59 protein-coding genes and 1 other RNA gene (2 of these 60 running past the window's edge) are annotated in these 57,671 nt (G+C 37.8%); 21 read left to right on the top strand and 39 right to left on the bottom strand.

Annotated elements, in window-relative coordinates:
* Together ACKXGU_RS14295 and ACKXGU_RS14300 are read left to right on the top strand one after the other, a co-directional pair.
* Positions 1-3: the final stretch of a Crp/Fnr family transcriptional regulator gene (locus tag ACKXGU_RS14295; RefSeq protein WP_463465943.1), read on the top strand. It extends 519 nt beyond the left edge of the window; the window shows 3 of its 522 coding nt (coding positions 520-522); its start codon lies beyond the left edge, outside the window; it ends in the stop codon at positions 1-3.
* Between the two features lie 168 nt (positions 4-171).
* Positions 172-681 (top strand): YceI family protein, encoded by a 510-nt coding sequence (locus ACKXGU_RS14300; RefSeq protein ID WP_463467441.1) that lies wholly within the window; start codon positions 172-174, stop codon positions 679-681.
* 60 nt (positions 682-741) lie between these two features.
* Here ACKXGU_RS14300 and ACKXGU_RS14305 read toward each other — a convergent pair whose 3' ends face one another.
* The 10 genes from ACKXGU_RS14305 to ACKXGU_RS14350 form a co-directional block, all read right to left on the bottom strand.
* On the bottom strand, positions 742-1,851 hold the full coding sequence (locus ACKXGU_RS14305) for a ligand-binding sensor domain-containing protein (protein ID WP_463465944.1): 1,110 nt from the start codon (positions 1,849-1,851) through the stop codon (positions 742-744).
* 77 nt (positions 1,852-1,928) lie between these two features.
* On the bottom strand, positions 1,929-2,294 hold the full coding sequence (locus tag ACKXGU_RS14310) for a DUF2200 domain-containing protein (RefSeq protein ID WP_463465945.1): 366 nt from the start codon (positions 2,292-2,294) through the stop codon (positions 1,929-1,931).
* Positions 2,295-2,303: 9 nt separating this feature from the next.
* Positions 2,304-2,690 (bottom strand): DUF1801 domain-containing protein, encoded by a 387-nt coding sequence (locus ACKXGU_RS14315; RefSeq protein WP_463465946.1) that lies wholly within the window; start codon positions 2,688-2,690, stop codon positions 2,304-2,306.
* A gap of 5 nt (positions 2,691-2,695) precedes the next feature.
* The gene (locus ACKXGU_RS14320) at positions 2,696-3,865 is read right to left on the bottom strand and encodes a DmpA family aminopeptidase (protein ID WP_463465947.1); all 1,170 of its coding nucleotides are present in this window, start codon (positions 3,863-3,865) and stop codon (positions 2,696-2,698) included.
* Positions 3,866-3,947: 82 nt separating this feature from the next.
* Positions 3,948-4,316: a DUF1428 domain-containing protein gene (locus ACKXGU_RS14325; RefSeq protein ID WP_463465948.1), complete on the bottom strand. Its 369-nt coding sequence runs from the start codon at positions 4,314-4,316 to the stop codon at positions 3,948-3,950.
* An 11-nt stretch (positions 4,317-4,327) separates the two neighbouring features.
* Positions 4,328-5,035, bottom strand: coding sequence for a tetratricopeptide repeat protein (locus ACKXGU_RS14330; RefSeq protein ID WP_463465949.1), 708 nt, complete (start codon positions 5,033-5,035; stop codon positions 4,328-4,330).
* Positions 5,036-5,128: 93 nt separating this feature from the next.
* The gene (locus ACKXGU_RS14335; RefSeq protein ID WP_463465950.1) at positions 5,129-5,740 is read right to left on the bottom strand and encodes a class I SAM-dependent methyltransferase; all 612 of its coding nucleotides are present in this window, start codon (positions 5,738-5,740) and stop codon (positions 5,129-5,131) included.
* Positions 5,741-5,867: 127 nt separating this feature from the next.
* The gene (locus ACKXGU_RS14340) at positions 5,868-6,608 is read right to left on the bottom strand and encodes a hypothetical protein (protein ID WP_463465951.1); all 741 of its coding nucleotides are present in this window, start codon (positions 6,606-6,608) and stop codon (positions 5,868-5,870) included.
* Between the two features lie 129 nt (positions 6,609-6,737).
* A complete protein-coding gene (locus ACKXGU_RS14345) occupies positions 6,738-7,265 on the bottom strand; it encodes a hypothetical protein (protein WP_463465952.1) in 528 nt (175 codons plus the stop codon).
* Positions 7,266-7,420: 155 nt separating this feature from the next.
* Entirely contained in the window at positions 7,421-7,897 is a 477-nt protein-coding gene (locus ACKXGU_RS14350) for a hypothetical protein (protein WP_463465953.1), read from the bottom strand.
* Between the two features lie 553 nt (positions 7,898-8,450).
* Between ACKXGU_RS14350 and ACKXGU_RS14355 the strand changes: the two genes are divergently transcribed.
* From ACKXGU_RS14355 to ACKXGU_RS14365, 3 genes are all read left to right on the top strand, one after another.
* Positions 8,451-9,212, top strand: coding sequence for an NYN domain-containing protein (locus ACKXGU_RS14355; protein WP_463465954.1), 762 nt, complete (start codon positions 8,451-8,453; stop codon positions 9,210-9,212).
* A gap of 1 nt (position 9,213) precedes the next feature.
* Positions 9,214-9,654 (top strand): DinB family protein, encoded by a 441-nt coding sequence (locus ACKXGU_RS14360; RefSeq protein WP_463467442.1) that lies wholly within the window; start codon positions 9,214-9,216, stop codon positions 9,652-9,654.
* 127 nt (positions 9,655-9,781) lie between these two features.
* Positions 9,782-10,414, top strand: a complete 633-nt coding sequence (locus tag ACKXGU_RS14365) for a MarC family protein (RefSeq protein WP_463465955.1) — start codon at positions 9,782-9,784, stop codon at positions 10,412-10,414.
* On the opposite strand, the gene ACKXGU_RS14370 is transcribed toward ACKXGU_RS14365, so the two are convergent.
* The 9 genes from ACKXGU_RS14370 to ACKXGU_RS14410 form a co-directional block, all read right to left on the bottom strand.
* Positions 10,389-11,612, bottom strand: coding sequence for a multidrug effflux MFS transporter (locus ACKXGU_RS14370; protein ID WP_463465956.1), 1,224 nt, complete (start codon positions 11,610-11,612; stop codon positions 10,389-10,391). The genes ACKXGU_RS14365 and ACKXGU_RS14370 overlap by 26 nt on opposite strands.
* A 56-nt stretch (positions 11,613-11,668) precedes the next feature.
* Positions 11,669-13,399 carry an APC family permease gene (locus ACKXGU_RS14375; protein WP_463465957.1) on the bottom strand — a complete coding sequence of 577 codons (1,731 nt, stop codon included), beginning with the start codon at positions 13,397-13,399 and terminating at the stop codon, positions 11,669-11,671.
* 74 nt (positions 13,400-13,473) lie between these two features.
* On the bottom strand, positions 13,474-14,040 hold the full coding sequence (locus tag ACKXGU_RS14380) for a DUF1579 domain-containing protein (RefSeq protein ID WP_463465958.1): 567 nt from the start codon (positions 14,038-14,040) through the stop codon (positions 13,474-13,476).
* Between the two features lie 39 nt (positions 14,041-14,079).
* The gene (locus ACKXGU_RS14385; RefSeq protein ID WP_463465959.1) at positions 14,080-15,621 is read right to left on the bottom strand and encodes an acyl-CoA carboxylase subunit beta; all 1,542 of its coding nucleotides are present in this window, start codon (positions 15,619-15,621) and stop codon (positions 14,080-14,082) included.
* Between the two features lie 5 nt (positions 15,622-15,626).
* Positions 15,627-17,066, bottom strand: a complete 1,440-nt coding sequence (accC, locus tag ACKXGU_RS14390; RefSeq protein WP_463465960.1) for an acetyl-CoA carboxylase biotin carboxylase subunit — start codon at positions 17,064-17,066, stop codon at positions 15,627-15,629.
* A gap of 1 nt (position 17,067) precedes the next feature.
* On the bottom strand, positions 17,068-17,550 hold the full coding sequence (locus ACKXGU_RS14395; protein WP_463465961.1) for an acyl-CoA carboxylase biotin carboxyl carrier protein subunit: 483 nt from the start codon (positions 17,548-17,550) through the stop codon (positions 17,068-17,070).
* 80 nt (positions 17,551-17,630) lie between these two features.
* Entirely contained in the window at positions 17,631-18,302 is a 672-nt protein-coding gene (locus tag ACKXGU_RS14400) for a PrsW family intramembrane metalloprotease (RefSeq protein WP_463465962.1), read from the bottom strand.
* Between the two features lie 19 nt (positions 18,303-18,321).
* Positions 18,322-18,879, bottom strand: a complete 558-nt coding sequence (locus ACKXGU_RS14405; protein ID WP_463465963.1) for an NUDIX hydrolase — start codon at positions 18,877-18,879, stop codon at positions 18,322-18,324.
* A 32-nt stretch (positions 18,880-18,911) separates the two neighbouring features.
* Positions 18,912-20,000, bottom strand: a complete 1,089-nt coding sequence (locus ACKXGU_RS14410) for a M42 family metallopeptidase (RefSeq protein ID WP_463465964.1) — start codon at positions 19,998-20,000, stop codon at positions 18,912-18,914.
* A 114-nt stretch (positions 20,001-20,114) separates the two neighbouring features.
* Here ACKXGU_RS14410 and ACKXGU_RS14415 point away from each other — a divergent pair, with 114 nt between their 5' ends.
* Together ACKXGU_RS14415 and trhA are read left to right on the top strand one after the other, a co-directional pair.
* A complete protein-coding gene (locus tag ACKXGU_RS14415; protein ID WP_463467443.1) occupies positions 20,115-20,792 on the top strand; it encodes a DUF4294 domain-containing protein in 678 nt (225 codons plus the stop codon).
* Complete coding sequence (gene trhA / locus ACKXGU_RS14420) at positions 20,792-21,418, top strand: PAQR family membrane homeostasis protein TrhA (RefSeq protein ID WP_463465965.1); 627 nt, start codon at positions 20,792-20,794, stop codon at positions 21,416-21,418. Before ACKXGU_RS14415 ends, trhA begins: the two co-directional genes overlap by 1 nt.
* On the opposite strand, the gene ACKXGU_RS14425 is transcribed toward trhA, so the two are convergent.
* Positions 21,411-21,980 (bottom strand): GNAT family N-acetyltransferase, encoded by a 570-nt coding sequence (locus ACKXGU_RS14425; protein WP_463465966.1) that lies wholly within the window; start codon positions 21,978-21,980, stop codon positions 21,411-21,413. The two genes, trhA and ACKXGU_RS14425, sit on opposite strands and share 8 nt — an antisense overlap.
* Positions 21,981-22,061: 81 nt before the next feature.
* Between ACKXGU_RS14425 and ACKXGU_RS14430 the strand changes: the two genes are divergently transcribed.
* The gene (locus ACKXGU_RS14430) at positions 22,062-23,774 is read left to right on the top strand and encodes an FG-GAP-like repeat-containing protein (protein WP_463465967.1); all 1,713 of its coding nucleotides are present in this window, start codon (positions 22,062-22,064) and stop codon (positions 23,772-23,774) included.
* A 529-nt stretch (positions 23,775-24,303) separates the two neighbouring features.
* On the opposite strand, the gene ACKXGU_RS14435 is transcribed toward ACKXGU_RS14430, so the two are convergent.
* Genes ACKXGU_RS14435 through ACKXGU_RS14445 form a run of 3 tightly spaced genes read right to left on the bottom strand, consistent with a single transcriptional unit; the run spans position 24,304 to position 26,141 of the window.
* Positions 24,304-24,732, bottom strand: coding sequence for a DUF4268 domain-containing protein (locus tag ACKXGU_RS14435; RefSeq protein WP_463465968.1), 429 nt, complete (start codon positions 24,730-24,732; stop codon positions 24,304-24,306).
* A 3-nt stretch (positions 24,733-24,735) separates the two neighbouring features.
* Complete coding sequence (locus ACKXGU_RS14440; protein WP_463465969.1) at positions 24,736-25,407, bottom strand: ZIP family metal transporter; 672 nt, start codon at positions 25,405-25,407, stop codon at positions 24,736-24,738.
* A gap of 2 nt (positions 25,408-25,409) precedes the next feature.
* On the bottom strand, positions 25,410-26,141 hold the full coding sequence (locus ACKXGU_RS14445) for a class I SAM-dependent methyltransferase (protein WP_463467444.1): 732 nt from the start codon (positions 26,139-26,141) through the stop codon (positions 25,410-25,412).
* Between the two features lie 93 nt (positions 26,142-26,234).
* On the opposite strand from ACKXGU_RS14445, the gene ACKXGU_RS14450 reads away from it, so the two are divergent.
* Positions 26,235-27,392 (top strand): THUMP domain-containing class I SAM-dependent RNA methyltransferase, encoded by a 1,158-nt coding sequence (locus tag ACKXGU_RS14450; RefSeq protein ID WP_463467445.1) that lies wholly within the window; start codon positions 26,235-26,237, stop codon positions 27,390-27,392.
* A gap of 104 nt (positions 27,393-27,496) precedes the next feature.
* Here ACKXGU_RS14450 and ACKXGU_RS14455 read toward each other — a convergent pair whose 3' ends face one another.
* The 9 genes from ACKXGU_RS14455 to rlmD all read right to left on the bottom strand — a co-directional run bounded on the left by ACKXGU_RS14455 (position 27,497) and on the right by rlmD (position 40,367).
* Complete coding sequence (locus ACKXGU_RS14455; RefSeq protein ID WP_463465970.1) at positions 27,497-29,245, bottom strand: trypsin-like peptidase domain-containing protein; 1,749 nt, start codon at positions 29,243-29,245, stop codon at positions 27,497-27,499.
* 305 nt (positions 29,246-29,550) lie between these two features.
* Positions 29,551-30,582: an HNH endonuclease signature motif containing protein gene (locus tag ACKXGU_RS14460; protein WP_463465971.1), complete on the bottom strand. Its 1,032-nt coding sequence runs from the start codon at positions 30,580-30,582 to the stop codon at positions 29,551-29,553.
* A gap of 5 nt (positions 30,583-30,587) precedes the next feature.
* Entirely contained in the window at positions 30,588-31,103 is a 516-nt protein-coding gene (locus tag ACKXGU_RS14465) for a helix-turn-helix domain-containing protein (protein WP_463465972.1), read from the bottom strand.
* Between the two features lie 804 nt (positions 31,104-31,907).
* On the bottom strand, positions 31,908-33,167 hold the full coding sequence (locus tag ACKXGU_RS14470) for a serine hydrolase domain-containing protein (protein ID WP_463465973.1): 1,260 nt from the start codon (positions 33,165-33,167) through the stop codon (positions 31,908-31,910).
* 753 nt (positions 33,168-33,920) lie between these two features.
* A complete protein-coding gene (locus ACKXGU_RS14475; RefSeq protein ID WP_463465974.1) occupies positions 33,921-35,729 on the bottom strand; it encodes a serine hydrolase in 1,809 nt (602 codons plus the stop codon).
* 236 nt (positions 35,730-35,965) lie between these two features.
* Positions 35,966-37,585 (bottom strand): T9SS type A sorting domain-containing protein, encoded by a 1,620-nt coding sequence (locus ACKXGU_RS14480; RefSeq protein ID WP_463465975.1) that lies wholly within the window; start codon positions 37,583-37,585, stop codon positions 35,966-35,968.
* Positions 37,586-37,710: 125 nt separating this feature from the next.
* On the bottom strand, positions 37,711-38,442 hold the full coding sequence (locus ACKXGU_RS14485; protein ID WP_463465976.1) for a DUF6048 family protein: 732 nt from the start codon (positions 38,440-38,442) through the stop codon (positions 37,711-37,713).
* Positions 38,414-38,953 carry a DUF6452 family protein gene (locus ACKXGU_RS14490; RefSeq protein WP_463465977.1) on the bottom strand — a complete coding sequence of 180 codons (540 nt, stop codon included), beginning with the start codon at positions 38,951-38,953 and terminating at the stop codon, positions 38,414-38,416. The genes ACKXGU_RS14485 and ACKXGU_RS14490 overlap by 29 nt, the downstream gene beginning before the upstream one ends.
* 4 nt (positions 38,954-38,957) lie before the next feature.
* Positions 38,958-40,367: a 23S rRNA (uracil(1939)-C(5))-methyltransferase RlmD gene (rlmD, locus tag ACKXGU_RS14495; protein WP_463465978.1), complete on the bottom strand. Its 1,410-nt coding sequence runs from the start codon at positions 40,365-40,367 to the stop codon at positions 38,958-38,960.
* A gap of 182 nt (positions 40,368-40,549) precedes the next feature.
* Here rlmD and rocD point away from each other — a divergent pair, with 182 nt between their 5' ends.
* Positions 40,550-41,830: an ornithine--oxo-acid transaminase gene (gene rocD, locus ACKXGU_RS14500; protein WP_463465979.1), complete on the top strand. Its 1,281-nt coding sequence runs from the start codon at positions 40,550-40,552 to the stop codon at positions 41,828-41,830.
* Between the two features lie 67 nt (positions 41,831-41,897).
* Here rocD and ACKXGU_RS14505 read toward each other — a convergent pair whose 3' ends face one another.
* The 3 genes from ACKXGU_RS14505 to ACKXGU_RS14515 are packed head-to-tail and all read right to left on the bottom strand — an operon-like array spanning position 41,898 to position 44,378.
* Entirely contained in the window at positions 41,898-42,227 is a 330-nt protein-coding gene (locus ACKXGU_RS14505; RefSeq protein ID WP_463465980.1) for a CCC motif membrane protein, read from the bottom strand.
* Positions 42,228-42,231: 4 nt separating this feature from the next.
* Complete coding sequence (locus ACKXGU_RS14510) at positions 42,232-42,516, bottom strand: DUF2752 domain-containing protein (protein ID WP_463465981.1); 285 nt, start codon at positions 42,514-42,516, stop codon at positions 42,232-42,234.
* A 53-nt stretch (positions 42,517-42,569) separates the two neighbouring features.
* Positions 42,570-44,378, bottom strand: coding sequence for a T9SS type A sorting domain-containing protein (locus ACKXGU_RS14515; RefSeq protein WP_463465982.1), 1,809 nt, complete (start codon positions 44,376-44,378; stop codon positions 42,570-42,572).
* 222 nt (positions 44,379-44,600) lie between these two features.
* Between ACKXGU_RS14515 and ACKXGU_RS14520 the strand changes: the two genes are divergently transcribed.
* Both ACKXGU_RS14520 and ACKXGU_RS14525 read left to right on the top strand, forming a co-directional pair.
* Positions 44,601-44,798: a hypothetical protein gene (locus ACKXGU_RS14520; protein WP_463465983.1), complete on the top strand. Its 198-nt coding sequence runs from the start codon at positions 44,601-44,603 to the stop codon at positions 44,796-44,798.
* Positions 44,795-45,337, top strand: a complete 543-nt coding sequence (locus ACKXGU_RS14525) for a Smr/MutS family protein (RefSeq protein WP_463465984.1) — start codon at positions 44,795-44,797, stop codon at positions 45,335-45,337. Before ACKXGU_RS14520 ends, ACKXGU_RS14525 begins: the two co-directional genes overlap by 4 nt.
* A gap of 2 nt (positions 45,338-45,339) precedes the next feature.
* Here the strand turns inward: ACKXGU_RS14525 and ACKXGU_RS14530 are convergent, their stop codons facing one another.
* Positions 45,340-46,260: a hypothetical protein gene (locus tag ACKXGU_RS14530; RefSeq protein ID WP_463465985.1), complete on the bottom strand. Its 921-nt coding sequence runs from the start codon at positions 46,258-46,260 to the stop codon at positions 45,340-45,342.
* A 153-nt stretch (positions 46,261-46,413) separates the two neighbouring features.
* Here ACKXGU_RS14530 and ACKXGU_RS14535 point away from each other — a divergent pair, with 153 nt between their 5' ends.
* A complete protein-coding gene (locus tag ACKXGU_RS14535; RefSeq protein ID WP_463465986.1) occupies positions 46,414-47,559 on the top strand; it encodes a cysteine desulfurase family protein in 1,146 nt (381 codons plus the stop codon).
* On the opposite strand, the gene ACKXGU_RS14540 is transcribed toward ACKXGU_RS14535, so the two are convergent.
* Together ACKXGU_RS14540 and ACKXGU_RS14545 are read right to left on the bottom strand one after the other, a co-directional pair.
* Positions 47,556-50,021, bottom strand: coding sequence for a TonB-dependent receptor (locus tag ACKXGU_RS14540; protein WP_463465987.1), 2,466 nt, complete (start codon positions 50,019-50,021; stop codon positions 47,556-47,558). The two genes, ACKXGU_RS14535 and ACKXGU_RS14540, sit on opposite strands and share 4 nt — an antisense overlap.
* A gap of 7 nt (positions 50,022-50,028) precedes the next feature.
* Positions 50,029-51,720 (bottom strand): M23 family metallopeptidase, encoded by a 1,692-nt coding sequence (locus tag ACKXGU_RS14545; RefSeq protein WP_463465988.1) that lies wholly within the window; start codon positions 51,718-51,720, stop codon positions 50,029-50,031.
* A gap of 176 nt (positions 51,721-51,896) precedes the next feature.
* On the opposite strand from ACKXGU_RS14545, the gene ACKXGU_RS14550 reads away from it, so the two are divergent.
* From ACKXGU_RS14550 to rny, 4 genes are all read left to right on the top strand, one after another.
* Entirely contained in the window at positions 51,897-52,187 is a 291-nt protein-coding gene (locus ACKXGU_RS14550; protein WP_463465989.1) for a hypothetical protein, read from the top strand.
* Between the two features lie 15 nt (positions 52,188-52,202).
* Positions 52,203-52,496 carry a cell division protein ZapA gene (locus tag ACKXGU_RS14555; protein WP_463465990.1) on the top strand — a complete coding sequence of 98 codons (294 nt, stop codon included), beginning with the start codon at positions 52,203-52,205 and terminating at the stop codon, positions 52,494-52,496.
* A gap of 54 nt (positions 52,497-52,550) precedes the next feature.
* Positions 52,551-52,657: non-coding RNA, 6S RNA (gene ssrS, locus ACKXGU_RS14560), on the top strand.
* Between the two features lie 53 nt (positions 52,658-52,710).
* Complete coding sequence (gene rny / locus ACKXGU_RS14565) at positions 52,711-54,285, top strand: ribonuclease Y (protein WP_463465991.1); 1,575 nt, start codon at positions 52,711-52,713, stop codon at positions 54,283-54,285.
* A gap of 46 nt (positions 54,286-54,331) precedes the next feature.
* Here rny and xerD read toward each other — a convergent pair whose 3' ends face one another.
* Positions 54,332-55,228, bottom strand: coding sequence for a site-specific tyrosine recombinase XerD (gene xerD, locus ACKXGU_RS14570; protein WP_463465992.1), 897 nt, complete (start codon positions 55,226-55,228; stop codon positions 54,332-54,334).
* Positions 55,229-55,435: 207 nt separating this feature from the next.
* Here xerD and ACKXGU_RS14575 point away from each other — a divergent pair, with 207 nt between their 5' ends.
* The 4 genes from ACKXGU_RS14575 to ACKXGU_RS14590 all read left to right on the top strand — a co-directional run.
* Positions 55,436-56,023 carry a porin family protein gene (locus ACKXGU_RS14575; protein WP_463465993.1) on the top strand — a complete coding sequence of 196 codons (588 nt, stop codon included), beginning with the start codon at positions 55,436-55,438 and terminating at the stop codon, positions 56,021-56,023.
* Positions 56,024-56,137: 114 nt separating this feature from the next.
* Complete coding sequence (locus ACKXGU_RS14580) at positions 56,138-56,719, top strand: hypothetical protein (RefSeq protein ID WP_463465994.1); 582 nt, start codon at positions 56,138-56,140, stop codon at positions 56,717-56,719.
* Positions 56,720-56,800: 81 nt separating this feature from the next.
* Positions 56,801-57,220 carry a type II 3-dehydroquinate dehydratase gene (gene aroQ, locus ACKXGU_RS14585; protein ID WP_463465995.1) on the top strand — a complete coding sequence of 140 codons (420 nt, stop codon included), beginning with the start codon at positions 56,801-56,803 and terminating at the stop codon, positions 57,218-57,220.
* 94 nt (positions 57,221-57,314) lie between these two features.
* A protein-coding gene (locus ACKXGU_RS14590; protein WP_463465996.1) for an RNA polymerase sigma factor crosses the window boundary here: on the top strand, positions 57,315-57,671 show its 5' portion. It continues 225 nt past the right edge of the window; the window shows 357 of its 582 coding nt (coding positions 1-357); it begins with the start codon at positions 57,315-57,317; the stop codon falls past the right edge of the window.

Consider the following 57,671-nt stretch of genomic DNA (forward strand, 5'->3'; position numbering starts at 1 on the left):
TAGACCTCCAGAAAATCATATTAAACTAGTTTAACATCATTTCATAATCTAGTTCATTTTTTAAGCCGTGCTTATGTGTCAACTTTGCATTGTAAAATTAATTACACTAATAATTTAAATACAATGAAACGATTAACAGTAATTTTGGTTGCATTTGCAACATTCACAACTATGAATGCTCAAAAAAAAGACATTAAGAAAGATAATAGCCAAGTACAATGGAAAGGCTATAAAGTAACAGGATCACATGAAGGTACTATCGCTATACAATCAGGGAATCTGGTATTTGATGGTGAAACCTTAACAGGTGGCAGTTTTGTAATGGATATGACGACCATTGGTTCAACAGATTTAACTGGAGAATACAAAGGTAAATTGGATGGTCACTTAAAATCAGATGACTTCTTTGGTGTTGAAAAATATCCAACAGCACAATTGGTTTTTACTAATGTTAAAGCAACTGGTAAAAATTCTTATGAAGTCACAGGTGATCTAACCATTAAAAGCACCACACATCCTGTAACATTTACTATGTCTGTGTATGGCAGTAAAGCAACAGCTAATTTAAAAGTGGATCGTAGTAAATACGATGTACGTTATGGTTCTAGTAGCTTCTTTGACAACCTACAAGACAAAGTAATCTATGATGAATTTGACATCATAGCCGACTTACAGTTTTAATTAATAGCAAATTGCATGCAACCAAATCAAAAAGCCACCTAAATAGGTGGTTTTTTTGCACTAATCCCATGGACCAGTTTTGGTAATGGTATCAAATTGTTGGTCTTTAAATCGGAACAAACCTTTCCAGCCACCAAACCAAAACCGTTTTTTGCTGTCTCGAAGTATAGTAATAATGCCAGCAGAACCCAGTCCAGATTCTTGGTTATACAGCCTAAAGGTACTGCCATCATAGTTGTAAACGCCCTGATGTTCCATAGCAAACCAAACAGAACCATCGATGTCTTCATAAAAACCAGAAGCTTCGGTTCCTTTAATTAGACCCTCGCTAGTTAGATTTTTGAAATTCTGGCCGTCATATAGACTGATGCCACCAAACATGGTACCAATCCATATAGAACCAGTACTATCTTCAAATAGTCCCGAAATAGTATTGTCACATAATCCATCTGCTTTGGTGAAATGTGTAAATGTTTTGCCGTCATATTTACAAATACCGTAACCATCAGTCCCAAACCAGAGATTACCATGATTATCTTCTAGTATGCTGGTTATACGATCATAGGAAATAAGAGCTTGCGGATTCGACACATTGGATTTAGGTATGTGAAACGTTGAAAATGTTTGACCATCAAATTGACTGACACCTTCTGATGTGCCAATCCAGATTGTGCCATCTTTGGTCTTGGTCATACACCAAATTTCATTGTGAACCAATCCATCATCGGTAGTTAAATAAGAAAAACTATTGTCTTCAGGATGATATTGTGTAATGCCTTCAGAGGTGCCAAAATAAATCGAGCTATCGTCTTCCACAACAACTGCCGATACACGGCTATCACCAAGCCCTTTGTCTTTAGTGAAATAGGTCAAACCCTCACCATCATACCGTATAACACCATAATGATTGGTGCCAAACCAAAGGTTACCTTTAGGGTCTTCATGGATGGTTCGAATCCAATGCGCCAATTGGCCTTCGTAAAAAAGTGGTACGAAGGTATCATTCGGAATGTTAGTGCTATCTGGTTTGGCACTAGGCGTAAATAAGTAGTCGGAATCGGTTTCTGTTTGGGTAGGTTCATCTTTGGAATTAACCTGACCTTTTTGACCATTACAGGATATGCTTAAGAAGGTTATAACCAACCATAAAATGGATGTTGCGTGACTCATAAAAGGTTTTTTTCAAATGTAACCCAAAGCCATATAGCGGACTGTTTTCAAGTGTCAAAAAAGTGTCAATTTTTGGGTTAGCGTAATATTTTTTCCATTTTACGCCCTTTGGCCAACTCATCAATAAGTTTTTCCATCTGTCTGCATTGTCTATACAATTCAAATTCATCTTCTATCTCTTCAATCCGATAACCACAAACAACGCCTTTAATCAAATCGGCATTCGAATTTATTTTAGCCTTTTGAAAAAATGTTCTAAATGTCACTTTTTCATCAATAAGCGCTTGTAAAGTCTCTTGATCAAAACCGGTGAACCACTCAATTACCTGGTTGAGTTCGGCTTTTGTTCTGCCATTTTTTTCTATTCTATTTAGATAATGTGGGTAAATGGATGCAAATATTAAATTGGCAACCTGTTCATTTTTCTCTGGTGTTACTTTCATAGTATCCTGTTATTTGAGCCGTAACAATTGGCCTTTTCGTTTGACAATATTTTTATAGTCCCATTGAATATCTTGGGCTTTTTGAAGCCAGCGTTTCAAGTCAGTTGGATTTATTTGTTCAGGTGACGTATAAAATACGGAAGCATCTTTAAACTTTTGACCTCTAACTGACAGACCAGCTTCATCAAAGCTGGCACCACTCCAGAACATTAAGCGCCAACCCGCTTTTTGCTTGCTGTAACCTACTATGGGGTTATCATTTAAAAACCAAACAGGATGCCCATGCCATATCTTACTGGTGCTTTCTGGTAATTCACTGTCGATGAGATTGGCCAATATATTACAGATTTCTTGATCTGAAGCCTCTTGGGTTTGATTGTAAGTTTGGATATCCATACTCATCACATGCGGTTATAGTCTTTCAATGTTTTGATTAATAGGTCAGGAGGGAGGTTATAGGCTTTGTTTCTGTTAATACCCTCCATGGTTTCCGCAGCAATCATGGCATTTATAACGGCTTCTTCTACTGCCTGTACTGTGGCATCAAAAAAGGGTGTCATCCAATCGTTTGATAACATTTTTAAATCGGTAGTCTTTTCGCGACTAAAGGCATCTTCATTGGCTGTTGAAAATGCTATAAAAATATCTCCAGACCCATTACTGCCTCTACCGCCAACAACGCCTATTCCTATGGTTACCCGTTGGGCTATGCGTTTTAATTGGTGTGGTAACAAAGGCGCATCTGTAGCAACCACGACTATAATGGAACCGTCACCTTCTTGTCTTCTGGATTTTGGAGGTGCATGGTACTCATAATTAAGCGTGTCTTTCAAGGCTCTGCCCACAGGAACACCCAATACACTGAAATTATTTTTACCCCCAAAGTTGGATTGAACCAGTACACCAAGCGTATATGTAGTGTCTTTGAGTTTAATAACGCGCGATGAAGTTCCCGTACCGCCTTTAAAGCCCAAACATGTCATTCCTACTCCACCACCAACATTGCCTTCTGCAATGGGACCGCTTTTGGCATCATTAATGGCTTCCAACACATGTTCCTCTTTTACATGAAATCCGTAAATATCATTCAAAAACCCATCATAGGTTTCGGCAACAACCGGGTAGGTGTACCACCAATTTTCACCACGGTACCAATCGGTATCAACATACCATTTTAAAACAGCATCCCTCACCACACCCACACTATTGGTATTGGTTATCATGATGGGTGTTTCCAAAAAACCCGACTCCGTAATCCAAGTAGTTCCAGTCATTTCGCCATTGCCGTTTAGACTATGCCAATCAGCAAACACAGGACTGAATTTTTTCTGCTTACCTCTGGGGAAAATGGCAGTCACGCCTGTTCTAACGGGGCCCTTTCCTAAAATATGGTCATTGTCACCTGATATAATGGTACTATAACCTACTTCAACACCTGGTACATCGGTAATGGCATTATAGGTGCCAGTTTCTCCCAAAAAAGGAACACCCAAATCTCGGGCTTTACGTTGTTGACTATATGTATGGGATATAAATAAGGCAATCCATAAAAATACGATGAAGCGTTTCATATTCAGTTGGTTTTGTTTTTTACTAAATTAAGAAACAAATGGTTAAAAAAGTGTCCAGATGATTTTTAAGTTATTCAGTATCTTATACAAAAGACTTAAACCCACCATATACCATTCTACTGGCATCAAAAATCAAGCGTTCAGAGTCCATCAAGGGTGCAACCAATTTAGCCATTCTGGCGTCTAATGGAACTTGTTGGTTGGCTGAATCCCGAATGGCTTTGGACGGAAAAACAACCCAACCAAATACAACCACCTCGTCTTCGTTACTAGCTATAGTTTCTGGAAACGATTTTACGCCTTCCAAAGTGAAATCATCACCCACAAACTCATGATAGGCCAAGGCACCATATTCTTTCCAGATTTCAGCCACCTGTTTAGCCACCTTCTGGTATTCATCAAGGTGTTGTTTGGGAACGGGTAGCACAAAGCCATCAATATAGTTTGCCATGGGTGTTAATTTTATTTACATGTTGCGTTGAGCTCCTGTTCAAAAGATTCTGTCACATGCTGATTGTTCATCTTTTTAGCCCTTTTTAGAAATTCTTTCGCCTGTTTACAATCTCCAAGATACATCTTTACAATGGAAAGTTTGTAAACCGTATTGGAATCGCTATCATCAAATTCAAGGGATTTTTCCAAATAATCATTGGCTCTTATAAGAAAATCTGAAGAATCGCTCGAGTCATTTTCAAGGCTCTCATAATAATCACCAAGGTATGTGGTGCCATAATCCGTTAAAATTTTACTGTGTTCAGGATTGATCTTTAATCCTTTGTCATATTGTTCGCGAGCCTTTCCCATGGCGCCAAGATTAAAATAAATCGTTCCAAACCCATAATAGGCATCGGCATTATTTTGGTTTAGCATGTAAGCTTGATTAAATCGTCGCATGGCCGTTATAAAATCACCCTTGTCGTACAAATACACAAATCCTAAATCACTCATTTTTTTACTGGCCATTTTCGCATCGCCCTTGTAGTATTCCAAGATGTCTTTTTTAAATGCCGCATCATCTGCTTTTTGGGATTCTGTTTTTTCTGCATGACCATATTCTGGTTGTAGTGAGATATCTGTTTCAGCCTGCCGTTCCCATAATATATAGTTGGTGTTTTGGGCAGTCGTACAAACAGAAACTAATAAGAAAAAGGGAATGATAAGTAATTTCATGGCGTTGGATTTATGTCGTTCACGTAAGCTTAAAGTTATAGATTTTTGATTTGGTATTTAATTATAACCTTTTTTAGTCACTGGATTTTGATCCTACTGACTTTTAAAACTACAAAACAAAAATTGCTGCGTGGTATCAAAAGGAGTCACGTGGTCTTCAGTCATACAGGAAATCTTTTTAAATCCATCCTGCCATTTTGAGATTAGTTCGGTCTCGCTATATTGCTTAATATCAAGTCCGCTACATTTTTTAGGACCATGTTCTGAAAAGGTTCCAATGATGATATAACCACTAACAGATTGTCTTGCAATTTCTATATAACTTTTGATGTCATGCTGGGTAGTCAAAAAATGAAAGGCAGCCCTGTCGTGCCATACATCATAGACTTCAGTAGGTTCAAATTCCAGAATGTCGCTAACGATCCATTTGACCATTTCGGCTTTTTTGCCTAGACGGCTTTTTGCTTTTTCAAGCGATTTAGCCGAAATATCTAAAACGGTAATATTTTCAAATCCGTTGTCAAGCAAATGGTCAACAAGTTTGCTGTCGCCACCACCAATATCAATAATTTTAGCAGATTTTTCGAGCCCGAAGGAGTTTATAAATTCAAGCGATGTTTTGGGGTGCGCTTGAGTCCAGCTCACTTGTTCAGGACTTTTGGTTTCATAAACGGTCTCCCAATGGGTTTTTCTGTCTGAATGCATTTTGTTTGACTCAATTTTTCTAGGTTAATCAGCAGAGCCAAATATAGGCGTCAGTAAGGGGTTAAAGTTACTATCTTTTTTGTTATGCAAGTCTAAAGGAGCTATACACGTTGTTAACAAACGTTTTTTATTTGGTCAATTCGTAATATTTAAATCGACCGTTCTTTTTATTCTCTTTTTTATATCCTTTAGCATCTTTGTGTTCTGGAATTTCAAACACACTATTTTCAATTTCCCTATTATTTATTTTAACTAATTTATATTCCTCAAATAAGTCCGAATTTTTCATGTCCAACTTATAATAGAATAGAATAGAGTTTTTCAATTCAGATGCCATTTGTTCTGGATGTATTTGTTCTCCGATGTTCCTTAATATATTTCGATTGTCGGACAGCTTAAATTCTTTAGATTCTGAATAAACATAAGTTTCGTTTCCAAATTCTCTTTCCACAAAAAGCTTCTTTAATTCACGATTTTTTTTGTCGAAATTTAGAATTGTGTCTGATTTTGATAATGAAACTATTCTTCCAAAATGTGAATTTTCTCGATTGTAAAGTTTTCCAAAATTCAGATTATCCTCATTCATTGAGAGGTTTTTGGATTTGCTCGAGTTGTCTTTATAGATGACATAAATTTTTTTCAAAGAATCAATAAAAAGTATTTTTTCGTAGTTCTTTTTGTTTGTCAGTTTTATATAATTCTTGTCCTTGTATGTTATTGTTAAAGTATCGTAAAATTTCCTTGATTCTGAATAGTTTTCAGATTTCATTTTCATATCGTGATGATAAATCAATTCACCTTCAAATACATTATCATTAGATGAAAGGCTAACCAATACAATACAAAATATGAATGTCAATATTCTCATTTCTCAAATGGTAGCTAACGGTCTCGTATAACCGTCAGTTACGGGTTTAAAGTTAATGTTTTTCGGTTTAGCACAGACGTTAGCAATTCCGAGTGGATTCGGACGTAGTCGAATCCGCCGTAATTGCGGTTATACATTGTTGGCGGTAGTTTTTTCTCTTTCATTCAAATAATTTCTGATAAAGTCCACATTTTCTTTTAGTTCTCCGTTTGAGTTTTTTAAAGTCAATTCGAGTAAAAAGTCCACTCGTTTTTTTTCATCCTCGTAGTCGATAATTTCACACCATAAAAGTTGGTCAAGTACTCCAATTCCCCCGCCAATTACTTTTTTGTCATTCAAGAATTCCTCTATCCATTCATAACTTTCTTTCACAGCTAATTGTTTTATTAACCATACAGCCATTGAATTCCGTTCACCCTTATTTTCTCCTTTATAAATTCCGTATGCAATTTTTGCAGCTTTGGCAGAAGAAATATGTCTTAAGCAGTTCATTGCCAGTTCACTTGAATGTCCATTGAAATCAATTGCCTTTTCAACAGCATCTTCAATCCATTCATCTCCCAAAATCATTTCAAATGCTTTTTCGGCTCTGCGAGTTCCGTACGATTGAATTTCATCGGATAGCTGTTTGTCTAATTTATTCCAATCTGTTTTCATTTCTCAAATTACCGCCAACGGTTTTGTGTATGATTTCGTTGCGTTGGTTTAGCAACTAATTTAGTAAAAATAACTGGCAATAATTCAGCGCGAGGATTTTCCGAAAGGAAAATCAGAAGCAATGAATTATACACGTTGTTGGCAAATCGTTTTTTTTAAAATCCACGTCCAAAAGCTTTTTTGTCAGCTATCATTTTCTTTGTTCTCCTAGTCCCTAAAAAAGTAAAAATCAGCGTGAAAATCGGAAAATAGAAAGGAAGTTTTGATTTGAAAAAATAGTAAACCAAAAAGTCCAAAATAATTCCGAATGCGATATATTTCAGTTTGTTTGTTCCTTTATGTCTAAAGTCTCTTTCGTGGATTAAATACTGTCCAGTTTTTAAAATGTATTTGTTATATAATTCCAGTTGAGTTTTAGTTCCAGTCGGTAAATCAGTTATTTTCAATTCGTCAATGTATTCAACAATCAGAGTTTTATATTTTTCAGCTTCTCGGTTGTGGTGAAACTTTAAAAGTTGATTTCCAATATTCAACGTTGAGTTATAATTTACGTGTCCTTTTATTTCTTCAGTTTCAGACTCGAATAAGTTTATAAATTCTTCTAATTTTTCTTTTAAAGTCTCGTTGTTCATTAATTATCGAGAATTTTTAAATGTTTGCCAACTTGTTATATCAACATAAATATAAGCGTTTAATCGGTCTCATACCCGGATAAGATAACTTTTTTGTTTCGGTTAACAGAAATCACTTTTAAACAGTATCATTCAAATACTAACAAATCTCCCTAATATTTCCTCCATATTTCCGTCGTATGTAGTTGGTATTTACTTGGTATTTAGTTGGTGTTTACTATCGAAAATTCCTACAAATATAAACAACCAAATGTTGGTCTCCTTTTGGTCAACATAAGGCAGTCAACCTTAAAGCATAAAAAAAAGGTAAGCACGAATGCTTACCTCTTTGCCCCAAATCTACCATAAACTTAACCTACTTATGTTATGGTACTGCCAATATAAATCCTCTTTAATTACATAACCATAAAAATTTGTTAAAGCGCACAAATAATCTGTAAACAGTCAAAACAGGGTATATTCCCTGATTTTTGAAATCAGTTCGGGCAAAAACTAATGGTTTCAAAGGAGTTCATTAACTTTACGGAAAACCAACAACTAAAACCCCTTCCTTATGGATATCAAATTGGCCGTCCTCATTGATGGCGACAACATTCCATCAGCCTATGTCAAGGAAATGATGGAAGAAATAGCCAAATACGGCAACCCAACTATTAAACGCATCTACGGCGACTGGACCAAACCACACCTGTCCAAATGGAAAAACATGCTTCTGGAAAATGCCATTACACCCATACAACAATACGGCTACACGCAAGGCAAAAACGCTACGGATAGTGCCATGATCATTGATGCTATGGATATCCTGTACAGTCAAAAAGTCAATGGGTTCTGCCTGGTGTCCAGCGATTCCGATTTCACACGCCTGGCTACGCGCTTGCGTGAAGCGGGTATGCAAGTCTACGGCATTGGCGAAAAGAAAACACCAGAACCCTTTATTGTAGCCTGCGATAAGTTTATATACATTGAAATCCTCAAGCAACAGGCATCAGATTCTGATACTTCTGACAAAGACAAAACAACCGCATCCAAACCCAGCTACGATAAAATCACACCCAAAGTCATTCAGCTTATTTCCCATACCATTCAGGATTTAGCCGATGATGACGGCTGGGCATTTTTGGGCGATGTTGGTAGTCTGTTACAGAAAAAGCAACCTAATTTCGACTCCCGTAATTATGGATTTCAAAAACTAACGCCGCTTATAGAGTCCATTAAAGAGTTTGAAATCGATAAGCGCGAAGGCGGCAACGGACGCTTTAAGCTCATTTATGTACGGAAGAAACAACGTCAAACCAGAAGAAGAAAAAAATAGTATGTTAAGCCACACACTCACCAAACTGTTTGTTCGAGATCTTACCAAACTTCAGGAAGAAATACAAGCTTATTCTAACGAAAAGGACCTTTGGAAAGTCACGGAGGGCATTTCCAATTCTGCTGGCAATCTGTGTTTGCATCTGGTTGGCAACCTCAATCACTTTATTGGTGCCGAATTGGGTGACACGGGATATATCAGACAACGTGATCTGGAATTTTCAACTAAAGATGTCCCTCGAGAAACTCTCTTGCAACAGGTAGCTGATACCAAAGTCATGATTACAAAATCATTAAAATCACTAACTGAAGCACAGTTACAAGAAGAATATAGACGCAACCCCTTTGAAGATTACATGACCACCGAATACTTTTTGGTACACTTAACTATGCATTTGGCCTATCATTTAGGACAGATAAATTATCATAGAAGATTATTGTAATTGTAAAGTATATCTACATTACCATTCGGTAACATTGCAAGACTCAGTAATCACTATTTCCTGATTATTCGTTAATATTCCGGTAACGTCTGTTATCTAAAAAAGCACGGAATTTGCAGCAAAAACTATGGACTTATTTTTAGTTAGTTTTGGTGCCTTATTCTCCATTATGAATCCTTTGGGAACGGTACCTGTTTTTGTAGGATTGACCCAGGAAAATTCCAAAAAGGAACGCGCCCTAACTGCTTTCTGGACGGCCATTGATGTATTGGCCATTTTGTTATTATCTTTTTTTGCCGGCAAGTATATTTTATCCTTTTTCGGTATCAGTTTAAATGCCCTTAAAATTGCTGGTGGGTTAATTATTGCATCCTCCGGTTTTGCCTTGTTGACGGGTAAGTTTCGAGAACACAAGGGTATGAAGCGTGATAAGATTCAACAGGACATAGAAACCCGCGATGCGATTTCGTTAACGCCATTGGCTATTCCTATGCTGGCAGGACCAGGAACCATCTCATTACTGATTACCTACAATCAGGAATACCAATCCACATTACAAATCGGTACTATTTTGGGAGCCATGGTTTTGGTAACGATAGCTATTTATCTCATTCTGAAATCGGCACACTTTATTGTCAAGTTTTTGGGCGCGTCAGGTATCAATGCCTTATCCCGAATAATTGGGTTTATTGTCATTGCCATTGGTGTTGAATACATCAAAGGTTCGGTTGTAGCTATTTTGACTCAGGCTTTAGGCTAGACTTGTTTTTTACTGCCCAAAAGAGTAAAACTGACAAGACACCGCATACCGAAAATCCAATAAACAACGGTAGCACGCTGTCAGTTACAAAACTACCAATATAGTTGGCAATAGGTACCGCCATAATGGTTGAAATAAAGCCGTTAAGCGCAGCGCCAATACCGGCTATATGACCAATGGGCTCCATGGCCAAAGACCGAAGGTTTCCAAACAAAAAACCGATGGCCGTAAATTGGAGTCCAAAAAACATGACCAGTACCGATAAATCAGGGTTGTTGCCATTATGAAAGAGAACCACATATAAAATAGAAATGATACAGTAGGCTATAGCAGCTGTTACGGCAATACGCTTCATGCCAAAACGCAATACCAAGGTGCTATTGATAAAGGTTGAAAACCCAATGGAAATGGCCAGACTGGCAAAGATATAAGGGAATAAATCAGCAAGGTGATACTGATGTTCAAAGATTTGTTGTGAGGTACTCAAATAGACCATAAAGGAGCCAGTTATCAATCCGGAAATAAAGGTATAAGCTACCGCATCTTTGTGTTTAAAAAAAGTCATGGTACCATTTACCAACTGTTTTCGGGATAACGAAATTCTGGATGGTTTGGGTAGGGTTTCGGGTTGGCGTTTGTAAAACCAGATCATAACAGCCACACCAAATAATAAATTAAAATAGAAAATGGACTGCCAGTCATAAAACGTAATCAAGAACTGTCCAAAAGTCGGTGCCACCACAGGTACCAAAATAAAAATCATAACCACAAAAGACATCACCTTGGCCATATAATCACCACTGTAGGTATCCCGAACCATGGCGATACTAATGGTACGTGGTGCCGAAAGACCCACACCTTGCAAAACACGACCCAGTATCATCAATTCAAAGCTTTTAGTGGTCACGCAAAGGATACTGGCAATCACAAAGAGTATAAAACCGGTATATATGATGGGTTTACGACCATAACTATCCGATAGTGGTCCAAAAATAAGCTGCCCGAATCCCAGACCTAAAAAGATCATGGTCACCAATAACTGATTTTTAGAAACATCTACCACGCCTAGAGTCTGACCAATGTCAGGTAGAGCAGGTAACAGGGCATCAATAGACAAGGCCACGATAGCCATGAGTGATGCCATTAAGGCAATAAATTCAATATTTACGGAACCGTTTTCGGATTGTTGTTTTAGCATGTTGCAAAGGTACTGTGCTTTTCAATGGATGCTAAAAGACTAATCATAAAGTCTTCTTAAATAATCACACGAACATCTCCCAATTCCTGAACTCTGAATTTGAAGTTTTCACTCGGTGTTCCAATAAACATAAAATTCACAGGAATGTGCCAGCGCTTGGACAACTCCTTGATTTTAGTAGGACCAAAGTATCCAGCTTCTTCAACAAATTCAATATGAATTTCGGGATAGGCTCGATCCAAAACAGCTACATCCGAAATAAGATTTTGGGCTACTTCGGCACCAGGTTTTACAACTGCTACAATCTTTAAGCGTTTGGTGTGTTCATTTTTGGAAATATATTGCAAGACTTTGTTAAGTGTAGAAACATCATCGTGGTTGGTAAAAAATACAAAAGCTTGATTGTTTATTTTTGCAATGGTCTTTTTGATGAAGGCATCCATTTTACTAAATAGCTCACTATTTTTTGGTAAAATATATTCCAGTAAATAGAGTAGTGCTTTTAAAATTTTAATGCGGTAAAGCATAAAACCAACAACCAATAAGGTTGGAACGAGATATTCCAGAAAAATAACCAGATATTCAGGTTTCAAAATCATATTACCAATCAAAGCGGTTATAACACCAGCTATAGCAACAAATAGGGCCAATGGTTTCACACGTTCTGGTCTGGGTAATTGCTTGCGGTTTATTTTTAAGAGAAGATTTCCCAATCCAAATAGCACCATAACACTTAAAAAAGCAATGGTATAGACACCTGCCAGGGCTTCCAGATTGCCTTTTGTAATCAATAAAATGGTCACGCATAAAATAAAGAAGGTGATAAAAATGATGTAGGAACTACCTCTTTTGTTTTTTACGAGCAGGAATTTAGGTAAAATACGATCCAATGTCATGCGCTCAACCAAACCACCAACACCTACATAGGCTGTCAAAACAGCGCCACTTAAAACAAGCATGGCATCAATGGAAATAATATAAAACAACCAGTGGCCACCAACCGTTTCACCCATAAAGGATAGTAGGGTTTCTTCATGATGATGAATACTGGCCATTGGCAATATAGCTAAAGCTAAAAATGCAATTAACGGATTGAATATGGTTACAATGACCCACATGTTTCGTAAGGTCTTTGGAAAAACACCAGCCTGTTGTTCTTCAACATAATTGGCCGAACTTTCAAAACCACTAATACCTAGCATGGCTGCCGCAAAACCAAAAAATAAAGCCGTACTGATATTGCCTTCCAAAGGCGACTGAAAGTTTTCAATAAGATGACTAATACCATTTTGTAAAAGATAATATCCACAAAACAGACATAATAATGTTAAAGACGATAGATGAAAAATAAAAATGGTAATGGCCACCTTGGACGATTCGCCAATACCCATAATCACAATGATCATAAATACGGCTAATAAGCCGATAGTCACATATACCACTGGTATATTTGACCACAGACTATGAGCATATTTCACCGACTCACTGGCAGAAATAACAGCGGTAGCCATATAAGATAACACGGTGAGTGTGGCCGCAAATGATGCGGTGGACTTTTGGGTTGTATTGAGTAACGCATTATAGGCACCGCCATTGAGTGGGAGAGCACCAACCACCTCGCCATAAATACGTCTGAATAAAAACAGAATGCCTGCTACCATCAATAAGGATATCCAGGCATATTGCCCTGCGTAAACTATGGCCAATGCGGATACATACAAACAAGAGGAACTGATATCATTCCCACAAATGGCTGTTGCTGCTAATTGATTGAGTTTACTTTTCATAAGGTGATTCAATTTAAAAAGCCTTCATCAAATGAATTTGGTGAAGGCTTTTATTATGTTTCTGTATGGAGCATCTATTTTTTGCTTCTTGTGTAAACTATTTCCATATTTTTTATTTCCTGTTCGCCCATCACCATAAACATTTCAAATTTATGCGAGTCTTCTGATAATTTTGTGAATACCTCTTTGACCTGCATATCTTGTCCAGTCGCCGGATCCATCATGCTTCCACGAAGGGTCAGCGTATTAGTGGCTTCATCCAATTGCCCTTTCATAAGCATAATACTGCTACCAAAGTTGTCTATCCAGGTAGCAATGAATTCCTTTTTGGCATTGTCATAGCCTGTAATACTTTCACCCATAAAAGGTTGTCCCATCATATTCCCAGTATGCTGCGAACGTTGGTACAGGCCATTCAAAATCATGGTATTGGTAGTGGTCGCTTCCGATATACTTGGTGGTTGTGTAGGATCCATCCACATACTCACTTTAGCGTTCCAATCACCATTCATAGAGGCCAGCCACTGGTGGTATTTGCCTGGGGTCATATTGTCCTGCCAGGCTTTCATTTCTTCTGGGGTTTGAGAAAAAGCAGTGAAGCTCAACAATAAGCCCATGCTTAAAGGGATTAGTTTTTTCATGTTGTTTTACGGATTAATTAGTCTCATAAATATACTAAATTACAACGGAATATTGCCATGCTTACGCTTGGGCGCATCCACTTTTTTATCCTCCAACATGGCAAATGCCTTAATGAGTTTACGACGCGTATCTTTTGGTAAAATGACTTCATCAATAAATCCGCGTTCCGTAGCGCTGTAAGGATTGGCAAACTTCTCGGCGTATTCAGCTTCCTTTTCTTTCCATTTGACTTCAGGATCACTGGCATCCTTAATGTCTTTTCTAAAAATAATTTCCGCAGCTCCTTTGGCACCCATCACAGCAATTTCAGCACTGGGCCAGGCAAAGTTCATATCCGAACCAATGTGTTTAGAATTCATTACATCATAAGCACCACCATAGGCTTTTCTTGTAATTACGGTAATTCTTGGTACGGTTGCTTCACTAAAAGCATATAATAATTTAGCACCATGTACAATAATACCGTTCCATTCCTGATCGGTTCCAGGCAGGAATCCTGGCACGTCTTCAAGCGTTAATAATGGAATATTAAAGGCATCACAAAAACGGACAAAACGTGCCGCTTTTTTTGAACTGTTGACGTCTAATACACCAGCTAAAAACATCGGTTGATTGGCAACAATACCAATAGATTTTCCGCCTAATCGCGCAAAACCGACTATGATATTTTCGGCGTGGTCTTTATGGATTTCATAAAAAGAATCAGCATCAATAATACCTGCAATGACTTCGTGCATATCATAGGGTTTATTGGCATTATCGGGAACGATACTAGCCAGTTGGTCTCTCAATTCATCACCCAATTCATAAGGTAAGGCCTGTGGTTTTTCCTGATTATTTTGTGGTAAGTAGCTCAATAGCTTTTTGACGTCTTCCAGACATTCCACATCGTTGGCAGATGTTTTATGAGCCACACCCGATTTTGAGGCATGGGTAGATGCACCACCCAATTCTTCACTGGTCACTTCTTCATTGGTCACTGTTTTAACCACGTTGGGTCCGGTAACAAACATATAACTGGTATTTTCAACCATCAAGGTAAAATCGGTCATAGCAGGGGAGTACACAGCACCACCAGCACAAGGACCCATAATAGCTGATAATTGCGGAATGACTCCCGAGGCTTGTACGTTTCTATAAAAAATATCGGCATAACCACCCAAAGAGCGCACACCTTCCTGAATACGAGCACCACCAGAATCATTTAATCCAATAAGTGGCGCACCCACTTTCACAGCCAAATCCATAATCTTACAAATCTTTTCGGCGTGGGTTTCAGATAAGGAACCACCAAAGACCGTAAAATCCTGTGCAAAAATATACACTAGTCGGCCATCAATGGTACCATAACCAGTAACAACACCATCACCATAAAATTGTTGTTTGTCCATACCAAAGTTTTTGGTACGATGGGTCACCAGAGCACCAATTTCTTCAAAGGAGCCTTCATCCAATACATATTGAACCCGCTCACGCGCGGTTAATTTTTTATTGGCATGTTGTTTTTCTATACGTTTTTCGCCGCCACCTAATTGGGCCTGGGCTAATTTTTCATTTAAGTCTTTTATTTTGGATTCCATGTTGTCTAGTTTGGTACGCGTAATAATTTTTGATCTTCCAGGTACTGCTTCACGGCAAGGAGTGCCGCAATCTGGGCTTCGGCTTCTTGTTTGGCTTTTATGGCTTCAGGTGAATAGTGTTTTTTCACAAAATGCGTATCGAAGTTACCGGAACGGAACGCTTCGTGTTCGCAAACAAATGTGCCAAACGGGAGGGTGGTTTGAATACCCTCAATTTGGTAATTTTCAATAGCCTTTATCATCAATTGGATGGCCTCATCACGAGTACTGCCATAGGTAATTAATTTTGACAGCATCGGGTCATAATAAATTGGAATATCCATGCCTTGCTCAAATCCATTGTCAACACGAATATTATCACCTACAGGTAATTGGTACACATCTAAATGCCCAACACTGGGTAAGAAATCATTCAATGGGTCTTCGGCATAAACCCGCAATTCCAAGGCATGACCATGAATGCTTAAGTCTTCTTGTTTGATAGGGAGTACTTCACCTCGTGCTACGCGAATCTGTTGTTCAACTAAATCGGTTTGCGTAATCAATTCCGTAACCGGATGCTCAACCTGTAATCGAGTATTCATCTCGAGGAAGTAGAAGTTGTGCTTTTCATCCAATAGGAATTCTACGGTTCCAGCACCAATATAATCACAGGCTTTAGCCACTTTTACAGCGGCTTCACCCATTTGTGCGCGCAATTCTGGAGTCAGAACAGAGGACGGTGCTTCCTCAACAACTTTTTGATGTCGACGTTGAACACTACATTCCCGTTCAAAAAGATGTATAACGTTACCATGGGTATCGGCCATGACCTGTATTTCAATATGTCGTGGTGATGCCACGTATTTCTCAATAAATACGGAGCCATCTCCAAAGGCGTTAACCGCTTCACTAATGGCACGATTCATTTGAGACTCAAAATCGGCTTCTTTGTCCACAATACGCATGCCTTTTCCACCACCACCTGCAGAGGCCTTTATTAAGATTGGAAAACCAATGTCCTTGGCAATTTTCTTGGCTTCAGGAATGTCCGTAATGGCTTCATCGGTTCCAGGAACCATGGGAATGTCATAGGCTTTAACAGCTTCTTTGGCTGCGAGTTTACTACCCATAATTTTGATAGCCTTACTTTTGGGACCTATAAATGTGATATTGTTGGCTTCACATAATTCGGCAAAGTCCGCATTTTCTGAAAGAAACCCATATCCAGGATGTATGGCATCCACATTCAGGTCTTTAGCCACCTGTATAATTTTATCACCTAATAAGTAAGATTGATTGGAAGGCGCTTCACCGATTAATACGGCTTCATCTGCATATTTAACATGCGGCGCACTACGGTCTATCGTCGAATAAACGGCAACCGTTTTAATGCCCATTTTTTTGGCGGTTCGCATCACACGGATAGCAATTTCACCTCTATTAGCTATTAGTATCTTCTTCATATTATTCAAATTCAATTAATAGTTGATTTTTATCTACAGCATCACCTTTCTGCACACTAATGGATTTAATAACGCCATCACGCGGTGATGTCAACACGTTTTCCATTTTCATGGCTTCCAGAATCAGTAAGCTGTCATCTTCTTTGACTTCCTGGCCTTCCGACACGTTAATATCTAAAATCAAACCAGGCATCGGTGCTTTGATATCATTCACGTGTTTGGAAGCACCCACTTCAAATCCCATATCTTTGATTAGCTGATCCAGTGCATTAGTAATAGCCACCGTATAAATGGTGTTATTCACTTTCACCGAATAGGTTTTGTTATTGAAGTCGGTTGTTACAATTTCTGCTTTGTAGGATTGGTTACCTTTTAAAACATGAAATGCCTTTTCATGGATTGAAACGGCATCGAGCGATTGAATATTTTCTGAAGAAATTTCAAAATGATCTGCATTGTTTACAGACGCTTTAAATTTTGTCATGAAATACTATTTTAGAGTTGTAAAGGTACACAATCTAAATAGTTTAAAGGAATCGAATTTTATAAATTCTTGCTAAATAGCTATAGCTTAAAATGCGAATTTTCCTGATGACGCTTGATGGCACTTCGGGACAGCACAATGCCAACGGCCAAAGATACAAAGGCCCCAACCCATACACCGGGAATGAAATCGATGAACAAAAAGAAATCATAGGCGCCGTGAAATAGAATTGCCAATGAGAGTCCAATCAAATTCAGTTTAACACTGTTTTCTGAAAATTTGGCCTTGCCCATATAATAGCCCATTAATATGGCAAAAGTAGCATGAGCCGGAACGGCTGTAAACGCACGTAACAAGGCAACTTGATAACCGCCTTCCAAAACATAGAATATATTTTCGGTGGCTGCAAATCCCATGGATACCATAACCGCATAAATGATACCATCATAAGGTTCATCAAAAGCGGTACGGGTTTGCGCATAGTAGCGCACAATAATATACTTACTGAATTCTTCTGTGAACCCAACAATGAAGAAGGCTTTAATAAATTGCTCGAATATGCTATAGTCTTCTGGAACAATGATAAAATCGAAAATAACATATAGGAGCGTGGTAATAAAAATGCTCACAAATGCACCAAACAAAAAACAAAATAAGAGTAGCGGTAAGGGTTCTTTATCATATTTATCTTTGACATAAATATATAGAACTATGATGGCTACAGGCGCTATTGATAAGAGTATAAGTTCCATGCTTGAAAATTAGCAAAAATTAGTTTTGTTCCATGCGTTTTTTAATGGCGTCTAAAACAAATAGGTAATAGGCTTCATTACTAGCTACAAAATGACCATTGGTATTGCTATGCTTCAAAAGGGTAATAAACTCTTCTGTACTAACCAGCTTTAAGGCCTCTACTTCATCGGGTTGAGGTGTTAGGGTGTTCAGGTCTTGTTTGAGCTCCACAATAAAAGTATGATGAAATTCATTGTCTGTAATACCATTGTCATACGATTGAAAACAGGGGAACACGCCAATTTTTTCTAAATCATCTAACGTGATACTCAAACCAATTTCCTCTCGGGTTTCGCGAATAGCAGCGCTTTCAATGGTTTCACCGGCATCTACATGACCAGCTACCGAAACATCCCACAACAGCGGACAAATCGTTTTGCTGGCGGCACGTTGTGCTAATAAAATGTCACCACCCTTTGTATATAACCAGATGTGTGCGGTATTATGATAGAAACCCTGTTTGTGAATGTCTGATTTTAAAGCCGATTTCCCAGTAGGCTTTCCAAAAGAGTCAACAATGTCTATGAATTCATCCATAAGTAAAAAGCCTCATTTTAGAGGCTTTATATTTATTCGAAATAGGAAAACGTTTCCCCGTCCTTAATTTTCAATAAGGTTTCATAAATCAAACGAATCACGTTTTCAACATCATCCTTATGAACCATTTCCACCGTGGTATGCATATAACGCAGTGGTAAGGATATCAAGGCTGATGCCACACCACCATTACTATAAGCAAAGGCATCGGTGTCAGTTCCTGTAGCTCGTGATAAAGCCGAGCGTTGGAATGGAATCTTCTTGTCTTCGGCAGTATCCGTAATTAAATCACGTAATTTTTGTTGTACGGCAGGGGCATAGGCCACTACAGGTCCGAGACCAATTTCCAGATGACCTTCTTTTTTACGTTCAATCATGGGCGTAGTCGTATCATGGGTCACATCAGTCACAATGGCTACATTCGGCTTTATAGTTTGCGTAATCATTTCAGCACCACGCAGGCCTATTTCTTCCTGAACCGAATTGGTAACATACAGACCAAAAGGCAGTTTCTTTTTATTCTCATGGAGCAATCGCGCCACTTCGGCAATCATAAAGCCACCCATACGGTTATCTAGAGCGCGACAAACAAACTTATCTTTATTCAGTATATGGAATTCATCCGGATAAGTAATCACGCAACCCACATGAACACCCATTTTCTCTACTTCAGCTTTATCCTTAGCACCAATATCAATTGTAATATTATCCAGTTTTGGCGGTTCTTCTTTGGCACGATTACGTGTGTGGATAGCAGGCCAGCCAAACACCCCTTTGATAATACCTTTTTTGGTATGAATATTCACAATTTTACTTGGTGCAATTTGATGGTCACTACCACCATTTCTAATAACATATATCAAGCCATTGTCAGAGATATAATTCACATACCAGGAAATCTCATCAGCATGGCCTTCAATAACCACCTTGTATTTGGCTTTGGGGTTAATGACACCAACAGCCGATCCATAAGTATCGGTTATAAACTCATCTACATACGGTTTTAAATAATCCATCCATATTTTTTGCCCGTCCCATTCATAACCTGTTGGGGCAGCATTGTTTAAATATTTCTCCAAAAAGTCCATCGACTTTTTATTGAGTACACTCTTTTTTGCCATGTTTCATTATTTTGGACTAAAATAATAATATTAATAAGATTTTAAGGTTATAGAGGCTGTAAATTGTTAATTTTGAGTGTCGAAATTGGAATGATTTTAGTTGATAGGATTGCCATGAACAGATTGTTGTATATATTTTTTTTAATTCCTGGTTTTTTACTGGCTCAAGTCCATGAATTTGAGCAGGATTCTACCGATGTACAATACATTATCATTGAAGGCGATTCCATACCGCATACCGCTATTAACCTTAATGAAGTCGTCTTACTGCACAAGCTGAAATTTGATAGCAGTGATGACCGCAGACGCTATTTAATTTTAAGACGCAAGACCGTCAAAGTGTATCCCTATGCCAAACTGGCTGCCGAACGATTGCAGACCTTGAATGAGCGTATCGCTTCTATGGAAAGTAATCGGGATAAGAAAAAGTACACCAAAATCATCCAGAAATATATCGAAGAGGAGTTTTCTGAAGAACTTAAAAAATTGACGCGAACAGAAGGGCAGATACTTGTCAAACTCATCCATAGGCAAACCGGTCAGACTACCTTTGATTTGGTCAAAGATCTCCGGAGTGGCTGGCGTGCGTTCTGGTTTAATAATACAGCTAAATTATTCGATATTTCCCTCAAGGAAGAGTTCGATCCCTGGGAAAACAAAGAAGACTATTTAATTGAAGATATACTACAGCGTAATTTTCAAAGTGGACGCTTGGAAGAACAGCAATCGGCTTTGGACTTTGACTTTTTGGAACTCACCCAAAAGTGGCTGAATGAAAAGGACAACCCATAATGCGGCACCAATCTGATTTAGAAGAACAACTCAATGCCATTAGCCATGGAATAGGGGCTATGTTGGGTATTGCAGCGTTGGTCTTATTGATTGTTTATAATACCCAACAAACCGAATGGGGACTCTTCAGTGTCATTGTTTATGGTATTTCCATCATTGTCCTCTTTACGGCTTCCACCTTGTATCATGCTATCAAACGGGAAAAGCACAAACATTATTTTCGGGTGCTGGACCACATCAGTATTTATCTGCTCATTGCAGGAACCTACACACCCGTAACCCTCATTGCTTTGGAAAACAGTTATGGCTGGCCTATGTTTTGGGTGGTCTGGGGCATCGCGGCTTTGGGGCTGATTTTAAAAATATTCTTTACGGGTAAGTTTGAGGTCTTTTCGGTGTTGTTATACCTTGCTATGGGCTGGCTGGTGGTTTTTGATTTCAGCTATTTGTCCGAAGTTATTGGGCCTAATGGGGTATTATGGCTGTTTGCAGGTGGCTTGGCCTATACATTGGGCATTGTATTTTACGCCATCGAACGCATTCCTTACAATCACGTCATCTGGCATTTGTTTGTATTGGGCGGTGCTATCTGCCACTTTTTTATGGTGTTCTGGTATATTATTTAAGGTCCGATTCCAGCAGACAGTAAATAATACTATCCAAAAACTGACCGTTAAAGAGGTAATTCTCTCGAAAGTGGGCTTCTTTTTTAAATCCAAAATTTACTAATAGCTTTTCGGAATTGGCATTGTTCGGATTGATATTAGCTTCAATACTATGCAGATGCAAATCATTAAAACCAAAATCTATGAGTCTGGTCATGGTCTCGGTCATAAAACCTTTGCCCCAAAACTCGGGTTTCAGACTATACCCAATCTCACCACGGCAGCTCTCTCTAAAAAAGCGCCAGTAACCAAAATACCCAATAAACTCATTGGTGGCTTTGTCAACAATAGCCCAGTTAATCCCGGTTTTATCTTTAAACGAATCCTGATTACGTTTGATGGCTTCCAATGAATCGTTGATGCTTTCATGTTTGTTGGAATCCATGTGCGCCATCACACGTGCATCGGTTTTTAGATAGAACATATCAGCGGCATCACCCGCATTAAAATTGCGATAGTACAGTCGTTCACTTTCCAGTTCTGGAAAGCTTTCAAAAACAGCATCATTAATCTGAAAACTCATATCAGGCAACTTTAAAAATAATTAACAGATATCCCTTATCTTTGTGTTAGACAATTTTAATTTTCGGTAAATTAAAAATTTATGAAACAATACAGCCTCCTTTTACTTGTTTTTTTGAGTGGTGCTATACAGGCACAAATCAGTTTTGAAGATCAGGCATCCGATTTGGGTATTCAACTGTCCTGCGGAACCACCTATTTAGGTAATGGCGTATCGTTTTACGATTTCGATAATGATGGTTGGGACGATTTAACCTTGAACACCGAGTTTGGTCAGGAAATCCGATTCTTTAAGAACAATAACGGGACCTTTACGGAGATATTCCCGAACATTCCTTATTTTGAGTATCAGACCAAACAGGTTAACTGGGTCGATTATGATAATGATGGCGATAAGGATTTGTTTGTCACCAGTGATTACGAAGGCAACAGACTTTTTGAAAACACGGGGAGTATGACTTTTGTAGATGTTTCTGTTAGTAGTGGTATAGACACCACCAATGAATTCTCCTATGGTGCCTCCTGGGGCGATTATAATAATGATGGTTATTTGGATATTTTCGTGTCTAACAGAACAGCCCTTCACAACAATATTTTATATCGAAATAATGGCGATGGTACCTTTACCGATGTCAGTCTGGAAGCCGGTATTTCAGCTTCGGGTCATGGTTCGTTTTGCAGTGCCTTTATTGATATAAACAACGATGGCTTTCAGGATATTTACATTTCCAACGATAGACCTCTAAACCCAAATATTCTGTATAAAAACAATGGCGATGGCACATTCTCCGATATCAGTGTATCTTCAGGAACCGATGTCACTATTGATGCCATGACGGTTACGGTGGCCGATTTTAACAGCGATGGCTGGTTTGATATTTACATCACCAACGGACCGATCGGTAATGTCCTGTTTAAAAATAATGGCAATGAAACCTTTACAGATATTGCGGTGTCATCAGGCACAGTTTTCAATAGTGTTAGCTGGGGCGCTTCCTTTATGGATGCCGAAAATGATATGGATCAGGACCTCTATGTTTGTGGTGAGTTTGATGCCAGCCAGACCAATTTTTTACTGGCAGCATTTTATACCAATAACGACGATGAAACCTTCAACTTGAGTAACGAGTGCTTCCCAGATGATAATCGGGCAGCTTACAGCTCAGCAGTAGGCGATGTGGATAATGATGGCTATCCAGATTTGATTGTCACCAATAGTTTTGATCAGGATATCTTTTTCTGGAAGAATACCACACCGCAAACCAATAACTGGGTCAAGCTGGAATTGGAAGGAACGGTTAGTAATCGTGATGGTATTGGATCTGTTATTGAAGTATCCGTCAATGGTGAAAAACAATATGCCTACACCCATTGTGGCGAGGGCTATTTATCGCAGAACTCCGCAACAAAAATCATTGGTACCGGAACTCACACGGTGGTCGACTATATCAAAGTGACCTGGTTAAGCGGTATTGTGGATATCCTATATGACGTGCCTGTCAATCAAAAAATCGATTTGGTAGAAGGTACCTTCCCAGCATTAAGCGTTTCAGAATTCGACTTGCAAAACATCACATTATACCCAAACCCAGTGAATGACAACTTGGTAGTAACTCTAAAAGATGATGCCACAGTTGAGATTTATACCATTCTTGGAAAACGCATGATGACCACCCATGTTTCGGGTCAGGCTAACAACCAACTCGATGTGTCTGCTTTACCATCAGGTATGTATCTGGTCAAAATTTCCGCAAATAACGGGCAAACAGTCACCAGGAAGCTTATCAAAAAATAAGTATTTATATTATAGCGTCAGTTCGAGTGAATTTCACGATTGAAATGAGTGGAATTAGTATCGAGAACCCAAAACGCTAAAGCCATATCCATCGGTTTGTCATCCTGAACTTGATTCAGGATCCAAATAAATGCAACTAACACAAATGGATTCCGCATCAAGTGCGGAATGACAAGATTCGGCGAAGTCAATGACAAGTATGTTAAAACCCTATTCCTGCGCAGCAGAAACAGAATGACCTACCAAATCTAGATCAGTATGCATTATTAATATAAATCAACCTATCTAGGTATTCCATCTAGACTAAATCCATGCTATCGTCAGTATATAAGCATACATACCGTTAATAATTTTTGAAGCCTTGGAGAAAATTTAGGTATGGATGCTTGGTTTTTCGGTTTATCGAAAAAATACCTACGATAGCAAAAGCACCTTTTGGTTCTTTTGTGTGCTTATAAAAGAACATTAAAAGCCACACATCAGTTCGAATATTCCAAACTCGAGTGTCGGAAAAGTATCAATAAAAAAACTAACTCTTTATCACATCCTCATACTCCCCAAAAAACGCCTCAAACAAACTCATTTTCTCATTAAAAAACACCATCACTTCCTGCCAGCTATTCTTATTATGAATACTCACTTTAGCTTCCAACGGCATATAAATACGTGATATTTCCTTACCATTATCCAAATAAAAGGTTTCTTCATAAATAGCTTCAGGCAGATACTCATCCTGAAGAATACTTTTAAGCGCGACTAACTTCTCCCAGTAATTAATACGGTTTTCCAGATCACTTTCCACATCCAAGGACACCAACGCCTGTTTCGTATCAAAATGAAACTTAAAACTAAAACCCTTTATTTTGGTATTATAGAGCAGCCACTTTCTGGGGAAGGATTTCCCAAAACTAATCCAAAATGTTTCACGTAATTGTCGGCTTTCTTCCTTACTGAACATAGACTAGATAAAATAGGCAATAACAATAGCGGTTATAATAGTTAAAATCTTGGTCAGATTAAACTTATGCCCTTCGTTGCTTTCAAAGAGAATGGTGGTGGAAATATGTAAAAAGATACCAATCACAATGGCCGAAATTTCATTGTAATAGCTTTTAATAAACCCAATAGAATCCGAGAGATACACACCCAGTGGTGTCATTAAGGCAAACAAGATTAAAAACAGGGCAATCTTGACTTTCGATAACTGCGACTCCATAAAGAAGGTTGCCAGAATAATCGCCACAGGCAGTTTGTGCACAATAATGCCATAGACCAGATTCTCATGCGCTTCAATAGGAACCCCTTCCAAAATGGCGTGAATACTCAAACTGATAAACAACACCCAGGGGAATAGCGTTTTACTCTTATCCAGATGCATATGCCCATGTTCGGCACCTTTGGAGAAAAACTCCAGAATAATCTGAATGAGAATACCCACCATAATAAAGATACCCACGTTAGCATCCTGCTGCTCATACACTTTCGGTAAAAAACTAAAAACCGTAATCGATAATAAAAAAGCCCCACTAAAGGCCAGCAGCAGTTTTAAATGCTTGATTTGCGAAGGCTTTAAAATAAGCACGATTAAAAAACCGACTAAAACCGATAGGATGGGAAGTATATAATTCAGCATCGTTATTTAAAAATCATAATCAGACGTTCGGAAGTCTTGGCATCAAACTTACGCAATTTATAATCACCAAAAACATCCAGTAAATACACACCCGCTTTTTCAAACAAGGCCTCAAAATCGGCTAGGGTAAAGGCACGCACCCGTTCCTGATAATGATAGGTTTCATCCTCGTGTGTAAACGCAATATCCTTAACAATGTAACCGTCCTCATGGTAGCGCTTCAATTCAAAGGTAATGCCTTCCACCGTTTTGGTCTCCACAGGCACTAAATGGTTCATGACATATTCGGAGTTCATAAAATCAATCACCCCAAATCCAGTTTCGTTTAAATCGGCTTGAATGGCCTGTATGGTTTTCAGGTTATCGGCTTCATGCTCAAAATACCCAAAACTGGTAAACAGATTAAACACCGCATCAAAATGCTTCCCAAACGGTTGACACATATCATGTACCTGAAAGTGCAGACTGTCATTCTCAAACTGCTTGGCGTAGGCAATACTGTTTTCCGACAGATCGGCACCCGTCACATCATAACCCAAAGAGTTTAAATACACCGAATGCCGCCCTTTCCCACAGGCCAGATCCAATATGGTACCATGCTCGGGCAGGTTCAGGTAATTAGTCAGGTTATCCATAAACAGCTGGGCTTCATCATAATCCCGATCCTTATAAAGAATGTGGTAAAACGGTGTGTCAAACCAAGAGGCAAACCAAGCTGTCGTGTCTTTTGTCATAATAATTCCCATGAAACTAGGAATCTTTTAAGTTCCGATTCCCCAATCATGCCACAAAAATACTGTATTTTTGCAATCTATTTAATAGGAGTGATGGAGAATAATTTTAAAATGGTGGCCAAAACCTTATATGGTTTTGAAGAATTACTGGAAAAGGAATTACGGCAACTGGGCGCTATGGATATCCAAAAAGGTGTCCGTAACGTGAGTTTTGTAGGTGATAAGGGCTTTATGTACAAAGCCAATTTAGGCCTGCGTACCGCCATTAAAATCCTCAAGCCCATAGAATCCTTTTGGGTGAAAAACGAGGAAGACCTCTATAAAAAAGTCTATAACATAGACTGGTCCCCATATCTGAAACCCACAGGTTCTTTGGCGGTTGATGCTACTGTACATTCCAAACTGTTTACCCACTCCAAATATATTGCCCTAAAAACCAAGGATGCCATTGTCGATAAGTTTCGCGATACCACCAAGGAACGCCCTAATATCGACCTGCGTTTCCCCGATTTAAAAATCAATGTGCATATAGACCGGCAACAGTGTACCATTTCCCTGGATACCTCTGGCGAGTCCCTGCACAAGCGTGGCTATAAAACCGCCACCAATATTGCACCCATTAACGAAGTCCTGGCAGCCGGTATGGTCATGCTTTCCGGTTGGGATGGCCAGTGCGATTTTATGGACCCCATGTGTGGTAGTGGCACCATTTTGGCCGAAGCCGCTATGATAGCCTGTAACATTCCACCAAACCTCATGCGTAAGGAGTTTGCCTTTGAACGCTGGCAGGACTGGGATGTCGATTTGTTTGAAACCATTGAAGAATCCCTGTTAAAGAAAACCCGCGATTTCCATCATAAAATGATTGGCTACGACAAGTCACCATCTGCGGTTGCCAAGGCCAAAGCCAATATCAAGAATGCGCATTTAGACGAGTTTATCACCATCCAGCACGAAGACTTCTTTAAAACCCAGAAAGCAGGCGAGGGGAAGCTGCACATGCTGTTTAACCCACCCTATGGTGAGCGCTTGAATATTGATATGGAACAGTTCTATGCCAACATTGGCGATACCCTCAAACAAGGCTACCCAGGTACCGATGCCTGGTTTATTACCTCCAATCTGGATGCCCTAAAACATGTGGGTTTACGACCCTCTCGAAAAATCCATCTGTTTAATGCCAAACTGGAATCCCGCTTGGTAAAATACGTCATGTACGAAGGCAGTAAAAAGGCGAAGTTTAATGATTAGGTTACTTATGGGGTTTGTACATAAAAGGGAAGTTACCTTTTAATCACTAACTATTTTGTGTATAATTGACAGCATATAATCATATATAGGTTCTAATGTGGTTATTATTTTATTTTAATTAGCACAACGTAATCTGATAATATTTTTATTTTTTCTGTCAATGTCATATTAGAAATAGAAGTATTATTTGGTAAAGTTAATTTATAATCTAGGACATCAATTAGGTTTTTTAAATAACTAGACTTAATTGCATAATTCACATTTTCAGTAATATCAAGTTTTCTATTTACACCAGAAGATGTAATCCCAATTAAATTACCATCATAATCAAAAAGAGGTCCGCCACTGTTTCCAGGTTGAATTGGTACCGAAATTTGATAAGACGTTATATCGCCTTTGATTCCTGTTTTTGAACTTATTTTACCATCTGTAAATTTAATTTCAGATCCCATTAAAGAAAGTGCTAAAGGGTAACCAAGAGCAAAAACATTGATGCCAACATCTGAAATATTTGTCTTAAAATTATAAGGTAAATTTAAAAAAGGATCGAAGTCAGATGATTTGATTTTTAGTATCGAAATATCATTTTGTCTATCTGATTGAATAATTTCTGCAAGAAATGTTTGTTTTGTACCATTTCGTACAAATTCAACCTCAATTTCAGTTGCTTCTTCAACAACGTGATAGTTTGTTGCTATATATCCTTTTTTGTCTATAAAAAAACCTGTCCCATTTCCTTTCCAAGATGAACTTTGATTAACTATATCATTTGATAACTCACTAACATCTTGTTTAACAATTAAGTTTTCAAATAAAACTTCTTTTTTACCTGATAAAATTGAAAACCCAATATTATTACCTCTAAAAGCATAGAAATCGGAAGATTCAATCAGGTTTCCGTTTATTGAATAGTAGAATTTATCTGCAATTCTTAAAACCTTTAGCTGGTTTCGATTGTAATTTTCGTTTATTTTATCACTTTTTGTCCATTCTGCTATTTCAAGGTTAATTCCTTCTGTTCTTGCCCCAATTCTATAATAACCATTAGCACTTATATAAAAATAATAGTAGTTATCCCAATCCTTAAACCCCCAAATTAAACCATGACCATTATTTTTATCACCTGATTTAAAATCAATTATTGTTTCTATTGAGAAGTTGTCTGTTAAATTTAACGGAATGCTCAATGTTTGTTTAAAACCTGTTTCATTCTTTGTTTCCATTAAAAGTCCTTCATCTTCGATTATATTACTTTTAAATTCTTTTCCATTTTGGATTAATGGCCAATCATTAGTGTTTTCTTTAGAAGTGAAAGATTCATAAAAGATATTTTGACACTTGTTGAACTCATCACATTCTATGAAAAATTTGCCGTCTAATTCACCATTTTTGAATAAGAATTGACGATAAAGTTTGCCTGTTTCGTAATATGTCTTATATAAACCGTCATAATCTCCGTTTTTATATGATGCTTCTAATCTGATATTACCATTTTCAAACCAAATTTTATGAGTTAAGGTATTTCCATTATCATCGTGTAAGACTTCAAATTCCTTATTTCCAGATTTAAAATAACCTTTACTGAATCCAGTAAACTTTGATTTCGAATCATCGTACTTATCGATGTAAGTTGCTCCATCTATTTCAGATTGTAACTCACCAGACATAAAATAATCCATGACTTTGCCTACAGGCTCACCATTTTCATTAGTTGAAAAAATGCGATAAAATTCGGCATCGCTCTTTGAGGTACCCTTCCATTCAGAATCATAATAAAATTTTAGCTGTGTTTGAGTAAAAGATAGTTGGGTAATAAAAAGTCCAACAATCAGTATCAAGTTTCTTTTTTTCATTTTTATTTATTTACATTTCCCCAACTTTTAGGAAATTATTGATTTTAATAATCTGACTAGAATTATAGCCTGTTAATTATAGTAATAACTAATGAAAGGTTTCCACCTAGGTAAGCAAGTTAATTATTTATATCCATAAACTCAAGACGTACTAGCACGTATTTTTGGCTCATAGCTGCTTCAGGTCTGCGTCAGGTCTTATTAAGGTTTCCTTAAGGTCTTATTAAGGTATCCTTCAGGTCAACCTGTTAAAATTCTATATAAATAAAGTTTATGTAGGGATGGGGAAAGACCGAGCAAATAAGTTATTTACTTTGTGTATATTCTGCAAATATTTGTTCGAGTTCCTCACGTGGATGGAAACCAGTTTCTACTTTTGAATGAATAAACAAATCATCTTCATAGGTTACTTTAGTAAGCGCATGAGGTAATTGTTTTACAGAAACTACTTCTTGAATTTCGGAAATGGGAACAGGATTATGTTCTCCATCTTCATTCTCTCTATAGACATAATTAGCTCTTGTTAACACGAAAATCGATTGCCTGTCCGTAGAAAAACCACTATTTACAACGACATATTCTCCATTGTGGTTTCGAAAAAAAATCGCTCCTTCATTCAAATTCTTATTATATGTTTTCAACGGATTACTATCGATAGTTTGAGGCGTACAAGGGAATTCGTTTGGTTTGTCATTGTGAAAAACGATGCGCTGTCCAGCATTCGGCGTTTTAGACAAAATGTAATTAAGAATTGGAGTAGAGGGTTCTTGATATTTTGTTTGTTTAAATATCCATTCTCCTAATTGTCCTCCTTTTGGAATCTTACCCGCCTTAGCCCAACTTAATAAATTCTTTCTTGTATTGTCAGATTCCTCTTTTGTGACTGCTCGCATCCAATCAAAGTTTTGATCAAGTTCTCCATCCAATGGTTTTGATGGATTTGCAAGAAAATTTTCTATACTGCCATACTTGTAGACTATCTTGGATAGAGATATTGGATTTAGTAGTATGTTTTCTAATCTCGTTATCCATCTTAAATTTTCAGGTCTATTATTTCTTCTATTGGTGTCTATATGGTCTACAACATGTTTATCTGATGGTTGCTTTCCATGAAATGCGGTTGCAACAATTTTATGAACTTTTTCCGAAGAAAAGTTCATGTAGCCATATTGTTTATCAAGAGTTCCATAACTCCATTTTTCGTCTAATGGTCTTTTTCTTTTGTTTGTGTTTCTATGTCTGAAAATTGAACCATTATCTCGAACAGTATAGTGTTCGTTTTTATAAATGCAATTACATTCATTAACACCATTAAAACCCTCTAGTAAATTTTCCATAATATTTACATTTTATTTGGTACGATGTCTATTTGGTATCCCAATGCAGATGCTAGTTTTGAAAGTATATCTAGTCCAACGGAATATTTACCTTTTTCAATACGACTTAAATTGGCTGCATCAATATTTGTTAACTTTGCTAGGTCTTTTGCTTCTATACCCTTCTCTTCACGAATTTGTCGAATTTTAGCTCCAATTCGAGTTCTTTCTCCTTGTCTGTTACCTGAACTCATACCCATGAAGGAAACACCATTAAATATTAAACCATTCCAAATTTTTTGGGTCATTAATTCCTTGTCTTCAGAGAAACTTAAGTCAAAAATCCATTCTATAACATGTAATTCATAATTTCGATAATTTTCATCTAAATATTTTCCCGTAGAGACCAATACAGAAAAAACTTCTTCATCTGGAGCAATGACCTCTACAATTTTATCGTCAATGATTCTTGCTTTAGATTTAAACTCAAATGCTAAAAATTCTTCTTCGTTTGCGAAAAACTCTTTATTTACTTTATTCATAATATTATCGCCGCATTTACCGTGTTGCCGCCACTTTTTAGTTTATAAAACAAATATAAAGAAATTATTATCAATTGGCAAATATGCCAATTAAAGAAATTAGATAATAACAATTTTGTAAAAAGTTTAAAATATGATTTTAGGTAAATTAATGTTATCATCCGATAGGAGAATGTAGTGTTCAAAACCACAAATTCAATACGTATGGGTACGTAGTTATTGGCTCATAGCTGTTTAAGGTCTGCGTCAGGTTTCCTTAAGGTCTCCTTAAGGTCTCCTTCAGGTCAACCCGTGAAAATTCCTACAAAAAACAGGTTTTAAATAGGTTTCCCATAGAGCTACTTCGGGTTCCCTCGGGTGCTCCTTGCGGTCTCCTTCGGGTTTCCTTCGGGTCAGCTATCGAAAACGCCTACAAAACACCACGCCAAACCCTTTGTCATTCCTGCGTAGGCAGGAATCCAGTAAATGTAAATAAGGTCATTAGATCCTGAATCAAGTTCAGGATGACAGGTTGTTTAAATAGGTTTCCCATAGAGCTGCTTCGGGTTCCCTCGGGTGCTCCTTGCGGTCTCCTTCGGGTCAGCTATCGAAAACTCCTACAAAACACCACGCCAAACCCATGTCCACCAGTTTGTCATTCCGCACTTGATGCGGAATCCAAAAAGCGTAAGTAAGGAAGTAGATCCTGAATCAAGTTCAGGATGACAAGTTAATTTAAACCCAATTCCTGCGTATTAGGAGGCAAAAGGCCTATTAATCTAGTCATTAAGCATAGTCAGTAAGAATCCGTAAAAAAATTGCTGCTTACTCTTGATGAAGCTTATCAAAATAAGCATTCATCATATCCCAAATAGCATAATACTCCAATTCTTTCGCGCGTTCATCATTGCCCATATCCGTATTGATAACAATATAACGCCCCGTTTTGTTCACCTTGTCAAAATACATCCAGGTGCCAACACCCGCATCACCGCCAGAATGCCCAATATAACCCTTGGCACTATGCCCGATAAACAGGGCAGGACTATAGTCTCCATTATAGGGATTACTGGCATTACGCGATTCAAAGTGAGAGGCATCCAATTGTTCCGTAAAGAGTTCCTGGTAACTGCCTTTTGAAAGTAAAGTACCCGTACCCGTGTACCCTTTAACCAATTCAGCCAGGTATTTGGCCATATCGCTACTCGATGAAATCAACATACCATCCGGATAGGTAATGGCCGTATAAAAAGGTAAGAGGGTATGGTCATTTCTGTACAATCGGGAATGCTTGCTAATATCCACAGCTGCTAAAGACCAGCCTGTGGCAACCATACCCAATGGCTTTAAGATATGGGCTTCGGTAAAAGCATCAAATGCCTGACCGGTTGCTTTTTCAATAACTAATGCACATAGGGTAGCACCGATGTTTGAATAATTATAATGGGCTCCTGGTTGGTAATTGATATAATTATCATCTTGATAATAGGCACCATGAACTTCTAAATAACCTTTTAAATAGGCTTCCATGGGAATATCACGTTCCGCAGGGTTTAATTGTTGCGCTGGGTAATCGGTGCTGACGTTGGTTAAGTCTTGGTTTTTTGCAAGGATCCAAGCGCGATTCATGTACTGCTCCGTATCATTAATTCCGGAAGTATGGGTAGCCAGGTGTCTGATGGTAATGGTGTCATTAGGATAGTTGGGGTTGATGACCTGAAAAGGCAAATAGTCCTGAACGGGATCATCTAAATGGAGTTTCCCTAATTCTTTGGCTTTCATTAAAGCAATACCAATTAAGGTTTTAGAAACCGAAGCAATATGTTGTATGGTGTGTTCAGTATAGGGCTCTTTCGTCTCCCGATTGGCCAATCCAAAACCTTTGGAATAGAGTATACCCTGTTCATTGACCATCGCAACGCCAAAGCCATTGATTTGCCCATTTTTCTGAATGGAATCTAATGCCGCTGTTAAGGAATCCAGTACCATTTGGTTATGATTGATTGAAATATCTGGTTGCTTTTTGTTTTCATGACACGAAGAAAACGCCAATACGATCAATACGATAAAAGGGAATCTGCTCATTTAGTCTTTTGGTTTACAGTAATGACAAGAAAATAACAGGATTGTTACAGCTTTATTTAACAGCTTGCTTATCATCTTTGGTATTGAAACGCATTCCAAGCAGAAATCGCAGCTCCCACTAAGATAAACTATTTCAAATCCATAAACACGTTTCGAGAGCCTCAACGTCCATTCATGATGACAAGATAACATAATCCCAATTCCTGCGCAGCAGGAAAAAAGCGACCTACTAAATCTGGTCGTTAAGAATTGTCCATAAGAATCCGTAAAAAAGCTTCTGCTTGTTCGAATTCAGCGCAAGCTGAAAAGGTCAGAAGGTTTAGGATGCGTTGGACTATTTAGACAAGATTTAGTAAGTCTAGCCTTTTTTGTTTCTTTTTTGGGCAATGCAAAAAAGATAGAGAACAGAAAGCAATAAACAAAAAGGTATTCTAATATTTCCTCCGTATCTCCGTTGTAGTTAGTTGGTATTTACTTGGTATTTAGTTAGTGTTTGCTATCGAAAATTCCTACAAAACACCAAGCCAAACCCATGTCCACCAGTCTGTCATCCTGAACTTGATTCAGGATCCAAATAAATGCAACAAATACAAATGGATTCCGCATCAAGTGCGGAATGACAAGTTAGTTAAATATCACAACCCGCGTCAGTTCGAGTGTTCCGACCGCAGCGTCGGAATGTATCGAGAACCCTAAACCCCAATTCCTGCGAATCAGGAAACAAACGACCTACTAAGTCTAGCGTTTTTAGTTCTATATTCTCGGGCAAAGGAACTGCTGACCCTCTTGAAGAATCGTCAGACTTTCAATCTTACCTTTAGCATTCGTATTAAAAACTAACTGCGCTTCACGATCTTGTAATTTGAAGGTATTATTGGAAGTTGGGAAAATCAATATGTCCGATTGCCCCGTTACTTGAATTCTTAATTGGCTATCTGTTTTACTGACAGTAATAATCATTTCAGGTGATAATTCATATTGACCTACATAACTTTGGAGTAGGGTGTCAGCAACGGTAATAGATTTCATCTCATTATCTTCTGGTAATCGTTTAATGGTTAATTCACCAAAGTCAACATCCAGTAAATTATCCTGATCAATATCAAACCCAGTAATCGTTCGGTCAGAATTAAAATTAAAGGTCAGGTATCCATTGGGAACCCGTATATCATACCAGTCAATTTGGTAAGTATCGTAATGCCAATGTTTCAGTTTGCCTTTAAAAATATTGGAATGCGTAAACGAAAGCTCGAACTCTTGGTTTTCAAGTTCTTTAATGGTAATGGTTCCGTACATCTCGTCTCTATATACACCAGCATACATTTCGGTGTCTAAAGATGGCTGGGTACCAGCAATTTTTTTCTTTTGAACAGATGCGTTTTTTGAACCATCCAAACGTTTGTCTCGAATGACTTTAATGCTATTGTAAATATCAAAGGTGGCATCATTAAAGAGCATTTCCATTAATTTCGCGCTTAATAAAAATGCGGCAGGTTCTTCAGAATCATTGGTAAGTATCACAAACCCTGTATGCATATCTTTAATCATTACCAGATTAGCCGACATGCCATCCACACCGCCACTGTGCTCAATAACCTTATGGCCATCTATAGGAGTCAGCCACCAGCCAAAACCATAAGATGTGAATTCATTACCAAACGGCGGGTTTCTTATAGGATAGATTATTTGAGGCGTAAAAATCTCGTTAACAACAGCTTTACTAACTAGGGCATCTCCCTTGAAGACACCATCATTGAGCAAAAGCCTCATATAATTTGTCATCTCATTAGCTGAAGAATATATGGAACCTGCTGCAGCCAAATTATCCATTTTCTCTTGCTTGATAGACACTTTTTCAAATTGCTCACTCCAAATATGAGGTTGCGCCAGATTTGTATTAGATTCCCTTACCGATGATATGGAGGTACTATGGTTCATACCCAGTTTATCGAACACCCGTTCTTTTAGAAAGTGATCCCAATCCTGTCCGGTAACTTCTTTGACAATCTCACCTGCGGCCATATACATGATATTTTGATAGGCAGGTTTGTCCCGAAAACCGGATACAGGCTCTAAATGCTTAAAGCCTTTTATAATATCCTCTCTGGATAAATCAGAATGATACCAGAGCGTGCCGCCACTCACTTCTTTGAGGCCACTTCTATGGGTCAGCAAATCCCGTATGGTGAAATTTGCCGTTACATAGGGGTCATACATTTCAAAGTAAGGCAGGTAGGAGACTACTTTGTCATCCCATGAAATTTTACCTTCGTCTACAAGTATTCCCAGGGTTAGGGCAGTAAACGATTTCGAAATGGACCCTATGGCGAAAAGTGTGTTGTCATCTACAGTATCATCTGTCTTGATGTCTCTGGTTCCGAATCCTTTTAAATAGATAACAGAATCGTTTCTCACGATTCCTACGGAAAGTCCAGGTACATCAAAATCGCCCATGAGTTTATGGATGAATGTATCCAGTGAGTCCAACTGAATTTGCTGGGCATTGGAATAATTCAAGGAGATAAACCAACTTATCAATACAATCAGGATTCTATTTTTCATGATGTCTATTTTAATTAACTAATAGGTTGGAGCAATAAATTCATTTCAGAGATGATTAACCATCAAACTAAAACGATGTCGACCCAAGCAAGCAAGATACCTTTTTAAAACTATAAATTCAATACGTATGGGTACGTAGTTTTTGGTACACAACTCGGTAAGGTCTACTTAAGCTCTCAAAATAAAAGCATAAAAAAACCCAAGGAAGCCTTGGGTTTTAAAATGTTATTAATACACTATTTCTTCAATATCAGCTTTTGGGTGACCTTATCCGTATCGGTTTCCAAAATAATCAAATACACCTGGTTATTCCCCAAGTAGCTTAAATCCTTCGTATAGGTATGTTCACCAGTGGCCAGATCTTTCAACATGGCTTGTTCAATCAGCGCGCCTTTAATATCATAAATCGAGATACTCATATCACCAGTCTCACGCATGGTAAAGGCCATGTGCACACTGCCATCGCTTGGGTTGGGGTAGATGCTTAAGTTTAAGGCATTCGCGCTGTTGGTATTAAACTCATCTACAGATAAGGCATTGGTTTTCTTAATCAGCACTTTATAAATCGTATTACTGGCATCACTTTGGGTGCCATCGTTTATAAAGAATATATTGGGCTGGGTACTGTTAATACCTCCAAATATGTAGCCAATGAGCATGTAATCTTCTGTGAGATCATCATATTTGAAAACCCCATTACTAAACTGCGGGAAACTGGTATTCGGTATAAACTCGGCTCCAGAGCCCAACAAACCTGGCATCTCCACAGGGAGTTTGTATTCGGTCATATCACCATCAGCATTGCGAGTTACGCGGGCAATGGTATTTACAAAAGGCACGTTATCATCCTGTACCATGGTGCCATTATCATCGTAAAACTGTGCCATACCACCAAAAAACACCGTGTGCATATCGTTTTCGGTTTCAGAGTAGAGTGGTAACACCGCACAGTGGTAATGGTTGTAATGCTGTTCAAACACATTATTAACCGTATAACCAGTGGCATCCACCGTCACAGAGTTTAAGAAAGGTAAATCCACCGCTTCCTGAAACACACCCGAGAACATGGTAATGCCTTCTTCGCCATTAGGTAGTATTTGCACTTCGGCATTATAATCACGTCTATGCAGGTTCGCGGCATCCTCATGCGGTGTTAAATGGGTAACGGTTATGGTGGTGCCATTATCAGCCAGTTGGAACTTTCTAATAGCGTTGGTGTATTCCTGTATAAAACCAGGACCATGATCGGGACCCATCGGGTTATAACGACCAATAAACTTTTGACCGCCTAGCAAATAGAAGGTGTCACCAATCTTTTGGATACGACCACCCGTTACCTGAAATTCGGTATCGGTTATTTGTCTGAAGTGTGGGGTTAAAGAGGTGTTATTAATTATCGCGTTAATCACATTTGGTACATGAATGGCTGTCAGGTTCGGGTAGGTGGTATGGTCGGCTTCGGTATTGCTGTAGCCGTAACCACCAAAACAATAGAGATAATCCCCTTGCTGGTAAAACTCCATATTGGTTGCGCATAACTGCTCTTGAATACCAGTTGGTAAACTCGTCAGCGGTGCAGACCATTTTTGCTCCGCAACCGGATCGACAACAATAAGCTGGTTGTTATGACCGGCCACGTCAAAAGCGGCCCAAGGCTGTCTGCGGTGCAGACCGTCTAAACGGCCGCCAACAATGAGCCATTTGCCGTCATGCTGACCATAAGCAAAAGATTGAATACCGCCTAAATTGGTAATGGAAACGGGTTCTAAAGTAATCTCAAAAGGATGTTCCTGCGAGTAACCCATCTGGGTAACGAACACTAGTAAGGCTAAACCTAAATATCTGAATAGATGCATGGTAGTCGTTTTAATTAATAGCGTAAAATTACTACCTAAAGCCATCTTTTTTGGTAACAAATATTACACAGCCTCCATTTTATTTGAAGTAAATGGAATCTTTTAAAGAAATGGAAGTTCAGGTGCTATTTAGCCTTTTTATAAAGCGGAATCAAGTAAGAAATATTATAACCATAACCAAAACCAAAGTTGCCGCTATCGTAGGTTTTGTTATACCCAGGCACGTAGAGATTTTCAAAGTTATTGGGTTGGTCCTGCGTAACCATATATTTAAACTGGATATTGGCACCCAAATACAGATTGTTTAGTACTTCAACCTTAATACCAGTTATAACTTCAGCCCAAATGGCACTTAAGCCTTTGTATTCAATCGATTCGTTCGTGGCGAATTGCGGTGACCAATATTGGTTATCGGAATACACACCGTAGCTATTGAGCGTTTGACTGAAGGAACTCACACCCACACGCAAACCACCGTAAATCATGTTTTCCATGCCATACCAGTTTTCGTAGGCGTTGTAATCGGCACCAGCTTTAAAATAGGTGCCCTTGGCAGTAGCATTCAAAAAATCGGTATCGGTGGTACGTTCTTCAGCACCAATTTCACCAGCTATGTACCATCTTTTGGTGAGTCTGTAATCACCATTAATCTCAAAACCCGTGTAGTCATCATCAATAAAGGATCGTACGAGTTTGCTAATATCGCCACCAATACGCAGACCATACTTTTGCTTGAACTTCACCGAGTCGGTTAATTTGGTATTATCAGGAATACTGTCTGTTTGGGCAAAAGACACCGAAACAACCATACAGCTAAATACCAATATTTTAATGAAACAAGATAAAGTGTGGTGCATTTTCGTTTTCTACTATTTGGTTATCATTTACGGAAAGGTAGTTTTGTATCCAGCGGTCGCCATCATCGGCAACGGTAATCCTCACGTTCTTGAATACGGTTTTGAAACCACAAGCGCGAGATACATAAACTGCTTCGGTAGTGTATTCAATGGTTACAATGTCTTCGTTACCACCTATGATATCATCACTGGTATCATTAGGCGTCCCATTATCATTATAGCTGTAGTTTTTATGGAGTTTATATTCCGTTATGTTTTCAGTTGTTTTTAAAGGTAGCAGTATTTCTTGTCGCGTTTTTGTTCCGTCTAAATCGGGTAAAGTTACGTCATTACCAACACCTTGCACTCGGAACTTAACTACATTTTTAGGATTTAATTCTTCCGGATTTTCAATATTGTAAAACGCCAAATAGAGTCTTGGTGTGGTATTGTCGCTATCGCAAATATCATCGCGTTCGCAACCCAATACGAGACTGAAAGTGACTAAAAGTAATAGGAGGTTTCTTTTCATAAAATTAACGTCTTTCCAAAAGTACAACATTTTCAACATGATGCGTTTGTGGAAACATATCCACAGGCTGAACCTTCGTAACTTGATATACATGATCCATAAGCGCTAAATCGCGTGCTTGTGTGGCGCTGTTGCAACTTACATAAACTATTTTTTCTGGGGCAATGTTTAATATTTGATTAACAACATCCTTGTGCATGCCATCACGTGGTGGATCGGTAATAATCACATCCGGTTTGCCATGTAAGTTAATAAAGGCTTCATTGAACACATTCTTCATGTCACCTACATAAAACTCACAGTTTGTGATGTTGTTACGTTGAGCATTTTCTTTAGCTGCCGTAATGGCGTCCGGAACAGCTTCAACACCTATTACTTTTCCAGCTTGTTTAGATACAAACTGGGCGATGGTTCCGGTGCCTGTGTATAAATCGTAAACGAGTTCATTGCCAGTCAACCCAGCAAAATCTCTCGTGATTTTATATAATTCATAGGCTTGCGCCGAATTGGTCTGATAAAAGGACTTGGCATTTATTTTAAAGCGTAAGCCTTCCATTTCCTCAAAAATATGGTCGTCCCCTTTATAGCAAATGACTTCCTGGTCGTAAATGGTATCATTGGCCTTTTCATTAACCACATATTGTAAAGAGGTAATTTCCGGAAAAGTTTCTCCCAGATAGTCGAGTAGAAGTTCACGTTTGGTTTTATCGTTCCTAAAGAATTGAATCAATACCATAATATCACCTGTACTGGACGTACGAATCATCATGGTACGCAAGAATCCTGTTTGGTTTCGGGTATTGAAGAATTCCATGTCATTATCAATGGCAAATTGTTTCACTGCATTCCGAATGTCATTGGAAGGATCAGCCTGTAAATGACATGTTTTAACATCCAATATTTTGTCCCACATACCGGGAATATGGAATCCCAGGGCATTTTTATCGCCTAAATCATCACCTGACTGAATTTCCTCTGGTGTTAGCCAGCGACTGTCACTAAAGGAAAACTCCATTTTGTTACGGTAGAAATACTGTTTTTCCGAACCTAGAATTGGCGTGGTTTCGGGCAGGTCAATATGTCCTAGTCTCGTCAGGTTGTTGATGACTTCCTTCTCCTTAAATAACAATTGGTATTGATAGGCCATATCTTGCCATTTGCAACCACCACAGGTTCCAAAATGCTCACAGACCGGTGTAGTCCGTTTGTCTGATAGCTTGTGAAAATGTATAGCTTTCCCTTCGTAATAGGCCTTACGTTTTTTGAAGGTCTGCACATCAACCACATCACCAGGTACAGCATTGGGTAAGAAAATGACCTTGCCATCTGGTGCCTTGGCAACTGTTTTGCCTTTGGCTCCTGCATCAATCACTTCGACGTTTGTGAAAACTTGTTTTTTGTTTCTTCTGGACATGCTGCAAAAGTAGTTTCTTTTTTGATAGCAAAAAACAGGTGATAAATATTTTAAGAAACTGCCAATATTTAGTATTTTGCAAGCCCTAGGGATGATTTCTTTCCCACGCTGAATTTTCGAATCTTTTCGAAAGGATAAAGGTAGATAAGGAATGGTTATTTATTAATTTAAAACAAATTAAAATGGCTGTTTTAGACCAATTAAATTCGCAACAGGCGATAGATTTAGAAAACAAGTATGGCGCACACAATTACCATCCACTACCGGTAGTACTGAGCAGAGGAGAAGGTGTACACGTTTGGGATGTTGAAGGAAAACAGTATTACGATTTTCTTTCGGCCTATTCTGCAGTGAATCAGGGGCATTGTCATCCAAAAATTGTCGGTGCCATGACGAGTCAGGCGCAAACCCTGACCTTGACATCACGAGCATTTTACAATGATATGCTTGGGAAATACGAAAAATTTGCTTGCGAGTTTTTTGGATTCGATAAGTTATTACCAATGAATACTGGAGCTGAAGCTGTTGAAACGGCTTTAAAATTGTGTAGAAAATGGGCGTATGAAGTTAAGGGTATCGATGAAAATGAGGCTGATATTATTGTTTGTGAAAACAATTTTCATGGACGTACCACGACCATTATCTCATTCTCAAACGATCCTATAGCCAGAGAGCACTTTGGACCATACACCAAAGGATTCATTAAAATACCGTATGATGATGTGAGTGCATTGGAAGCCGTGCTTAAAAACAATCCGAATGTTGCTGGTTTTATGGTAGAGCCTATACAGGGTGAGGCTGGTGTGTATGTTCCAGGAGAGAATTATTTAGCTGAAGCAAAAGCGTTATGTGAAAAATATAATGTCCTGTTTATTGCTGATGAGGTTCAAACGGGTATTGCCAGAACGGGTAGATTACTGGCAACTTGTGGTAATTGCAACTGTGCTAATAAGAATTGTTCTGAATCACCAGAGGTCAAACCAGATGTATTAATTCTTGGTAAGGCACTTTCAGGTGGTGCTTATCCGGTTTCGGCTGTGTTGGCAAATAATAACATCATGGATGTCATCAAGCCAGGTAACCACGGCAGTACCTTTGGTGGTAACCCAGTGGCAGCGGCAGTCGCCATTGCTGCACTGGAAGTGATTAGAGATGAAAACCTAGCTGAAAATGCTTATAAGCTGGGGCAATTGTTTAGACGTGAAATGAATAAGTATATTGAATCAAGTTCTATCGTGAATTTAGTTCGAGGTAAAGGCTTATTGAATGCCATTGTCATTAACGATGATGAAGATAGTGATACCGCATGGAATATCTGCATGGCTTTACGTGATAATGGCTTATTGGCCAAACCAACTCATGGAAATATCATTCGATTTGCGCCGCCATTGGTTATGACCGAAGAGCAATTGCTGGACTGTGTCGATATTATAACAAAAACCCTGAAACAATTTGAAGATTAAATTGTAGAAGTATATAAAAATAAAAGGCGACCATTTGGTCGCCTTTATTATTTGAAATTATCTTGTTCTATTGACTCTGTTGCCATTGCTCCATAATTTCTTGAGATTGCTCCATCATTTCATCCCAACCAACAGTTGAAATGACATAAATAGTTCTGGCCAGGTAAAGCAAGTTTATGATTAGGATCACTAAAGCCACAATTTTAGCTGTATTCATGGCTTTAACACTAGCTAATTCGTAGTCTTCGGGATTGGCTTTTACCTGATTTAATTTACTGTGTGCTATAAAGAAAGCGATACCAGCTAATATAAATCCAGAACCACCAATGCAACAGCATAATAATCCAATAATAGCTAATACATAGACAAGGGTTGGGTTGAGTTTTTGTTTTTCCATAGTGTTAGTTTAAAATTTTAATAGTGAAACTTATAATGATAATGGCAATTGATAGAATTGCTAATACGTTAATGATTTTGCCTAATTGTTTGGTTTTCAAGAAAAGATTCAGCACAATTAATAAAAACAACGGAATTAAAGTATAAATGGCTGGATACATGTAAAAGGCAGCAACAAAGTCACCTTGAGAAATTAACAGCACTGAACGTTGCAGCCCACATCCCATACAATCAAAACCAAAGAGTTTTTTATTCAGACAGGGGAGCATGTAATCTTCAACTGAAGACATTCCATTAATTTTTATTATTTAACAATCTAAAAATAAAAAAAGTAAAACGAAGATTACTGCTTATTCGAAACAATTATTTTTTTGCTTAAATCCTGACCAGACTCAAAGGCTATTTTTACGATATAAACGCCTTCGCTTAAATGCTTTGTAGGGTATTTATAGTTAGTTGCTATCGGTAAGTCAACTTTTGATAATAACTGTTTTCCGTTGACATCATACAGATTAATACTCTTAAGTTCGCGTTGACTCGGATTAAGAACATGGAGTTCAGACAGGTTATTGTTTTGATAAACCATAAAATCATCAATCGATATATCCTCTGTACTCAAGGCGTTGGATGTAAAGGTTACTTCAAAGCGATTGGTATAATTGCCTGCATCTAAATAGAGCTCATAGTTTTGAGTCCGTAAATCCACGTACAAATCATTAGCAATGTCATGAATATAAATAGGCTGGGATTCATCAAAATTTTGGATGTCAAAAATTCTAAATCTTATGAGTTGCGCTTGGTCAATATTTAAAACCAACGGAATTTGAAGATCGATATCAAAGTTAAATGCCAGCGCATTAAAAGCTTTATTGTTCAAAGGCCAGTATATATCTGAATCCAGTCTGGCAGGACTTATGGTTTCCAATCCATAGTCTTCATCGGGAGTTGCCGTGTGATGGAAGTTTTGCGTTAACTGCCTTGTGTAGGTATCGTTAAAATCTATGTTTAATCTAAAGCGCTTAAAGTCTTCAGGTACAATGAATAAACCTTCTTCATTGTAGTGATTGCCAGTTTCCGTTCTAGCATTATCCACGGTTCTAAAAAATTCACTTAATAAGGGTGCTTCTTTCTGAAATACACGCATGGCATTAGTGGTTCGCAGTGTGCCACCTGTACTATTGCCTTTTACCATAAAACCTTGGCCAATTGGAATATATCTGTAAACATTTTTAGCGCTGGTGCTTCCACCACCAGTAGTATTTAATGTTCCATCGACGTTATAGGTGTCAAAAGTAGCTGGTGTAAACGTTTCAACAGTTCCTGTGGCATCAATAGTATAAGTTGCATAGCCGCCAACATAGTTTACTAATGCATGTGATGTGGATTGTGCGGGATCCTGCTCCCAGAAGGACAAGGTTCCACTATCGATTATTGCGGCATTATTGGCATCGTGAATAAAATCTCTGGCGTCAATAGCTGAAGGATACGGATTGCCTACCAAAGTCTCCCTTTCAGCATTAAGCGTTGTGGTTATGGTGCCATTGTTTGGACGACCTCTAAAATCATATTTTTGAGCTCCACTAGGATTCCCTTTCATGGTAAAACCATAACCTGAAGCCAGGGTACCATTGGCTAATCCGCCAGTGGCCAAGCTACCTGGCCCAGCGCCCAGGCCTTCCCAGTCCTGATAATCGTTTGGAGGTGCTGTGGTTCCAGTAAAAGTATATAACCAGTAATTGGCTATTTGTGTCGTGGTTCCATTATAACCTGCAATAAATCCAAAGGGACTACTCGAAATGGGTGCTGCTGTTTCATAGAAGAAATTCACGTTGGGCGTAAAAACTGTGTTTCCAGCAACACCACTATTAATACCAACTGGCGAGCACCAATAATTGTACATGTACGTATTGGACGTTCCTGTTTGAAAAACACTTAACCGACCTTGACCTGAATTCCCAGTAGTTCCAGAACCTTGCAATAATTGTGAACCATTGCGCAAATAAATATAAGCGGTATTTTCTTCAATATTCACATCATCTTCAACATATAAGGCCATATCATTCACATACACATAAGCATTGTTGCGAACTGACAGCTGCGCAAACGTCATTTGCATGCATATAAATAAAAGGAAACAGGCTATTTTGTTCATTTCTAAATATTTGATAATGAGTTATAAATATACTAAAATTACTTTTTGTTATTAAATTAAAATCGATTAAATGATGAATTTGAAACTTAAATTGACAAATTACGAACCCACAGTATTTGTAATATGGATCTCCAATCAGAATTTAATAGAATATTTTTGATATTTGTCTGAAAACATCATTAAAATATTGCAACTTGCAAAACACATTGAAATATAAGTTTGATGAACAAAAATGCTATTAATTACTTTCTGATTTTTGTTGGAGCCATTGTTGCGATATATACGCAGGCTACTGAAAAACAACAAGTTGTTATTCTGATTTTGGGTATAGCTATGTTAATGTTTGGTGTTTACAGAATTGCGAGAACCATACCTAGCAAAAACGATAAAGAAAACGAGCATATTGACGACGAATCATGAAATTTGAAGTTGGACAATCGGTTTCAGTAATTGACGAGGATATCTCGGGTATGGTGGTTGCCATTCAGGGCAACCAGATAACCATAGAAACCAATGATGGCTTTGAATTGGATTTTTTAGCATCTGAATTGATAGTAATAGGGAAAAGTTTAAAGGCATCTTCAACAGTTTCCAAGGATATCATCTATGAAAAAGAGGAGCCCAAAAAAAGGCATGCCAAGAAAACTAAAGCCAAAGAACGCTATGAGCCAACCATGGAGGTTGATTTGCACATTCATCAGTTAACCGATAAGAAGCATTTGAGCAATCATGATATGCTAACCTTGCAAATAGATACGGCCAGAAGACAATTAGAATTTGCTATCAATAAGCGCATTCAGAAAGTGGTTTTTATTCATGGTGTTGGTGAAGGCGTCTTAAGAGCCGAATTAGAATATCTTTTTGGTCGCTACAACAATGTCAAATATTACGATGCCAATTACCAAAAATATGGTTTGGGTGCAACGGAAGTATACATTTATCAAAATGTCAATCCCTAATACTAAAATTCAGGAGTGACCAGTCTTATGGATGTTAGTCTGGCATCTTCCAGGGTTCCAAAATCAAACAAATCCTGATTGATACTTGAAAAGGAAACATCTTCAATTATCAGGTTGACACTAAAATTCTGTTGAATGGTATGTGCTCTGTAGGCAGTAGCAGGTACAACACTGGACACATCTGGATTAAGATAATCTGCTATGGCTGGGTCGGTAAAATCATTAGCAGGATTGTTGTCTGCCGAAATGTTTTCTTCATCAATTGTATCAACACCATCGTTATCGTCATCCATATCTAAATGATTGGCAATGCCATCGGCATCCGTGTCTTTTGGGTTGGTCAGCGGATTATCATCGCCATCGGCATTATCAGTATCAATCTCAACAGCTGTCAACACATTGTCACCATCGTCATCCGCATCAATATAATTGGGTATGCCATCGCCATCCGTGTCATCGTCTGTCAAATCGCCATTACCATTAATATCTTCCAATTCGGCAGGAATCCCATCATTGTCATCTTCAATCAACAGAATACTGACTGTCGCTGTTCCCGAGGTGCTGCTCATGTCTTCAGTAATTTGAACATTCGAAGGCGGGACATCATTGCAAAAGAAGTTGCTGGGATCACCACTATAGGAGCGATAATTGAATAAATTGGATGTACCATTTACAATAAATGTTTCTTGAGTTGACAAAAGCTCGCCATTTTCATCGACTTCAATCAAATCTTCCAGAGTAGTAGCCGGACTGGTAATTTTGAGTGATAGGGATTCGTACGGACTTTGTTTAAGTTGATAAAAAACCAGTTCGCCACAAGCCGAAAACGTGTCGTCAAAATCAAATTCAACCGTAATTATGTCACCATCATCACAAGATAAAACAGAAATCATTAAAAGAAAAAGGGCCAATAATTTACGCATGATGCTCAAAATTCTATATACTTACAAAAGTAAACGATTTGATAAATATACAATGAGGCCTACAATAAATAATTTTATTTCAAGTATTTTTGCAAAAAAATAACAGTCTTTTTCTAGTAGAAAAGCGGTTGATCTGAATCCTAAAATCTTATAATGAAATCGGTTTATTTTGATAGTGCGGCAACAACCAAAGTTCGAGATGAGGTCATCAATGACATGTTGAACACCATGAAATCTGAATACGGAAATGCTTCATCAACACATAGTTTCGGTAGATCATCTAAAGTTTTAATTGAACAATCCAGAAAAACGATAGCTAACATATTAAATGTTTCGGCTGGAGAAATTGTTTTTACTTCAGGAGGTACAGAAGCCGATAATCTGGCCATTCAATCAGCAGTTAGGGATCTTGGTGTCAGACATATTATCACATCTAAAATTGAACACCATGCGGTTTTGCATACGGTTGAACAATTGCAAAGGACTAGCGATATCCAGGTTAGTTATGTGAAAATCAATAAACTTGGAGAAATTGACTTTGAGGATTTGGAGCATTTGCTCCAATCTGATGTCAAAACGTTGGTGAGTTTGATGCACGTTAATAATGAAATTGGGAATATTTTGGATGTTAAACGGGTAGGGGTGCTATGTCGGAATTACAATGCCTTATTTCATTGTGATGCCGTGCAATCTATAGGTCATTTTGAATGGAATCTACAAGAAATTCCGGTTGACTTTGTTGCGGCTAGTGCCCATAAGTTCCATGGCCCAAAAGGTGTTGGTTTTTTGTTTATTAGAAAAAATTCTGGTCTCAAACCAATGATTTTTGGTGGAGAACAAGAACGTGGTGTTAGAGCCGGAACCGAAGCTGTTCATAACATTGTTGGATTGGAAACCGCGTTTAAGTTGGCTTATGAACAATTAAATAAGGAACGTGATTATATCCTTGAATTAAAACAATACTTTAAAGATGCCTTGGTTAAAGAGATTCCAAAGGTAGTCTTTAACGGGCTTTCTGGTGATTTAGAGCAGAGTACTTATACTTTATTAAACGTGTGTTTGCCGGTTTCGGCTGAAAAAGGACTGATGCTCATGTTTCAATTGGATTTGAAAGGCATTGCTTGTTCTAAAGGTAGCGCCTGTCAAAGTGGAAGTTCTAAAAGCTCCCATGTGTTGGCAGAAATCCTGGATGCTGACCACATGAATAAACCATCTATTCGATTTTCTTTTAGTAAATACAATACCAAAGAGGAAATAGACTATGTGGTTTCGGTTCTAAAAGAATTTGTAAATTCTTAAAACTTCATCGTCGTTCTGACATTAAATACTCGTGGCGTCAAGTAGTTAGGAATAGCGTATTGGCGTTTGCTGTATACATCCCTTACCCAGGTATTGGTTATGGAGTTTTGTACATCGAAAATATTGAATATTTCAAAACCTAATGATAAGTATTTAAATGGCTTGCGCCAGCCACTGGTAAAGTCATCTTTGTCATCAACAATTACGTATTGGAATCCTACATCGGCACGTTTGTAATCAGGCAGCCTACTTTGATAAACGTAAGGATCGGCATAACTGGGTGAACCTCCTGGTAGTCCTGTATTATAAACCAGATTCAGATACATTTTTAATTTTGGTAAACTCGGCACATAATCTTGGAATAATGCAGCAAATTTTAAACGCTGGTCCGTTGGTCTTGAAATATAACCTCGGTTCTCAATATTCTCTTCAGTCTTCAAATAACCAAAACTAAACCAAGATTCCGTTCCTGGCACAAACTCACCATTTAAGCGCATATCTAATCCATAAGCGTATGCTGTCGCATTATTCTTGGCTCGATAGCGTATTCGCACATTCTCAATGGTATAGGGATTGACGTCATCCAATTTTTTGTAATAGGCTTCAGTAGTTAGCTTAAAAGGGCGTTCCCACATTTTGAAACTATATTCGTTTCCCAAAACAATATGCGTAGACTTTTGAGCTTTGACATTGGGTTGCACCACGCCCGATGAATCCCGTAGCTCTCTGTAAAAGGGTGGCTGGTAATAAAATCCAGCACCAATTCTAAAGAGCATATCCTTTTTCCAGTTAGGTTTGATGGCAAATTGGGCACGTGGACTAAAAACCGTTTGGTTAACGCTTTGAATGCCTTCACCACTTACGGTCCAATTGTGTACACGACCTCCAACATTAAACCAGGCTTCATGTTCGCCTAAATCAGCTCGCTTACTCCATTGAATATAGGCTTGTACTCTGTCAATTTGTGTTTGGTTTTTGGCTCTTACATTTTGAAAGGGTACAAGCGGACCCTCGTATGGCGAGTAAGGCTGTTCGTTGAAGGCATCACTGCTCGGAGGATTGATTGAAAACCCTGCAGAATCAATAACTTCCCACTCAACCAATCGGTCCCGTATATCTTCATTGGTATATTTTATGGACCAGGCAAAATCGTGGTCGTCCATGGTGTAATTACCTTGATGCTCAATAGTGGTGATTAAGGCATCTAAATCATTTCGACCATGGTTTAATTGTCCGCCAATCCCTTCACTAAACTCCACTTCGCCCAAATCTTCATCGCCAATATTGGTGTTTACTTCACCCAAACGATACTCGGCTAAAATGTCAAAATGTTCCTCTTCAATGGTATGGTAAGTTGATGCCACAAGATTTAAGGTTAAATTGTCGTTGGCGAAATAAGTTCCTTTTAAGGCTCCAAAATACGTTTGATAGGAATCTTTTTCTTGTCCCTCATAAAAAACCAGCAGTGCCAATGGGTTTTGCAAGGTTCCAAAGTTGGTCTGTCTGGTTTCCGGCTCGTAATTATATTTGTTTATTGAGGTGTTCCCCAAAAAACTCAATTGGAATTTATCTGAAAATTTATAGGTTAAATAGGTCTGGATATCGGCAAATTTTGGGTCATAGTTAGTCTGGGTTTCTTTGGCATTAACCAACAGACTGTTGTCTCGGTAACGAACACCAACGATACCAGTGAAACGTGTATCTTTACTAGCTGTTTCAACGGATAGGCTTCCGCCAAGTAAACTTAAATCGGCATTCACACCAAAACGGTAAGGCTTTCTGTACGTAATATCCAAAACGGACGACAGTTTATCGCCGTATTTAGCTTGAAAACCACCTGCCGAGAAATCAACATTCTGAACCATATCAGTGTTTACAAAACTCAAGCCTTCTTGCTGACCAGAACGAATAAGAAATGGACGATAAACTTCAATACCATTGACATAAACCAGGTTTTCGTCATAATTACCACCTCGAACGGAATATTGTGTGCTTAATTCGTTATTGCTACTGACTCCAGGAAGTGTTTTCAAGAGGTTTTCGACACCTGCATTGGCTCCTGGTATTTTTCTAATGGTCTCTGGTTCTAATGTTATAATTCCTTCAACATCTTTTCGTTTTTTGCTGGTAATAACGACGGTTGCAATTTGCTCGATAGCTGCATCCATCACTGGATGAAATTCAACTTCTTCACCATTTTTCAGGTTGAAAGTGGCCACGATGCGTTCGTGGGATAAATGCGTAAAAATGACAGTTACTTCCTGGTCGGCAGGAATTTTTAAAGAATAATAACCATTTTCATTGGTGGTAGTACCATTTTCATTTGCCGAAATATTAACATCAGCAATTGGTGCATTGGATTGATCTAAAACAACCCCTTTAAGTATTCCTGTTTGAGCCACTGCAAAAAAGGGAAGCAGTAACCATATTATTAAAACTATTGTGTTTGGTTTTGTTCTCAATGATATATTATTTTCGGTAGAACAGTGTTTCAAAAGTAGAACTATTTCCAACATTATCGGTTACAATGACCTTTAAATTATTTTCAGTTTCGGTGGAAACGGCATCATTAAAATCATAGGTCAACTCCTTTTTTTTGTAATCATACTCCATTAAAATCCATTTTCCGTTAAGTGTCGCTCTGTAGTTTGATATACCAGATTCATCATCTTCAATTTTAATTTTTAAAAACCGGTATTTGCTCAACCATTTTCCTTTTGAAAAATTTACAGGCTTTATTTTTGGACTAATGGTGTCCAGCACTAATGCATAAGTGCCCAAAGTTTTGGTGTAAGTTGTCAATTTGTTTTCTTTTTTTATGGTATTGGAGTATTGGGCGTATTGATTTTTGTATCCAAGCAATCTGGCAAAATATAATTTTTCAGATTCCGGATGTTGGTAATTGGTGATGTCAAAAGAAATTGAAAAATTATCACGCACCGGAACAATGTCCTCATGTAATGTTAACGTATCGTTTTGGACACTGAAATCAATAAAAAAATCATCGTAAAAGGTGTTTTCCGGAAAATTAACCGAAATATGATTGTTTAAAAGTTCGTTGTTCTTTTTAGCATAAATGAAGAATGGTGTCACGGAATCTGGCTTGGCTTTTACGTCATCAGCTTTTATTCCTTCAATATTTACATTAAGCCAGGTAGCATTGTTATGGAAATCGTTGACCTTAATTTTATAAACTGAATTGGTGCTATCTTCAATTCTTAAATAGCCATTGTTGTCCAAATTTTTATACATGCTTAAAGGATTCTCTGGTTCCACAAACAGTTTTTGGATTCGCGTTTTATCCTCTTTGTAGTGCTTGTAATCAATTAACCTATTGATGTGTCGTGATTCATCAAATGAAAATCGCTTAAAATCGATTTCAAACATCAGGTTGCCATTGAAGATGCCCTGAATGTTACTAACGCCATTTTGGTTTGTTGCCAAATCCTGTCGGTCTATGGTTTCTACTCCAAAACCAATTTTACCAAAGGCTTGAATATTTTCAACACTATAATCCCCATTTTGAAGGGGGATTAACCGCAGTTTTTGTTTTTCTTTGGAACGGTTGATATGCGCCTCATTGGATAGCGGATAAGCATAAACTTCCTTAATGGTTGGCCTCGTATTGTCCTGAATTTCCAAGCCAAACAACAATGGATTAATTGGGCGTTCTTGATTATCACGAATTTCAAAATGCAAATGCGGCCCACCGGAACTTCCGGTATTACCACTATAAGCAACAATATCACTTTTGTTTACGGGCAATTCACTAGGGTTTGGAAACACCTCTATTTCATAAGACTCCTTTTCATATTGAAGTTTTTTAATGTAGGATTCAATTGTAGGCGAAAAACTTTGTAGGTGTCCATATACGGATACATAGCCGTTTGGATGTGTAATATAAAGTGCTTTTCCATAGCCATAATGCGAAATATTGATTCTGCTCACATAGCCATCGGCTATAGCATGAACGCTTAAACCTTCACGTTGCTGTGTTTTAATATCTAGCCCCGAATGAAAATGGTTAGAGCGCAATTCGCCAAATGTTCCAGAAGGGATTAGAGAGATGTCTAAAGGAGACCTGAAATAATCTTGCGGGTAGGGGTTTTGGGAAAAACCAAAAGTTGACAAAAGCAAGAGTAGAAATTGGAGTTTTTGCATAAAAATGTTGTTGATGCTAAAGTAATTATTTGAATTAAATTTCCAAAAGCAAATACAAGTACAGTGCCATAATGTTGATTATGAGAATTAACGCGGTATGATTAATTTTTATTGGAAAACTATTGTTATTTATATCTAGGTATGTTAACTTTGTGTGGTAAGTATTGATATTGTAAATGAGTAACATTGAAGAAATTGTAGATGCTTTAGAAAATAAAATAAGCAAGGTTTTACACAAGCAAGAAGTTTTAAAACAGGCTAATTTGAAGTTAGAGCAGCAATTACAGTCCACTCAAAAATTGCTTCAAGACCAGAAACAAGATTTGGATTCTTGGGAAGAAAAATACGAAGCATTGAAATTTGCAAATACCATGCTTGGCAGTGACAACAATAAAAGAGAAACAAAGCTTAAAATAAACGCATTAATCCGGGAAATTGACCATTGTATTGCGCAACTTTCCGAATAATGCCACATAGATTTCATGTCAGACAAGCTTAAAATAAGGCTATCTATAGCTAATAGAGTATACCCATTGACCATTTCGCCCAGTCAAGAAGAAGGTTTACGAAAAGCAGCCAAAAACATTGAATCTATGATCAAACAATTTGAGCAAAGTTATTCTGTTCAAGATAAACAAGATGTTTTGGCCATGTGTGCATTACAATTTGCATCACAAGTTGAACAGAAAACAATAGATAAAATAAATGTGAATGAACATGTCGAGCAAAAGTTATTGGCGCTTGACGACTTGTTAAAAGCGCATTTGAACTCTTAACGTTCTTTAAAATAAACTAAGGTTACTGCCTGCATTAGTTGTTTTTTTTGATAAACTCAACACTAATTCTTTAAAAAGGGTGAGTTTAAGTTGTAAAAGCGTGCTGTCTTTGAGCAGATACTTGATCAGCTTGGTATCCCTAAACTTGTTTTAAGGAGTTTATACAAAACTTTATACTGATGCAGGCTTTTTTTATAAATAAATTAAAGTGAATATGGATAACACAATTTTTGTAATTGTAGGGGGAATATTATTAGGAATAATCATAGGTTTTATAGTGGCAAAGGTTCTGGAGAGAAATAATGCCTCAAAAGTGGTTAAAACCGCTAAAAAAACAGCTGCTTCAATCATTAAAGAAGCCAATACTGAAGGGGAGTCTATTAAAAAGGACAAAATTCTTCAGGCCAAGGAAAAATTTATTGAGTTAAAATCAGAGCACGAAAAGGTTATTCTGTCCCGCGACAAGAAAATGGCTGAAGCCGAAAAGCGGACTAGAGATAAGGAATCACAGGTGTCGAGTGAATTGTCAAAAAACAAGAAACTCAATAGTAGCCTAGAGGAAAAGGTGAAAGATTATAACCATAGACTGGATATAATTGAAAAGAAGAAAGATGAATTAGAAAAACTGCACCGAAGTCAGGTAGAACAATTGGAGGTTATTTCAAGTTTGTCTGCTGAAGACGCCAAGGCACAACTGATAGAATCCTTAAAAGGAGAAGCTAAAAATGATGCCATGGCTTATGTACAAAGTACGCTTGAGGAGGCCAAACTAACCGCCCAGCAGGAGGCCAAAAAAGTTATTATCAATACGATCCAAAGAATAGGAACAGAGGAAGCTGTTGACAATTGTGTTTCGGTTTTCAATATAGAATCTGATGACGTTAAAGGACGCATCATCGGTCGTGAAGGACGTAACATTCGTGCTATTGAAGCGGCTACAGGTGTTGAAATTATAGTAGATGATACTCCTGAAGCTATTATTCTTTCCTGTTTTGATTCCGTCAGACGTGAGATTGCACGCTTATCATTGCATAAATTGGTAACCGATGGTAGAATCCACCCTGCCCGAATTGAAGAAGTGGTTAAGAAGACGACCAAACAGATCGAACAGGAAATCATTGAAGTGGGTAAACGAACAATTATAGATTTAGGAATCCACAATCTCCATCCAGAATTGATAAAAGTGGTTGGCCGTATGAAATATCGTTCATCTTATGGACAAAACTTGTTGCAACACTCTCGTGAAGTCGCCAAGTTATGTGGTGTTATGGCAGCAGAATTAGGCCTAAACCCGAAGTTGGCTAAACGTGCCGGTTTATTACATGATATTGGTAAAGTGCCAGATGCTGAAGCCGATATGGAAACACCACATGCTATTTTAGGTATGCAGTGGGCTGAAAAGTATGGAGAGAAAGAAGATGTCTGTAATGCGATTGGGGCGCACCACGATGAAATTGAAATGAAATCTTTATTGGCGCCTATTGTTCAGGTTTGCGATGCCATCTCTGGAGCCAGACCAGGAGCCAGACGTCAGGTATTGGATAGCTATATCCAACGTTTAAAAGATTTAGAGGATATTGCCTTTGGTTTTGGAGGCGTTAAAAAAGCCTATGCCATCCAAGCTGGTAGAGAGCTGCGTGTTATAGTTGAAAGTGAAAAAGTAGATGATCAAAAAGCAGCAGATTTATCATTTAATATTTCCCAAAAAATACAAACCGATATGACCTATCCTGGTCAGGTAAAGGTGACGGTTATCAGGGAAACGCGAGCCGTTAATATTGCGAAATAATAAACAGTTTTAAATATATTAAGAGCCTGCCTGTAGCAGGCTTTTTTTATTTTCTGGGATGATAGGTTTCAATAGCTTTCGTAAGTTGGCTTCTGTCCACATGCATATATATTTCAGTGGTAGTAATGCTTTCATGACCTAACATAAGCTGAATGGCTCTCAAGTCGGCTCCATTTTCCAATAAATGTGTGGCAAATGAGTGTCTGAAAGTGTGTGGCGAAACGGTTTTTTTTAAACCAATTTTTTCAACTAGTTGCCTGATGATGGTGAAAATCATAGCTCGAGTAAGTTGCTTTCCCCTTCGGTTTAAAAATACTGTGTCTTCGAATTCTTTTGGAATGGATAGGTCACAGCGTACTTGGTTAATATAAATTTGAATATACTTTTGAGTTGATTTGACTATGGGAACAAAACGTTGTTTGTCGCCTTTCCCGGTTACTTTTATAAAGCCTTCGTCAAAAAATAAGTCAGAAATTTTAAGATTGGTTAATTCGCTTACCCGCAATCCACAACTGTAAAGAGTTTCTAAAATTGCCCGATTACGTTCGCCTTCGGGTTTGCTTAAATCTATAGCGCCAATGATATTATTGATATCATCTTCACTCATGGTGTCAGGAAGTTTTCTGCCAATTTTTGGTGACTCAATAAGATCCAAAGGATTATCTTGTCTGTAATCTTCAAAAACCAAATAATTAAAGAAACTACGCAATCCAGAAATAATTCGTGCTCTGGAACGCGCGTTTAATTCTTTAGCCATTTCATATACAAACTGTTGAACGGTTTCCGAGGTAATTTTTATGGGATTATCCTGTATTTCCAAAGAATTAAGAAAGACCATAAGTTTTTCAATATCGAGACTATAACTGGCTATAGTATTAGCTGAAAGCCCACGTTCAATCTTCAAATACATTTGATAATCCTTAAGAGCCCGTTCCCAAGTCATTCACGTTATATTAGTGCAGTAAAAATATAAAATAGTCAGGACTCATGACGAAAATTTAAAATGTTAATAACTTTGAATTTTAAACAATTGAAAATCATTTAAATACAATTAATTGTTTATAAAATTGTTAATAAAGTGCGCGTAACTTGTTAATATCTAGTAAAAAAGTGTTTAGTTTGTGCATATCAATTTTAAAACTTAACAATTATGAAAAAATTATTTTTACTAGCTGCTATTGCAGTTTTTGGATTGACTCAAATCCAAGCACAAGACGTTAGTTTTGGTGTAAAAGGCGGTGTTAATTTTGCAAACTTATACGGTGATATTGAAGACAACGATATGAAAGTTGGATTTCACGTTGGCGGTGTTGCGGAAATTATGTTTAATGAAAAAATGGGTTTTCAACCAGAAGTATTGTATTCAAGCCAAGGAACTAAATATGAAGATGGAGATTTTAAACTGAAATATAATCTAGATTATATTAATGTTCCTTTAATGGCTAAATTTTATCCAACAAAAGGATTTAATTTAGAGGCTGGCCCACAAGTTGGTTTTTTAGTTAGTTCGAAAGCTAAAGCCGAATTTGATGGAGATTCTGAAACAGATGACATTGATGGGCTTAAAAGTATCGATTTTGGTTTAAATTTTGGTCTAGGCTATAAAATGGACAATGGTTTGAACTTTGGAGCCCGTTATAATTTAGGGTTGTCTAATGTTTTTGATGAAGACGATTTTGATGATGATTTTAAATCTTCGAATGGTGTTATCCAGGTTTCTGTAGGATTCATGTTTTAAAGGTAGTGAATTGAAATATAATTAAACCAGAACGTTGTTCTGGTTTTTTTTGTTTCTAATTTTTAAAAGCTTATATTTAAGTATATTAATCAATAAATAAAAAACTTAACAATTATGAAAAAATTATTACTATTTACAGCACTTATAGTCTTTAGTTTCGGTGCCAACGCACAGGATATTGAAGAGAAAATCAAAGGTGGCGGTTTTTATGTTGGTGCCAATATTGGATTACCAATTAGTACTGCTGCTGATGTGTCTTCATTTAATTTTGGATTTGATGTGGCCTATTTGTTTGAGCTTATTGATAATTTGGAAGTAGGGCCATTATTAGGTTATACGCATTTTATTGGAGATGGAAATTATGGTTACTATGCCGGTAATAGCGAAAATTATTTCATTCGTGATTATAAGGATGCATCGTTCTTACCTATAGCGGCGTCAGCTCGATATTATTTTGCTGACCATAGATTTTTTGGAGGAATTGATTTAGGAGTTGGAATCAATGTCGCAGGAGATGCTAAATCCGGTTTTTATGCACGCCCTAAATTTGGGTTTGATTTAGGGACCATTGCTTTAATAGCATCGTTCCAAAGTATTTCTGGAGGTGTTGATTATGGAGATACTTACTATGGAGGTACTTACGTCTCTGGTAGTGGTTTCAACTCTTTTAACGTTGGGGTTGAATTTGGATTTTAAGTGCCTAATGAGTTAAATTATAAATTAAAACCGGAGTTCTAACTTCGGTTTTTTTATGTCATAATTTTATACCTTTACCCTATGAAAAAACTCATGATCATCAATGGCCCTAATTTAAACCTGTTAGGTAAACGGGAGCCTGAAATTTATGGTAGTTTGTCTTTTACCGAGTTTTTGGAAACAATAAAAACGAAATACAATCATATTTCGATAGATCATTTTCAGTCTAATGTCGAAGGGGAACTTATCAATAAGCTTCAAGAAGTCGGTTTTGATTATGACGGTATTGTTTTAAATGCTGCTGCTTACACACATACCTCGATTGGAATAGGTGATGCGGTTGCGGCCATACAAACACCTGTTGTGGAAGTTCACATTTCCAACACATTTGACAGGGAGGAATTTCGTCACCAATCTTATGTGGCGCCTCATGCCAAAGGAATTATTGTTGGCTTTGGATTGCAGAGTTATGAGTTGGCCATTCAGAGTTTTCTTAAATAACTTGATGGTTGTTGTAGCTATTTGAAATTAGTTTCATTTTCCCTGTGACTTTATTCGTAATTATGTGTCTAAATTGGCGAACATAATTTTTACTTTGGAAGAATTAAAAATAGACCCCTCAATTTCTGACGAAAAGTTAGTGGCTTTAATAGTACAAACAAAGAGTTCGGAATTGTTTTCAGTTATTTATGACCGATATGCACCTTTGGTGTTCAACAAATGTTTAAGCTTTGTACAAAACAAGGAAGAAGCACAGGATTTAACCCATGATATTTTTGTTAAGCTCTTTGTTAAAATAAAAACCTTTGGTCATAAATCTAAATTTTCAACTTGGTTGTATTCATTCACCTACAACCATTGTGTAAATTATGTACAACGTGATTTAAATAAAAGACGGAATAAGTTTCTTTATACCGACAATGAAAATGAGCAAGATTATTTAAATAACACC

This window comes from Hanstruepera sp. CR43, from assembly GCF_055227665.1.

What these genes read in the sequence shown, in the direction of transcription:
- ACKXGU_RS14300 (WP_463467441.1), top strand. Translation starts at nt 172, where the DNA reads ATGAATGCTCAAAAAAAAGACATTAAGAAAGATAATAGCCAAGTACAA.
- ACKXGU_RS14305 (WP_463465944.1), bottom strand. Translation starts at nt 1,851, where the DNA reads ATGAGTCACGCAACATCCATTTTATGGTTGGTTATAACCTTCTTAAGC.
- ACKXGU_RS14310 (WP_463465945.1), bottom strand. Translation starts at nt 2,294, where the DNA reads ATGAAAGTAACACCAGAGAAAAATGAACAGGTTGCCAATTTAATATTT.
- ACKXGU_RS14315 (WP_463465946.1), bottom strand. Translation starts at nt 2,690, where the DNA reads ATGGATATCCAAACTTACAATCAAACCCAAGAGGCTTCAGATCAAGAA.
- ACKXGU_RS14320 (WP_463465947.1), bottom strand. Translation starts at nt 3,865, where the DNA reads ATGAAACGCTTCATCGTATTTTTATGGATTGCCTTATTTATATCCCAT.
- ACKXGU_RS14325 (WP_463465948.1), bottom strand. Translation starts at nt 4,316, where the DNA reads ATGGCAAACTATATTGATGGCTTTGTGCTACCCGTTCCCAAACAACAC.
- ACKXGU_RS14330 (WP_463465949.1), bottom strand. Translation starts at nt 5,035, where the DNA reads ATGAAATTACTTATCATTCCCTTTTTCTTATTAGTTTCTGTTTGTACG.
- ACKXGU_RS14335 (WP_463465950.1), bottom strand. Translation starts at nt 5,740, where the DNA reads ATGCATTCAGACAGAAAAACCCATTGGGAGACCGTTTATGAAACCAAA.
- ACKXGU_RS14340 (WP_463465951.1), bottom strand. Translation starts at nt 6,608, where the DNA reads ATGAGAATATTGACATTCATATTTTGTATTGTATTGGTTAGCCTTTCA.
- ACKXGU_RS14345 (WP_463465952.1), bottom strand. Translation starts at nt 7,265, where the DNA reads ATGAAAACAGATTGGAATAAATTAGACAAACAGCTATCCGATGAAATT.
- ACKXGU_RS14350 (WP_463465953.1), bottom strand. Translation starts at nt 7,897, where the DNA reads ATGAACAACGAGACTTTAAAAGAAAAATTAGAAGAATTTATAAACTTA.
- ACKXGU_RS14355 (WP_463465954.1), top strand. Translation starts at nt 8,451, where the DNA reads ATGGATATCAAATTGGCCGTCCTCATTGATGGCGACAACATTCCATCA.
- ACKXGU_RS14360 (WP_463467442.1), top strand. Translation starts at nt 9,214, where the DNA reads ATGTTAAGCCACACACTCACCAAACTGTTTGTTCGAGATCTTACCAAA.
- ACKXGU_RS14365 (WP_463465955.1), top strand. Translation starts at nt 9,782, where the DNA reads ATGGACTTATTTTTAGTTAGTTTTGGTGCCTTATTCTCCATTATGAAT.
- ACKXGU_RS14370 (WP_463465956.1), bottom strand. Translation starts at nt 11,612, where the DNA reads ATGCTAAAACAACAATCCGAAAACGGTTCCGTAAATATTGAATTTATT.
- ACKXGU_RS14375 (WP_463465957.1), bottom strand. Translation starts at nt 13,399, where the DNA reads ATGAAAAGTAAACTCAATCAATTAGCAGCAACAGCCATTTGTGGGAAT.
- ACKXGU_RS14380 (WP_463465958.1), bottom strand. Translation starts at nt 14,040, where the DNA reads ATGAAAAAACTAATCCCTTTAAGCATGGGCTTATTGTTGAGCTTCACT.
- ACKXGU_RS14385 (WP_463465959.1), bottom strand. Translation starts at nt 15,621, where the DNA reads ATGGAATCCAAAATAAAAGACTTAAATGAAAAATTAGCCCAGGCCCAA.
- accC (WP_463465960.1), bottom strand. Translation starts at nt 17,066, where the DNA reads ATGAAGAAGATACTAATAGCTAATAGAGGTGAAATTGCTATCCGTGTG.
- ACKXGU_RS14395 (WP_463465961.1), bottom strand. Translation starts at nt 17,550, where the DNA reads ATGACAAAATTTAAAGCGTCTGTAAACAATGCAGATCATTTTGAAATT.
- ACKXGU_RS14400 (WP_463465962.1), bottom strand. Translation starts at nt 18,302, where the DNA reads ATGGAACTTATACTCTTATCAATAGCGCCTGTAGCCATCATAGTTCTA.
- ACKXGU_RS14405 (WP_463465963.1), bottom strand. Translation starts at nt 18,879, where the DNA reads ATGGATGAATTCATAGACATTGTTGACTCTTTTGGAAAGCCTACTGGG.
- ACKXGU_RS14410 (WP_463465964.1), bottom strand. Translation starts at nt 20,000, where the DNA reads ATGGCAAAAAAGAGTGTACTCAATAAAAAGTCGATGGACTTTTTGGAG.
- ACKXGU_RS14415 (WP_463467443.1), top strand. Translation starts at nt 20,115, where the DNA reads ATGAACAGATTGTTGTATATATTTTTTTTAATTCCTGGTTTTTTACTG.
- trhA (WP_463465965.1), top strand. Translation starts at nt 20,792, where the DNA reads ATGCGGCACCAATCTGATTTAGAAGAACAACTCAATGCCATTAGCCAT.
- ACKXGU_RS14425 (WP_463465966.1), bottom strand. Translation starts at nt 21,980, where the DNA reads ATGAGTTTTCAGATTAATGATGCTGTTTTTGAAAGCTTTCCAGAACTG.
- ACKXGU_RS14430 (WP_463465967.1), top strand. Translation starts at nt 22,062, where the DNA reads ATGAAACAATACAGCCTCCTTTTACTTGTTTTTTTGAGTGGTGCTATA.
- ACKXGU_RS14435 (WP_463465968.1), bottom strand. Translation starts at nt 24,732, where the DNA reads ATGTTCAGTAAGGAAGAAAGCCGACAATTACGTGAAACATTTTGGATT.
- ACKXGU_RS14440 (WP_463465969.1), bottom strand. Translation starts at nt 25,407, where the DNA reads ATGCTGAATTATATACTTCCCATCCTATCGGTTTTAGTCGGTTTTTTA.
- ACKXGU_RS14445 (WP_463467444.1), bottom strand. Translation starts at nt 26,141, where the DNA reads ATGACAAAAGACACGACAGCTTGGTTTGCCTCTTGGTTTGACACACCG.
- ACKXGU_RS14450 (WP_463467445.1), top strand. Translation starts at nt 26,235, where the DNA reads ATGGAGAATAATTTTAAAATGGTGGCCAAAACCTTATATGGTTTTGAA.
- ACKXGU_RS14455 (WP_463465970.1), bottom strand. Translation starts at nt 29,245, where the DNA reads ATGAAAAAAAGAAACTTGATACTGATTGTTGGACTTTTTATTACCCAA.
- ACKXGU_RS14460 (WP_463465971.1), bottom strand. Translation starts at nt 30,582, where the DNA reads ATGGAAAATTTACTAGAGGGTTTTAATGGTGTTAATGAATGTAATTGC.
- ACKXGU_RS14465 (WP_463465972.1), bottom strand. Translation starts at nt 31,103, where the DNA reads ATGAATAAAGTAAATAAAGAGTTTTTCGCAAACGAAGAAGAATTTTTA.
- ACKXGU_RS14470 (WP_463465973.1), bottom strand. Translation starts at nt 33,167, where the DNA reads ATGAGCAGATTCCCTTTTATCGTATTGATCGTATTGGCGTTTTCTTCG.
- ACKXGU_RS14475 (WP_463465974.1), bottom strand. Translation starts at nt 35,729, where the DNA reads ATGAAAAATAGAATCCTGATTGTATTGATAAGTTGGTTTATCTCCTTG.
- ACKXGU_RS14480 (WP_463465975.1), bottom strand. Translation starts at nt 37,585, where the DNA reads ATGCATCTATTCAGATATTTAGGTTTAGCCTTACTAGTGTTCGTTACC.
- ACKXGU_RS14485 (WP_463465976.1), bottom strand. Translation starts at nt 38,442, where the DNA reads ATGCACCACACTTTATCTTGTTTCATTAAAATATTGGTATTTAGCTGT.
- ACKXGU_RS14490 (WP_463465977.1), bottom strand. Translation starts at nt 38,953, where the DNA reads ATGAAAAGAAACCTCCTATTACTTTTAGTCACTTTCAGTCTCGTATTG.
- rlmD (WP_463465978.1), bottom strand. Translation starts at nt 40,367, where the DNA reads ATGTCCAGAAGAAACAAAAAACAAGTTTTCACAAACGTCGAAGTGATT.
- rocD (WP_463465979.1), top strand. Translation starts at nt 40,550, where the DNA reads ATGGCTGTTTTAGACCAATTAAATTCGCAACAGGCGATAGATTTAGAA.
- ACKXGU_RS14505 (WP_463465980.1), bottom strand. Translation starts at nt 42,227, where the DNA reads ATGGAAAAACAAAAACTCAACCCAACCCTTGTCTATGTATTAGCTATT.
- ACKXGU_RS14510 (WP_463465981.1), bottom strand. Translation starts at nt 42,516, where the DNA reads ATGTCTTCAGTTGAAGATTACATGCTCCCCTGTCTGAATAAAAAACTC.
- ACKXGU_RS14515 (WP_463465982.1), bottom strand. Translation starts at nt 44,378, where the DNA reads ATGAACAAAATAGCCTGTTTCCTTTTATTTATATGCATGCAAATGACG.
- ACKXGU_RS14520 (WP_463465983.1), top strand. Translation starts at nt 44,601, where the DNA reads ATGAACAAAAATGCTATTAATTACTTTCTGATTTTTGTTGGAGCCATT.
- ACKXGU_RS14525 (WP_463465984.1), top strand. Translation starts at nt 44,795, where the DNA reads ATGAAATTTGAAGTTGGACAATCGGTTTCAGTAATTGACGAGGATATC.
- ACKXGU_RS14530 (WP_463465985.1), bottom strand. Translation starts at nt 46,260, where the DNA reads ATGCGTAAATTATTGGCCCTTTTTCTTTTAATGATTTCTGTTTTATCT.
- ACKXGU_RS14535 (WP_463465986.1), top strand. Translation starts at nt 46,414, where the DNA reads ATGAAATCGGTTTATTTTGATAGTGCGGCAACAACCAAAGTTCGAGAT.
- ACKXGU_RS14545 (WP_463465988.1), bottom strand. Translation starts at nt 51,720, where the DNA reads ATGCAAAAACTCCAATTTCTACTCTTGCTTTTGTCAACTTTTGGTTTT.
- ACKXGU_RS14550 (WP_463465989.1), top strand. Translation starts at nt 51,897, where the DNA reads ATGAGTAACATTGAAGAAATTGTAGATGCTTTAGAAAATAAAATAAGC.
- ACKXGU_RS14555 (WP_463465990.1), top strand. Translation starts at nt 52,203, where the DNA reads ATGTCAGACAAGCTTAAAATAAGGCTATCTATAGCTAATAGAGTATAC.
- rny (WP_463465991.1), top strand. Translation starts at nt 52,711, where the DNA reads ATGGATAACACAATTTTTGTAATTGTAGGGGGAATATTATTAGGAATA.
- xerD (WP_463465992.1), bottom strand. Translation starts at nt 55,228, where the DNA reads ATGACTTGGGAACGGGCTCTTAAGGATTATCAAATGTATTTGAAGATT.
- ACKXGU_RS14575 (WP_463465993.1), top strand. Translation starts at nt 55,436, where the DNA reads ATGAAAAAATTATTTTTACTAGCTGCTATTGCAGTTTTTGGATTGACT.
- ACKXGU_RS14580 (WP_463465994.1), top strand. Translation starts at nt 56,138, where the DNA reads ATGAAAAAATTATTACTATTTACAGCACTTATAGTCTTTAGTTTCGGT.
- aroQ (WP_463465995.1), top strand. Translation starts at nt 56,801, where the DNA reads ATGAAAAAACTCATGATCATCAATGGCCCTAATTTAAACCTGTTAGGT.